Annotated in this window: 37 protein-coding genes and 1 tRNA gene (1 of these 38 only partly in view); 22 read left to right on the top strand and 16 right to left on the bottom strand. The window is 58.7% G+C overall.

Features of this window, described 5'->3' with window-relative positions:
• Positions 1 to 338 precede the first annotated feature (338 nt).
• The 5 genes from VFQ24_12190 to VFQ24_12170 all read left to right on the top strand — a co-directional run bounded on the left by VFQ24_12190 (position 339) and on the right by VFQ24_12170 (position 6034).
• On the top strand, positions 339 to 998 hold the full coding sequence (locus VFQ24_12190) for a DUF488 domain-containing protein (GenBank protein ID HET9179108.1): 660 nt from the start codon (positions 339 to 341) through the stop codon (positions 996 to 998).
• A gap of 7 nt (positions 999 to 1005) precedes the next feature.
• On the top strand, positions 1006 to 1521 hold the full coding sequence (locus tag VFQ24_12185; GenBank protein HET9179107.1) for a DUF488 domain-containing protein: 516 nt from the start codon (positions 1006 to 1008) through the stop codon (positions 1519 to 1521).
• 241 nt (positions 1522 to 1762) lie between these two features.
• On the top strand, positions 1763 to 2245 hold the full coding sequence (locus VFQ24_12180) for a hypothetical protein (protein HET9179106.1): 483 nt from the start codon (positions 1763 to 1765) through the stop codon (positions 2243 to 2245).
• Between the two features lie 12 nt (positions 2246 to 2257).
• On the top strand, positions 2258 to 3541 hold the full coding sequence (locus VFQ24_12175; protein ID HET9179105.1) for a hypothetical protein: 1284 nt from the start codon (positions 2258 to 2260) through the stop codon (positions 3539 to 3541).
• A gap of 600 nt (positions 3542 to 4141) precedes the next feature.
• The gene (locus VFQ24_12170; protein HET9179104.1) at positions 4142 to 6034 is read left to right on the top strand and encodes a S8 family serine peptidase; all 1893 of its coding nucleotides are present in this window, start codon (positions 4142 to 4144) and stop codon (positions 6032 to 6034) included.
• 772 nt (positions 6035 to 6806) lie between these two features.
• Here the strand turns inward: VFQ24_12170 and VFQ24_12165 are convergent.
• From VFQ24_12165 to VFQ24_12155, 3 genes are all read right to left on the bottom strand, one after another.
• Positions 6807 to 7748: an alpha/beta hydrolase gene (locus tag VFQ24_12165; protein ID HET9179103.1), complete on the bottom strand. Its 942-nt coding sequence runs from the start codon at positions 7746 to 7748 to the stop codon at positions 6807 to 6809.
• 221 nt (positions 7749 to 7969) lie between these two features.
• The gene (locus VFQ24_12160) at positions 7970 to 8686 is read right to left on the bottom strand and encodes a hypothetical protein (GenBank protein HET9179102.1); all 717 of its coding nucleotides are present in this window, start codon (positions 8684 to 8686) and stop codon (positions 7970 to 7972) included.
• Between the two features lie 347 nt (positions 8687 to 9033).
• A complete protein-coding gene (locus VFQ24_12155; GenBank protein HET9179101.1) occupies positions 9034 to 9726 on the bottom strand; it encodes a hypothetical protein in 693 nt (230 codons plus the stop codon).
• Between the two features lie 214 nt (positions 9727 to 9940).
• Between VFQ24_12155 and VFQ24_12150 the strand changes: the two genes are divergently transcribed.
• Positions 9941 to 12046, top strand: a complete 2106-nt coding sequence (locus tag VFQ24_12150) for a winged helix-turn-helix domain-containing protein (protein HET9179100.1) — start codon at positions 9941 to 9943, stop codon at positions 12044 to 12046.
• 778 nt (positions 12047 to 12824) lie between these two features.
• Positions 12825 to 15218 (top strand): endopeptidase La, encoded by a 2394-nt coding sequence (lon, locus tag VFQ24_12145; GenBank protein HET9179099.1) that lies wholly within the window; start codon positions 12825 to 12827, stop codon positions 15216 to 15218.
• Between the two features lie 41 nt (positions 15219 to 15259).
• Here lon and VFQ24_12140 read toward each other — a convergent pair whose 3' ends face one another.
• The 4 genes from VFQ24_12140 to VFQ24_12125 all read right to left on the bottom strand — a co-directional run bounded on the left by VFQ24_12140 (position 15260) and on the right by VFQ24_12125 (position 17991).
• The gene (locus VFQ24_12140; GenBank protein ID HET9179098.1) at positions 15260 to 15913 is read right to left on the bottom strand and encodes a class I SAM-dependent methyltransferase; all 654 of its coding nucleotides are present in this window, start codon (positions 15911 to 15913) and stop codon (positions 15260 to 15262) included.
• A gap of 23 nt (positions 15914 to 15936) precedes the next feature.
• A complete protein-coding gene (locus tag VFQ24_12135; protein ID HET9179097.1) occupies positions 15937 to 16674 on the bottom strand; it encodes a hypothetical protein in 738 nt (245 codons plus the stop codon).
• 176 nt (positions 16675 to 16850) lie between these two features.
• Positions 16851 to 17231: a hypothetical protein gene (locus VFQ24_12130; GenBank protein ID HET9179096.1), complete on the bottom strand. Its 381-nt coding sequence runs from the start codon at positions 17229 to 17231 to the stop codon at positions 16851 to 16853.
• A 64-nt stretch (positions 17232 to 17295) separates the two neighbouring features.
• Positions 17296 to 17991 (bottom strand): PAS domain-containing protein, encoded by a 696-nt coding sequence (locus VFQ24_12125; GenBank protein HET9179095.1) that lies wholly within the window; start codon positions 17989 to 17991, stop codon positions 17296 to 17298.
• A 540-nt stretch (positions 17992 to 18531) separates the two neighbouring features.
• Here VFQ24_12125 and VFQ24_12120 point away from each other — a divergent pair.
• Positions 18532 to 19659 (top strand): hypothetical protein, encoded by a 1128-nt coding sequence (locus tag VFQ24_12120; protein HET9179094.1) that lies wholly within the window; start codon positions 18532 to 18534, stop codon positions 19657 to 19659.
• Complete coding sequence (locus tag VFQ24_12115) at positions 19656 to 21515, top strand: chloride channel protein (protein HET9179093.1); 1860 nt, start codon at positions 19656 to 19658, stop codon at positions 21513 to 21515. The genes VFQ24_12120 and VFQ24_12115 overlap by 4 nt, the downstream gene beginning before the upstream one ends.
• A 166-nt stretch (positions 21516 to 21681) precedes the next feature.
• On the opposite strand, the gene VFQ24_12110 is transcribed toward VFQ24_12115, so the two are convergent.
• The 3 genes from VFQ24_12110 to VFQ24_12100 all read right to left on the bottom strand — a co-directional run bounded on the left by VFQ24_12110 (position 21682) and on the right by VFQ24_12100 (position 24718).
• Positions 21682 to 22125: a CBS domain-containing protein gene (locus tag VFQ24_12110; protein ID HET9179092.1), complete on the bottom strand. Its 444-nt coding sequence runs from the start codon at positions 22123 to 22125 to the stop codon at positions 21682 to 21684.
• A 130-nt stretch (positions 22126 to 22255) separates the two neighbouring features.
• Entirely contained in the window at positions 22256 to 23113 is an 858-nt protein-coding gene (locus VFQ24_12105; protein ID HET9179091.1) for a sugar phosphate isomerase/epimerase family protein, read from the bottom strand.
• Positions 23114 to 23293: 180 nt separating this feature from the next.
• The gene (locus VFQ24_12100) at positions 23294 to 24718 is read right to left on the bottom strand and encodes a Gfo/Idh/MocA family oxidoreductase (protein ID HET9179090.1); all 1425 of its coding nucleotides are present in this window, start codon (positions 24716 to 24718) and stop codon (positions 23294 to 23296) included.
• Positions 24719 to 25049: 331 nt separating this feature from the next.
• Here VFQ24_12100 and VFQ24_12095 point away from each other — a divergent pair, with 331 nt between their 5' ends.
• Positions 25050 to 25973: a class I fructose-bisphosphate aldolase gene (locus VFQ24_12095; protein HET9179089.1), complete on the top strand. Its 924-nt coding sequence runs from the start codon at positions 25050 to 25052 to the stop codon at positions 25971 to 25973.
• Positions 25974 to 26079: 106 nt separating this feature from the next.
• On the opposite strand, the gene VFQ24_12090 is transcribed toward VFQ24_12095, so the two are convergent.
• The 3 genes from VFQ24_12090 to VFQ24_12080 form a co-directional block, all read right to left on the bottom strand.
• Positions 26080 to 26775 carry a lipid-binding SYLF domain-containing protein gene (locus VFQ24_12090; GenBank protein HET9179088.1) on the bottom strand — a complete coding sequence of 232 codons (696 nt, stop codon included), beginning with the start codon at positions 26773 to 26775 and terminating at the stop codon, positions 26080 to 26082.
• 221 nt (positions 26776 to 26996) lie between these two features.
• Entirely contained in the window at positions 26997 to 27779 is a 783-nt protein-coding gene (locus VFQ24_12085; GenBank protein ID HET9179087.1) for an NIPSNAP family protein, read from the bottom strand.
• A 156-nt stretch (positions 27780 to 27935) separates the two neighbouring features.
• Positions 27936 to 28712 (bottom strand): NIPSNAP family protein, encoded by a 777-nt coding sequence (locus VFQ24_12080; GenBank protein ID HET9179086.1) that lies wholly within the window; start codon positions 28710 to 28712, stop codon positions 27936 to 27938.
• Between the two features lie 324 nt (positions 28713 to 29036).
• Between VFQ24_12080 and VFQ24_12075 the strand changes: the two genes are divergently transcribed.
• From VFQ24_12075 to VFQ24_12025, 11 genes are all read left to right on the top strand, one after another.
• Complete coding sequence (locus tag VFQ24_12075) at positions 29037 to 29981, top strand: branched-chain amino acid transaminase (GenBank protein ID HET9179085.1); 945 nt, start codon at positions 29037 to 29039, stop codon at positions 29979 to 29981.
• 268 nt (positions 29982 to 30249) lie between these two features.
• A complete protein-coding gene (locus tag VFQ24_12070; protein HET9179084.1) occupies positions 30250 to 32490 on the top strand; it encodes a hypothetical protein in 2241 nt (746 codons plus the stop codon).
• Between the two features lie 176 nt (positions 32491 to 32666).
• On the top strand, positions 32667 to 33800 hold the full coding sequence (locus VFQ24_12065) for a type IV pilus twitching motility protein PilT (GenBank protein ID HET9179083.1): 1134 nt from the start codon (positions 32667 to 32669) through the stop codon (positions 33798 to 33800).
• Positions 33790 to 34320, top strand: a complete 531-nt coding sequence (locus VFQ24_12060) for a regulatory protein RecX (protein HET9179082.1) — start codon at positions 33790 to 33792, stop codon at positions 34318 to 34320. Before VFQ24_12065 ends, VFQ24_12060 begins: the two co-directional genes overlap by 11 nt.
• Positions 34321 to 34378: 58 nt before the next feature.
• Complete coding sequence (locus tag VFQ24_12055) at positions 34379 to 34777, top strand: four helix bundle protein (GenBank protein ID HET9179081.1); 399 nt, start codon at positions 34379 to 34381, stop codon at positions 34775 to 34777.
• 55 nt (positions 34778 to 34832) lie between these two features.
• Complete coding sequence (alaS, locus tag VFQ24_12050; protein HET9179080.1) at positions 34833 to 37685, top strand: alanine--tRNA ligase; 2853 nt, start codon at positions 34833 to 34835, stop codon at positions 37683 to 37685.
• Positions 37686 to 38032: 347 nt separating this feature from the next.
• Positions 38033 to 38452 (top strand): hypothetical protein, encoded by a 420-nt coding sequence (locus VFQ24_12045; protein ID HET9179079.1) that lies wholly within the window; start codon positions 38033 to 38035, stop codon positions 38450 to 38452.
• 124 nt (positions 38453 to 38576) lie between these two features.
• Positions 38577 to 39260 (top strand): lytic transglycosylase domain-containing protein, encoded by a 684-nt coding sequence (locus VFQ24_12040; protein HET9179078.1) that lies wholly within the window; start codon positions 38577 to 38579, stop codon positions 39258 to 39260.
• A 125-nt stretch (positions 39261 to 39385) separates the two neighbouring features.
• Complete coding sequence (locus VFQ24_12035) at positions 39386 to 41629, top strand: N-acetylmuramoyl-L-alanine amidase (GenBank protein ID HET9179077.1); 2244 nt, start codon at positions 39386 to 39388, stop codon at positions 41627 to 41629.
• A 103-nt stretch (positions 41630 to 41732) separates the two neighbouring features.
• Entirely contained in the window at positions 41733 to 42812 is a 1080-nt protein-coding gene (locus VFQ24_12030; GenBank protein ID HET9179076.1) for a DUF6599 family protein, read from the top strand.
• A 589-nt stretch (positions 42813 to 43401) separates the two neighbouring features.
• A tRNA-Thr gene (locus tag VFQ24_12025) sits at positions 43402 to 43477 on the top strand.
• A 115-nt stretch (positions 43478 to 43592) separates the two neighbouring features.
• Here the strand turns inward: VFQ24_12025 and VFQ24_12020 are convergent.
• The 3 genes from VFQ24_12020 to VFQ24_12010 all read right to left on the bottom strand — a co-directional run bounded on the left by VFQ24_12020 (position 43593) and on the right by VFQ24_12010 (position 46434).
• The gene (locus VFQ24_12020; protein HET9179075.1) at positions 43593 to 44522 is read right to left on the bottom strand and encodes a metallophosphoesterase; all 930 of its coding nucleotides are present in this window, start codon (positions 44520 to 44522) and stop codon (positions 43593 to 43595) included.
• A 22-nt stretch (positions 44523 to 44544) separates the two neighbouring features.
• A complete protein-coding gene (locus VFQ24_12015; GenBank protein ID HET9179074.1) occupies positions 44545 to 45126 on the bottom strand; it encodes a hypothetical protein in 582 nt (193 codons plus the stop codon).
• A gap of 222 nt (positions 45127 to 45348) precedes the next feature.
• Complete coding sequence (locus tag VFQ24_12010; GenBank protein HET9179073.1) at positions 45349 to 46434, bottom strand: phospholipase D-like domain-containing protein; 1086 nt, start codon at positions 46432 to 46434, stop codon at positions 45349 to 45351.
• Positions 46435 to 46717: 283 nt separating this feature from the next.
• On the opposite strand from VFQ24_12010, the gene VFQ24_12005 reads away from it, so the two are divergent.
• Positions 46718 to 47572, top strand: partial view of a hypothetical protein gene (locus VFQ24_12005; GenBank protein HET9179072.1) — the 5' portion only. 219 nt of this gene lie beyond the right edge of the window; the window shows 855 of its 1074 coding nt (coding positions 1-855); the start codon lies at positions 46718 to 46720; the stop codon falls past the right edge of the window.

The raw sequence follows: 47572 nt of genomic DNA, 5'->3' as shown, positions 1-47572 counted from the left end.
TGAAGTCCCGGCGGTTGAGCTCAGAGTCGCGCCGGGGTGGTTCCTGAAGCCGGGCCCGGAGCTGATTGTGGCCGCCTGGCCAGGCCGCAAGGCTTCCCGCCGGAAAGGAAGCCGCGGATTTCCGGTCTGTTTTCGCCCCATTTTTCATCTGTGCCATCAGTTTATCACACCCCCGCGCAAAGCGATAAAGCGTAAAAACCAAAGCAATCCATAGCGCGCCCGGAGGTACGGTGACGGCTGATTTTTCATTCGATTTCACGATTGAGAAGGACGTATGATAGTTGCGACGCGATCAAGTGAAATTGTTGGGAGAGAATACCCGCAGGTGAAGGTGAAACATGTTGAAGGGCGATGAAATGAACACCCTTCCCTCTTGCGAGCGTGAGCACGCCTTGTTCACCGTCGGACATTCTTCAATGGAAGCCGCCGACTTTACACGGCTGCTGGACGCCCACCATGTCGAGCTGGTGGTTGACGTTCGCAGCCAGCCGCTGAGCGTTCGGTTTCCGCACTTCAGCTCTTCAATACTTGAAAAGATTCTGGACGGGAAAGACATGGGCTATCTTTTTCTTGGCGAGGAACTGGGCGGCCGCCCTGCTGATCCTGCCGCTTACGACCGGGATGGCGTGGTGAATTATCGCGCCTGCCGCAAATCCTATGCCTTCAGCCGGGGCATCGAGCGTGTCGAGGCGGAGCTCAGCACGCGATGTCTGGCGCTGATGTGCGCCGAGGAAGACCCCATCGAATGCCATCGCTTCCTGATGGTCTGCCCGGAACTAGTGGCAATGGGCATGCGCCCGCTGCACATTCGAAGGGACCGGAAAATCGAAACCCAGGAGGCAGCCGAAGACCGCCTTCTTCGCTTCACCGGCTTTGCAGACGTCGCTGCCAACACCCTTTTTCCTGAGGCCAGAGCCGAGGCTATTGAAAAGGCTTTAGCGTTTCAGGCAAAGAAATTCGCTTTTCGAGTTGATCCCCACCTGGTCGAGCGCTGGTAGCGTCGAGATGCATTCCAATATTTACACAATCGGGTTCACGCAAAAAACTGCTGAAGAGTTCTTTCGGCTGCTCGAGGGCGCACGAGTCCGCATGGTGATTGACGTGCGTGAAAACCGGGGAGGGCAACTTTCGGGCTTCGCCAAGTATCCTGACGTCGCCTTTTTCCTGGACCGTCTTCTGGGAATTGCATACGTCCACGAGCCGCGCCTTGCGCCCAGCCCCGAAATACGAACCTCATACCGCTCTACTCGCGACTGGGACGCGTATGAAAAGGCATATACGGAATTAATGGGCGCGCGAGGCTTACCGGCGGCCATCGGGCCGGAAGGGTTTGAAGGAAACATCGCGTTGCTCTGCTCGGAGCCGACCCCGGAAAAGTGTCACCGGCGTCTGGCAGCGGAGATGCTGGCGAACGCATGGAAACGGCAGGGACACCATGTCACCGTTGCTCATCTGGTCCTGGAAAAGGCCCCACAAACCGGACGCAAGCGAAGAGGACCCAAAGGAACTGATTCTGTCTGACATCACGATGATGGGGCCGGGTTACTGCGTGATTGGACTTGAACAGGTATCATCCGGGTCGTTCCGATCTGTGCGCCCAATGCCTCCACGCGGTCACGGTTATGCATGGTCGGAGTCATTTAAACGCGGCGAGTCCGTTCTTGCCCGCCTCACGCCTGCCCTCTCCATCAAGCCGCCGCACACAGAAGACCACGAATCAGACGGGCTGAAAAAAACCGACAGGACTCTCGATGAGGCTGCCTTGGTAGCCGCGATAAAGCAGGCTGAGGTCGCGATCACTTTGGAAGAGATGTTTGGATGCGAAGTCCAGCCGCTTCATTCGGGCGGGAATTGTTGGATTCCAGCAGGGCAGGGAAACCGGTCCATCTGCGGCCTGGCGCTGAAGAACATCTATTTTCAGGTCTATGAAGATCCGGGCCGCATCAGACTTCGCGCGCATGTCAGTTCTGCGGGAGGCCAGCGTCTGAATGGACTTCCCGTCGTCGATTGTGAATGGGTGGCATTCCTCGCACGGCTAATTTCGGGCTTTGGGGAAAACGATCCGGTAGCTCAGGCGCAGGAATTTCTGAATGGGCGCGTCCGGCAATGCGTTTTGCACTCGCCCGCTTTATTTGCGAGGATCGGGCTGGCCCGCGGAATCAAGGATTCCAAATGCTGGCTGATGCTCGATTCCCTATTCCCGCAGCCGAAAAACTTCTGGCTCGATGGCCTGAAAAAAAGCTGAAACAGGAGCGCCATGCAGCCGTCCCAAAACCAGGACCAATTGGAGCAGTGGATACGCGAAATTGTAAGAAGAGAATTGACTTCGCAAGCGGCAACCCCTGCCGCTGAAACGGATTTAGTGCGGACCGGTCTGCTGGACTCAATGGGCTGGATCGCAGTGCTGACAGGCATCGAAGAGTCGACGCAGATTGGAAACTTTGGAAATCCCTGGCCTGAAGGGCTGCCGCAATCGATCAGGAGTTTGACGCAATTGGCAAGCGACGGGGTCATTCGCGCCAAAGCGCAGGAGCACGAAGGACTGCGGGAAAGCCGGCCGCCCCGTTCTACGTTTCCAGTATGCATCGCAGGGTGGGGATGGGTGGTGGGTTCAGTCAAAATTTCTGGATTGGAAATGGAAAGGGATTGCGGACTTTCACCGGGCACTATCGAGAACGGAGCGGGCATCGAATTCCTGCAGATCGCCTCCGAAGCCGAAGACCACCTTTCGTTGGCCCAGGGTGCAGCAGAAAAGGCGCTTGAAGCAGCGCGAATTGACCCATTAGACGTGGACGTTCTTGTTGCTGTCAGCTCTACGTTTCTGGCGCTGCCCGCGTTTGGCCCGCGCCTTCACACCCGGCTTTTGCTTCCTGAGAATTGCGCCGTCCTGGACGCTGGAGGCGCCTGCGTAGGGCTGCTGAATGCGTTCAGGCTGGCAAGCGCCATTCTTTCGATGCAAGGACAAGGCATCGCCCTTGTCGTCGCTTCGGAAGTCAACAGCCGGCTGCTGACCTCGGTGGGAGCGCCAGGTGAGCTTCGCGGATTGTTTGGTGACGGCGCATGTGCCTTTGCCCTCAGACCAGGAGGCGGATCGGAGGATAGTAATTTGGTATTCGGGGATTTCGCCTTTGGATGCTCAGGAGGCGATTCTTCAGCACTGAATGTAACGATGACGCCGCAGGTCAAATTCGAATTCGAGTTCAGAGGAGAGCATCTGGGCCGGGCCGCCATCGGGATGCTTTCGCGGACAATCGACCAACTGGAGAGAATCAGCGGGCGGCCGCGCTCCGAGGGCACAAGTTTTGCGCTGCACGAACCTAATCCCCGACTTGTGCAGACATTCGCCCAAAACTCACGAATTCCACTGAACAAAATCCAAATGGTCAGCCGAAGTTTTGGCAACCTGGGTTCAGCCACCTGCGGTGTGAGCCTATGCAAAGTGCTGGATGTCCACGCACCCGGACCCGCCTCTGGCCGGCCATTGATTTTTGTTGCCGCGGTTGGCCCGGGGCTGCTCTGGGCTGGCACTCTTCTCCATTGATGCCGGGCCCTTCTGCGATTTAGGGATAGTTCCCCCGGATTTAAGGTCCCTCCGCGCATCTCCACAACACGCGGGCGACATGGTTTTTCAAAAGACGAGGCGCATTTTGGGCGGTTTGAGCCGGGGCGGAGGCACTTGGGTTTGAGCAAACTGCGCCCGTCGATTTGCCGCGCGGCTGGCGCAGATGCTCGCCCTGTAGTATCTGCGTTCTCACGAAGCGAGAGGCTCTGCTCTTGCCTCTACTCATTCCACCCGGTCCATGGCGATGATGGAGGTGTCCTCCTGCTAATAGAAACCGCGGTATATACTTTGCGGCCAACTCTATCCACCTCCGGGATCGCGAAGCGAACGGGATGGCCGTGCCGCGAAATAAGGACCAACCGTCGTCACGACCGAATGGCAGTTGCATTCATTGTCAGCCAGGGGGTACATTTCAGGATGGGCTGAAAATCAACCATGCAAATTCCGGTTTTACCCTGGCATCTAAGCCAACACCATTCCGCAGGTGCGTCCCGAGTTCCGGATTGCGTCGGTTGCGGGCCGGGCCGCCCGAAGTTGCACAAAGTCAGGGCCCAATTCCCCGCTCTGAGGTATTAGCCAATGAAGAATCGATTTGTTTGCCGCATAGTCCTGCTGGCATTCCTGGTTACGGTCTCGGTCCTCGCCATTTCGGCTGCTGCGCCGCTCGTTTTCGCTCAAGCCGCGGCAAAGAAGGTGGTGAAGACCCAGGCGGACCTTCCGCGGTTCAATTACCGGATCGCCGGGACCGCGACGGAACTGCTGCAATCGAGCGACGCCGCCTTCGGCGCTTTTGCGGCCAGGGTAAGGGCGGACGTCGGCACGGTCCTCGCGAACTACGACGTCCAGGACCACGCCGCGCTGCGCGAATTGCTGGGCGTGCATCTCGATTTGCAGATGCTGGCTGGCGACAACCAGGGCGCGCTTGAAACCATTCAAAAGCTCCGCGTTATCGAGGACAAGCCGGACGCCAAACTGATGACCGGCCTCGCGGTCAGGGCCATGATCGAAGCGCAAAAGGCCACCAGCCGCACTTCCGGGCCCGGCTACCTTCAGGCGTTCCAGAAAGCCTACGCGGCCGAAATCAAGCCGCTGCCATGGCCCGTGGTAGGCACCAGGATCAAGCAGCAGAAGAGCAGCTTTGAAATTCTTACTCCGGCGCTGGTGCTTGGTAGCATCAAAGCCAATGTCGAGCCCGCCGTCGCCAAGTCGCACAGCCTCAGCAACGATCTTGCCTGGGGCCTTGTCGCAGACCGTTTCCTTCTCCAACGCGAGATTCCGCTCATGCCCGCCATGCTCGCGGTTCTCAAACAGGAGGTGGCGGCCAACAACGTCGAGAAGCCCGACATCTGGGCGGCCCGCGACGTGACGCTGACCCATGCCGACAAGCTCACCCCCGTCAACGTCGCCATCTGGGATTCCGGCAGCGACCTCGCGCTGTTTCCGGGTCGCATCTACACGGTCCCCAGGCCCGGGCCGCAAGACGATCCTCACGACATTGCCTTCGACCTGAAAGGCTTTCCAGCGCACGGCGAGCTGTTTCCTCTCAAGCCGGACCAGAAGAAGGAGCTTCCCTCCATGCTGGGCGAGTTGGAGGGCTTTTCCGACCTCCAGGCCTCCATCGACAGCCCTGAAGCCACGGCCCTGCGCCAGAAGCTCGCCCACCTGCCCTCATCCGAGGTCCCGGCGTTCATCGAAAATCTCGAGCTCTTCGCAATTTATTCCCACGGGACCCATGTGGCGGGCATCGCGGCGCGAGGTAATCCTGCCATCCGGCTGGCGGTCGGCCGCATCACCTTTGACTGGCACAACGTTCCCCTGCCGCCCAGCAAGGAACTTTCCGAACGCTCCGCCAAAGACGATCAGGCCTATGTGGATTGGTTCCGCTCGAACCACATCCGCGTTGTCAACATGAGCTGGGGTGGCGGCCCGCGCGACGACGAAGTGGCGCTCGAAAAGAACGGCATGGGGAAAGATGCCGCCGACCGCAAGGCCATCGCCGCGAAGCTCTTTGCCATTGAGCGGGCCGGTCTCTACAACGCCCTCAAGAGCGCGCCCGACATTCTCTTCATTTGTGCGGCGGGCAATTCAAACAGCAACAGTACCTTCGACGAGGACATCCCATCGTCGTTCAGGCTGCCCAATCTGCTGACCGTCGGCGCCGTGGATCAGGCCGGAGATGAGGCGAGCTTTACCAGCTACGGCCCCATGGTCCGCGTTGACGCCAACGGCTACGAAGTCCAGTCCACAGCTCCCGGCGGAAGCAACCTGCGCATGTCCGGCACATCGATGGCTTCGCCGAACGTCGTAAATCTTGCCGCCAAGCTCATCGCGCTCGATCCCAAACTGACGCCGGAGCAAACCATCCATCTGATTGTTGCCGGCGCCACCACAAGTAAAGACGGCCGCCGCCATAACATCGATGCCAGGCGTTCCGTCGCATTGCTGAAGCAGATGCAGAGCGACGCAAATTAGGTAGCATGGACTCCTGCCTTTGAAGTCCGCGGTTCTTTTCAGATAAAAGCCCCAGACCGCAAGGGCGGCCTACGCTACCGACTCACCGTCATTCCGAGGAGCCGAGGAGCGACGAGCGGGTAGCCACGGTCAATGTTGTTCTGACCGTGGGGTTTTTATCCGCGACATCCCTTCGGTAGGCGCACGTAATCAATTTTGATCGGGCAACCTTGGACCTTGCTCGCGAGCCCTCCAGGACGTCGATCATCGTCGGGTATTAGGGCGCATCGAACGACGGAACCGAACGGCGCGAGCTGACCGTCACATAAAAGATTCGATCCCTGGTACGCAGGCGATGCACATTCGACATGGCGACGCTAATCTCCGCCAAATTCACACAGTTTGGTAGCTATGGACAACGCTTGCTTGCCCGTGGTTATTCCGCCTTGCGAAGATCCCACGGTCAGAACAACATTGACCGTGGCTACCCGCTACCCGCTGAGAATGTCTCTGGAAACGTAGATGCGAGAGCAGGCGTGAGGACGCTGGAGGATTACGAGGCGATAAAATACCTCCAAACGGCTTGTCACGAGCAAAAGGGAATGGGTGGTTCAAACCGCTCCGACCCGCGCTTCCAGTAGCTTTTGCGCAGGATGAGTTTTCTGTCGGAGCGAGTAACGTCCGCACGAGGTGTATCGCCTATAGGGGAGCGAGTGAACCCGCAATTGCCGAAAAGATTCGCTCGACGTTTCGGGGACGGGGACGGGGACACTGCCCCTCCCCGCGCTAAGGTTTATTGGCCAATAAATGAAACGACGGCGCTAAAAAATTCGTGCGGGGATTCGATCCACGGGAAATGTCCGCACTTTTCGAAGACAACAAGCTGCGAACCGTGAACATCCGCACGTATCTTCTCCGCGTCAGAAACCGGACAGATCCAATCCTCACGCCCGACCAGAATCAGAGTTCGTGCGCGCACACGGCCTAACTCGCCTGACACGTTGATAGGGTTCCTTTGCTCTGCAGCGTCAAGTGTGCGGTAGACCCACGCCGAAGGCGGTTTCGGCGAAGTCTTCTGGAAAACGGGCACCTTCCCAATCGGATCGTAAAAGAAAAGCGGCAGTTCACGGGCAAGAATGGCTCCGAATTCCTCGTCGGTTTTGGGCATGGTGTTTCGATTGACCTCGGCAATCGCTTCGCTGAAGCGTTTGTCATTGCGCCGAATATCAATTTCCTTTCTGACGGCCCTTCCGTCGTCATAACCCGAAATATCCGTGTCCACCAAAACCAGTTTGCGAACCCTGGCCGAATATCGAACACCGTAGTCGAGGACGATCGCGCCTCCGTGCGAATGCCCGATCAGGTTCAAGCGATCCAGCCCCCAATACTGTCGTAACTGGTCGAGATCGTTCACCATATCAGCCGTGCTCATTCGCGCCGCGTCGCCGGGGCGGCTCGATCTGCCACTGCCACGCGGATCATAGAAAACCAGCCGATAATGCACCTCGAGCGGAGCCAACCCGTTCTGCAAGTACAACGACCCGGGACCCCAGCCAGGAGCCTGAACCACCAGCACCGGGCCTTGGCCTGCCACTTTGTACCAGAAACTTATTCCGTTGACCGTGGCATGATGCTCGCCGGGTGACAGACGCTGCTCTAGTGCCTCTGCTCGCATCGGCGTCGGAGATGAGAGTGCCATTAGAAGTGTGATTACAAGGAAACCTCGTAGCGACATGGAGCCCCTCCTCTAGGTCGGAACTTCGCTATTGGCTTATTCAAGGCGATGCTGGACATATTATCGCTCATTACCTGCTCCGCGTCTCCCCCCAGCGGGTCCGTACCCGACGTAGGCTGATTCCGGAACTGGTTTCAGATCCATTCCGAGCGGGTCGGCCTTACAGAGGTATTTGTTTCCTCCCTTTCCGCCACTTGGCGACGGTTGGGGCAGGCGCCGGCTTAATGCCGCTGAGGGGCGACGGCTGGCCGCGCCTTTGCCAGTCCACCAGCCGACCGAAGCCGCAGCAGGACCTCCGCGTGAATCGTCTCTGCCTCTTCCGGTGTGAAGTTCAACTGGCCCCAGGTGAGATCTTTCAAATCGTTCCGGTCCCAGCGCATGCGCATAATCCCGTGCCCGGTATGCGTGCTCGAGCGCAGCAGGAGGTGCCCGAACTCGTGCGCTATGACGGACCCCAGCAGTTGAGTTGCGGGTATGTCAGCCAGGTCCGCTGTATGTTGCACCCGATCATAGAACACGTAAGCATAGTGGCCAAATTGTCCGTCATTGAAGACCTGCGAAATGCCAAAATCCCTGTCGACATATGCATCGGCCACGCCCCTGGCGGTGGGCAGAATTGTCAAGCCCAGTTCGGCGTTGGACATGAGCTCCTGACATATCGGGCGAACCTTCACTTCCTCGGCCGAAGTCGGGCACTCGACCCATTCGAGACGAATGGCAGCGGCGTCCAGGATCTTCTGCACCTCCCGCTCCGCCCTCGCCATCGTGTGCTTTGGTATCCCCGCGTAGTTGTACAGCCATACCGTGATTATTGGAATTTCCGTCCCGCTGTCGGATGTTTGAGCCGCTGCCCATTCACACCTGGAGAGAGAAATCCCAACCGATACAGTGGCAACGAAGGCTGCGAACGCAAGCCCGTCTTTCAACGTTTGTTTCATGGCGCCAACCTCCCGAGAATTGGTGTTGGCGCCGAAGTTCTACTAACGGAAGAAACTGCTCAATGGATGGCGGATGGATTTTCTTTGGCTTCTGCGTGAATCGTTAACTCCCTGATCTATAGCGGCTTAGGGCCGCGCTTCAACTGGCCCTGCGGGCGCTTGCGCACGCCCGCTACGACGGAACGATGCCGCTGCAATGCGAGTTCGAGGCCCCCGGCATGGCCGACCATCAGACCGCCGAGCGCTCCATGTCAGGCCTGCTGCGAGTGTTCAAGAAAGCTCTGGCGTAAGCGAAATACGCCAGTTGGCCGGGTACTACTGAAATGAGATGTCTCACCTGGCCAGAATCACCGCCCAGCCGCGGCGTTCGTCAAGGAACTTCGTGGCAATGATCGCGCTGCTTGTTGAAGCGCCGCGAGTTGTTCCGGCGAGAATCGGAGCTTGCACTGGGAGGCCAACTCCAGGTCTTCGGATGCCCAACGGGCTTTCATGATTCCTTCGGCCGAATGGCGGGGCCCGAGCAGCAGATGGCCCAGTTCATGGGCGATGGCATCACCCAGGAATGTCCCTCCACATGGGCCACGTGTCCGGGAAACAGCCATCACCCGGTCATAAAACACATTTGCAATCCCGTCAGGTACAGGCCCTTCAGTTCCCGACGGAATGATCGCCTGCCCCAGCGCGTCGGCGCCTGAAATCCGTCCCGTTACAATGGAAACACGTAGGATTCGAATGAAGAAATCGGCACTCGGACTTCCAGGTTGGAACCGAACAGGGGGACGCTTTTGGAAGTGATCTCTCCACACAATCCGCACGCCCGCCTCGGCGTAGAGCGCCCCTACTTGACTCTCCGTCTTATCAAGTTCCGACTGGCTAAGACGCACGTAGTCGTAGATCCAAACACTGATCACAGGCTGATCCTTACCCTCGAGAGGCCTTGCAGAGACAGTTTCCGCCGCGGCAAAGGATGCCCAGGCCCATAAAACAAGGCCGGCAATCCATGCGAGTTTGAGGACCAGTTGACGAACAGATTGTTTCATGGCGCCAAGCTCCCGAGGATCGGTGTTGGCGCCGACGTTCTCTTATTGGAAGAAACTGCTCAATGGACAGCGGATGGATTCTCTTTGTCTTGTATATAAATCGCTAATGGACTGATTTATAAGTTCTTAGCCAGCGCTTCGACCGGCCTTGGCTGGCGCTATGTCGACTGGCGCATTCGTGGTAAACTATGTGCAATTGGGGAGTCACCACCAGATGTCAGGAACTGAGGCAGGCGGACGCAAGGTCCGTTTCGGAGTGTTTGAACTCGATCCGCAGACAGGAGAGTTGCGCAAGGGCGGCCTGCGAATCCGACTTCAGGAGCAGCCCTTCCGCGTCCTCGCTACCTTGCTCGAGCGCCCCGGCGAATTGGTGACCCGCGATGAGCTGCGAAAGAAGCTCTGGCCCGAGGACACTTTTGTAGACTTCGATCAGGGGCTTGGTACTGCAATCCGCAAGCTCCGTGAAGCTCTCGGCGACACAGCAGACAATCCCCGGTTTATTGAGACGCTTCCGCGCCGGGGTTACCGTTTTATCGGCACGGTAGAACGCATTGACCGGAGTTCATCTCCTCTGCATGAGGAGTCAGCGCAAGTACGCGAAGGGGCGGCTCCGCCGCGACGGTGGGCCACGGTGGCGGCGCTCGCCGGGCTGCTGGCAGGCGCTTTTTGGCTGTCGCGACCTTCTGCAAAACCCCAAGTCACGGGAATGGTCCGGCTCACCAACGACGGACAAGCCAAGTCCGGCCCGCTGCTCAGCGATGGCTCGCGCATTTATTTCGGCGAAGGGAATTACCCCTCCTTGGAAATGGCGCAGGTCTCCGTGCATGGAGGCGAGGTTGCGCCCGCTGCCGCGATTTCGGTCCCGCAGGCAGTTCCGCTGGATATTTCGCCCGACGGCAGCGAGTTCCTCATAACTCAGTTCACAACGACGGCCGACATGGCGCCATTTTGGGTCGTGCCCGTCCTGGCAGGATCGCCACGACGCGTGGGCAATTTGATGGTAAACCTGAACCCTCGAACTGCCGCGTGGTCGCAGGATATGCAGCGAATCGCTTTTGCCAGGGGGGACGACCTCTACACGGCCAGGCCGGACGGCTCGGGTGCAAAAAAACTTGTGAGCCTGCCGGGCGTTGGCTTTGCTGTTCATTGGTCGCCGGATAGCTCGCACTTGGGGATTACAGCCCTGAACGCAAAGACCGGCGCCCAATCTTTGTGGGAGTTGGGGGCAGACGGTACCAATCTCCACCAGATACTGCCCGGTTGGAACAGTCCTCCCGCTGAGTGCTGCGGGCTGTGGACGCCGGACGGCAGATACCTCATCTTTCAGGCGACACGCAACGGCATCACGGCATTGTGGGCGCTGCCGCAAAAGACTGGCCTATTCAGGCGCGCTGCGCATCAGCCCGTCCAGCTAACCCCCGGGCCGATCGACATGCAGTCTCCGGTCCTGAGCAGGGATGGCAAGAGGATGTTCACGTTGGGTATCCAGCGCCGGGGCAAACTGGCTCGATATGAAGCGCGGTCGAAGAGTTTCGTCCCCTACCTTGGTGGTGCGTCCATTGAGCACGTGGATTTCACGAAAACCGGCAAATGGATCGCGTATCGTTCTTATCCTGAAAGTAGTCTCTGGCGCAGCGAGGCGGATGGAAGCAGCAAGCTTCAACTCACCTTTCCTCCACTTCAGGCGTTTATGCCCCGCTGGTCACCGGATGCGAGACAAATTGCGTTTGTCGGCTGGAGGCCCGGGGAAGCCCCGAAGATTTATGTCGTGCCCGCCGAAGGCGGGGAACCTGAGCGAGTGTTGCCGCAAGGTGCCGCCGAAGAGATTGACCCCGTCTGGTCACCGGACGGCAAGCGCCTGGTTTTCTCCAAGAATCCTTTCGCGGAAGTCCCCTCGCCACAGGAGCGCGAACTCGAGATCGTGGACCTAAAGACACGGCAGATTACCGCGGTACCCGGGTCGGAGAATCTATTTTCCGCGCGCTGGTCCCCCGACGGCAGGTACCTGGTGGCGATGCCGCACGATTCCACACGCCTGACGCTCTTTGATTTTAAAAGTCAGAAGTGGCAAGAGCTGGTGAAGATGGCGATTGGCTACCCAAACTGGTCGCGAGACAGCAAATACGTTTACTTCAATGACCGCATCTGCACCGGCTTCTACCGCCTGCGGGTGCGGGATGGAAAGGTCGATCAGGTCGCGAGTCTCGCGGGATTGAGCATCGCTGGCGACTGGACGGGGCTTGCACCTGATGACTCACCGATGCTTCTGCTCGACACCAGCATTGAGGAAATCTATGCCCTCGAGTGGAATGCTCCCTGAGGACGCGCGTCGCGCAGACGGCTGGCTCCAGGAATCGGCATGGCTACTTTCCTGGGGAACTGAGCATCGGCTTAAAAGCGGATTCTTCGGCCACAAACCGGCCTCAGAATGACTCGGTGGACGCGCGGGATCCGCAGGAGGGTAGCGGGGACTTTCGCCTGTTGAAGTCCGCGGTACTTTTCAGATTAAAAACCGCAGACCGCAACACCGACGGTCTGCGCTACCGCTCCTTCTACCGTCCAAAGCGGAAGTTTCTACTTTGCTCATACCGGAACTTTTCACTTCGCAGCGACAGAGGGTGGATTTTGCTTGACACGTACTGGCCTAGCATGGTAGTCTCCTTTCAGTGCCTGCAAGGGTCGAGTTTTCCGGGACTAAAAGTAACAAAATGGGACAAAAAAGATGTTATTTTGAAAAATAAAGCTGAGAAGTTGCTGAAAACAAACAGGAATGCCCAAAAAACAAACCGGAGATCTCCCTGGGGGGCAACCGACTAGCCCCATGCTCACCGTTTCAGGCCGTATGAGTTTTGCTGGAGCTCATCCGGCAAGCTCTTGCACGCACCCCATGAACCCTTTAGCCGAGGGGCGCATCGAAAGCTAACAGAGGGCTCTACAACTCAAGCAAGGCCGTGCCCGGTGTCCTTCCGGCTTCGGCCTGGTGAGTCTGTCTCTCAATCGCTGCGTGATAAAATGTTGGCAACTGAAAAGCTTTTGATAAAATGCAAACGCAGAACTGAGAGCAGCGCCCAAATTCGTGTGTCCGGGGATGCCCGAAGATGAATGACAAAATCAAGAAAACCGCCGACTTCGAAAATCTGGCCATTCTGCCGGTCCGGGACACCGTCCTGTTTCCCAATGCGATTTTGCCGCTGACGGTGGGCCGGGAAAGCTCGCTGGAACTGATCAACTCGCTGCCAGAAGGCGAAAAGTTCATCGGCGTGATCGCGCAGCGTGACCCGCGCGTGGACACTCCCCAGCCAACGGACCTCTATCAGATCGGCACGGTGGCATTTGTCCACAAGATCATCAAACTTCCAACGCAGAGCCTTTTTATTTTTGTCGAGGGGCTGCAGCGGATTGCGCTGGAAGAAGTTCTCCAGATGGAACCCTTCATCCGCGCCAAGGTGAAGGCGCTGCCAGACGTTGTTCCGGACGACAAGAAAGCCGACTTCGATGCGCTGGTGCGCAGCGTTACGACCCTTTTCCAACAGGCCGTTCAGCTTTCTCCCACGCTCTCCGACGATCTGCAGACCGTGGTGATGAACATTGACGATCCCGGCCGCCTGGGAGACTTTATCGCCGCCAATCTCCCTTCGCTCTCGAGCACGGAAAAGCAGGAATTGCTGGAGAGCCTGGACCTCAATTCCAGGCTCGACCGCTTGAACCACCTGCTGGCCCGTGAGGTTGAGGTGCTGCAGCTCCGCTCCAAGATTCAGTCTGATGTTCAGGACCAGGTGACGCAGAGCCAGCGCGAGTATTACCTGCGCGAGCAGATGAAGGCGATTCAGAAAGAACTGGGCGAAGCCGACGAGCATCAGGAAATTGATGAATTGCGCAAGAAGATCGAAGCTGCGGGGATGACGGAAGAGGCCCGCAAGGAAGCGCTGCGGGAGCTAAGCCGCCTGGCCAAAATGTCGCCCGCGGCTGCCGACTATCACGTCACGCGCACCTACCTCGACTGGCTGGTGGTGCTGCCCTGGAAACAGGTTGGCGAATTGAAAGTGGACGTCAACAAAGCCAAGGCAGTGCTGGAAACCGACCACTACGATCTGGAAAAGATCAAGGAAAGGATCCTTGACTATTTGTCCGTCCTGCAACTGAAGCCCGAGATGAAAGGTCCCCTGCTCTGCTTTGTGGGGCCGCCGGGCGTGGGCAAGACGTCACTCGGCCGGTCCATCGCCAAGGCGCTCGACCGGAAATTCATCCGAATGTCGCTCGGCGGGATCCATGACGAAGCGGAAATCCGCGGGCACCGCCGGACTTACATCGGCGCGCTTCCCGGCCAGATCATGCAGGGCATCCGCCGCGCCGAAACGCGCGATCCCGTCTTCATGCTGGATGAGGTGGACAAGATCGGGCGCGACTTCCGCGGCGACCCATCTTCCGCGCTGCTGGAAGTGCTGGATCCGGAGCAGAACTCGCACTTCCGCGACAACTATCTTGACGTGCAGTTTGACCTCTCGAAAGTGCTGTTCATCTGCACCGCCAACGTGCTGGATACCATTCCGCCACCCCTGCTCGACCGCATGGAGATGCTGGAACTTCAGGGCTATACCGAGGAGGAAAAGATCGAGATTGCCATCCGTCACCTGATCCCCAAGCAGGCCGAGGAGCACGGCATCAAGCTGGGCGAGCAGATCGAGTTCACCCGGGAAGCAATTTCAGCCATCAGCCGCCATTACACGCGCGAGGCGGGCGTGCGCAACCTGGAGCGCGAGATCGCCACTCTGTGCCGCAAACAGGCCCGCAGGATCGCCGAAGGACATCCGGAAAAACTGATTGTGACACCCGAGAACCTTGCGGATTTCCTAGGCGTCCAGAAATTCCGCATGGAAACGGAACTCATCGAGCGCACCCGCCAGCCCGGCGTGGCGGTGGGGCTGGCCTGGACTCCCTCGGGAGGCGACATCCTGTTTGTCGAAGTCACCTCCATGAAGGGAGGCAAGAATTTCACCATGACCGGACACGTGGGCAAAGTGATGCAGGAATCCATGCAGGCGGCCCTGGCCTGGGTCCGCGCGCACGCGGATGACTACGGTATTGATCCGGATTTCTTTCAGAACCAGGACATTCACATCCACGTGCCCGCCGGGGCGATTCCCAAAGACGGACCATCGGCAGGCATCACCATGGCGTCCGCGCTGGTTTCCGCTCTATCGCATCGGCCCATCCGCTCGCGTTTGGCCATGACGGGCGAAATCACCCTCAGCGGACAGGTGCTGCCGGTCGGCGGCATCAAGGAAAAAGTCCTGGCGGCCAGACGCGCCGGCGTCACAGAAGTGCTGCTGCCGGCGGACAATGAGCCCAATGTTAAAGAGGATTTGCAGGGCGACATGATCGAGGGCGTACAACTTCGCTACGTCAAGACCATGCGCGAGGCCATCGACCTGGCCCTGGAAAAACGTCCCGTTCCTGCGCCGGTCCCGGCCTCTACCGGCACTTCCCGGTAGACGGCCGCAAACGGGCAAAGCGCGCGCTTGGGTCCGCGTCGTCAGCGTTTCTTCAGGGTTACGCCAAGTCCCGCGCCCTGCATGTAGAAAATGGTTTGCAGATCGGGGTTCGTGGTAACGGCGCGAACGTAATCAGGCGCCATATTGATATTATGGGCAAGGACCAATCCGCCGGGCCGGACCAGCGGCAACAACTTATGTAGATAATCTACATATCCGTCCTTGTCGGCGTCGATAAAGACCACGTCAATGGGCCCTTGCAGTTTCTTCACGTTTTCGTGGGCGTCGCCTTCAATCTGGGTCACCAGATGCGCGACGCCGGCTTCTTCAAAGTGCTGGCGCGCCTCAGTGAATCTCTGATGATCGATTTCGAAGGTGGTCAGGTGTCCGCCCGTGGCCGTGAGCGCCATCGAGAACCAGAGCCCGGAATAGCCGGTGGACGTGCCGATCTCCGCCACGCGTTTTGCGCCGGCCGCCTCCGTCAGCACCCAGAGCGCTTCACCGTCCTCCTGCGGAACGCTGAGATACGTCTCGTGGTTTTTCACCATGCGGTCCAACACCGCCAGGATCTTCTTTTCCGCCGCCGTCCTGGCCAGGGGCGGGTTTGAATACCGGCTTTGCTGGCCGAAGGCTGCCGTAGACATGGCAAGCAAAATTCCCGTGAGGATGGATATTCGCCTGATTGTGTTTTCCATTTCTGACGCTCCTTCTCCCGCAGCTATGTCAGATCAATCTGCATGCAGAGGTTCATCACTGGCGTGACCTCCGCAAACACAGCCAGCATGGACTCCACGAGGTCCACCCCGGTTGAACTGCGCACTTCTTTCTCATGCATCGCATAAAAAAGCTGGAAGCCGGCCCACTCATCCGCAGGCGCTTTCTTTAGGGCCCGCACAATTTCCGCAACTCCGGTAAAATTCGATTTCGAAAGATATTCAGGATCTTCTCCCCAGCTTCCAGCACGAATCCTGAAACCCTCCCGCCTCACCAGCCGCTTCAATTCCTTATCCATGCGGTCGCCGGGCTTGAGCGCCCCTATCAGCCGGTGCCAGTCCCAGTCGCGCTCGAGTTTGCAGGCGGGAAAGCCACGCGGCGCTCTCAAAAAGCCGCGCTCCACCTGCAGGCCGCACTTGAAAAGTCCTTCGCCTGTGTCAACGGAAAGGAAGAACTTCGAGCAGCCGAAACTGGCGCGGTTCGAAAAGGGCTTGGCTTCGCGGTTGGCTCTCGGCAGATATCCGATCCACTGCCAGTAAACACCGCGCCCCCAGCGCTCCGTCACAAAAGGCTGCTGGTAGCGCGCTTCAATCCCCAGCTTCAGAATACGGGTGATCCGCTGGTTGTCTTCCAGGTTGCCCACGTGGATCCCGCGCCGGAAGTCCAGGAACTCCGGACGAAAACCGATGGCCGCTGTTGGCACGGCATACCCGGGCGCTGCAAAGTCACCTGCTTGTCGCATGGGAAAGCTCGTGCCCATTCTACCGCAATCGATGATGCTGTGGGAGGCTTGGCTTGGCGCAGGCCGGGAAGAGCCTGACGGGAATTGCATGGAGAGGTTCCCGTGCGTAACTTTGGAAGCGAGCAGTCAGGAGTCACACCGCCAGGTTCCACAGTGCGCGACTCTGGAGCTGCAGGCTAACGTTGTTCCAGGGCCAGGGCGTGCGCCCCGGCGCTTGCGTGCATGCCAATAGCCAGAATCCGAAATGCGGTTGCCCATCGACGATGCCCTCGGTTTTCCAGCTTGTGGGCAAAGTAGTTGACAGAGTATGCGCTTGCGCCCATCACAACGAAGATGCCGGGGTTGCGAGCAAAGGGTCGGACCATGGGGTTGGCCTCGGAACATCCGCTGCCGCAGTCCCGAAGCAGATGGTAAGTGGTGGCAGCGTCAAACTCTGTGGCCAGGTAGACGGCCGCGTCGAGCTTCGTTAACTTCGGTAGGTGCGGCTTTTCGACGGCCCTGGCCGGAGTCGAGGACAGGATCAGCGCCAAGGCGCTCGCCAGGCATAAATTTTTCACGATATTGACCTCCGCCACGATGTAGGAACGCCGATCAGACCCCTGCCGGCCGGACAAGAGTGTGTCAACATGCATAGCCTCCGACAGGCTGGCCCGCCCGGGGAGAACAACCCGGAAGCAAATCTTCGATGACCACCAGGATTCGGTCCTCTCCCAGCCGCGGAGCAATCCGCGTCATGGTGATGTGCACAGGACGCTCGCCCCACAGGCCTGTGCGGACGACGGCGGCAAAGCGACAGCTTGCCGCCGGGCCAGGACCACGCACCAAAGCGTGGGCCTGATCTTCCAGACCCTCGACTGGAAGCGTGTCCTGCATCTTCCATCCAAGGACCTCCTCCGGCCCCTGAAGCATGCTGTCCAGGTATCTCTGATTGGCGAACCGGACCCGCAGATCAGAGGAAACAATGAGCAATCCAGCAGGTGTGTTGTCTCCGGAGGTCAGGGCGCTTCCCACAAATCCAATCGCAGCCTGCTGCCTCTTAACCTGGCCTTCGAGCTTTCTCACCCGCCAGACTTCTCTCAACAGCATTCCGCACAGCAGTGGAAACACGATGGCCGCAAGCATGAATGTCCAGGAGACCCCCGCCCCGAATTCCGAGGACCACGAAACCCCGGCCACCACGCCTGCCGCAACCGCCGCTCCTGCAAAGACGAGTAGCGATATGTGGGAAAGGTCCCGAAGGTTTCGCTCTGCCCCGCCGGAAAAACCCAGGGGATGTGCCGGCCACACGGGCTGCGAAGCAATTCGACGTACAGCCATCGTTTTCTCCCTCCGACTCATGTGAGCAGAAAGACCTCGCGTTGCTGAACATGTACTCCGCCGTGCACAGTGGTTATCGGACGGAATCCCGTCGAGCATTAGGTCAAGGGGTGTAATTGAGCAGGCTGCTGGTGGATTCGCAAACCAGAAGCCGCGTCGTCCTTTTCGGGCGGGCGATGGTTGCAGGAGCCAGCTCGGAGGGGAAAAACCGAATCAGAAATGTGATAACTTGTTAGCATGATTTCGTGTTGAAGGTCCTGCGTCTCGGAGCGTCCCGCCGCTCCCGTTGGACAGGGGAACGATGAGTGCCAGAAGCTGCTGAGATGATTGCCACCGGGAAGCTCCTTCCCCGGCCTTTCTACAGAACTCTGATAAGGGGAACCTTGACGGCATCAGACGGCGGCCGAATAAAATCCCAACGAAAGAGGAACCAGCGCGATGCCGCCAGAGAGTGATCGCCTTTGCCCAAGATGCGGCCAACTGGTTCCCGCCGGCCAGGCAGATTGCCCCGTTTGCACGCGCCCGCAGGGATTACTGTGGTTGCTGGAGAGAGAGACCCTGGTCCTGCTCAGCCTCATCGCGTTGGCGATTTTCTTTGTGATCACGGGATTCACGGTCAAGAGATATCATGCTTCGCAGTTGGCGCTGGGCGGCAGGTGGTACCAGAGAGGAGAAGCGGCCCTCCAGTCGAACCGCCCTGAGGAAGCAGTAGACGCTTTCCACACTGCGCTCGTTTACGCGCGCAACAACACCGTTTATCAGAAGCGCCTGGCCGAGGCATTGATCGAGGCCAAGCACCAGGCTGAGGCCGAGGCGTATCTGCGGGCCCTGTGGGTGCGCCAGCCAGGCGACGGAGCCGTAAATCTCGAGCTGGCCCGGCTGTCGGCGAACGCGCACAATGTGCCGGAGGCAATCCGCTACTATCAAAATGCGGTCTTTGGCATCTGGGAAGCCAAACCCGAAATCAGCCGGCGCGACGCCCGCATCGAAATGTGCAAGTTCCTGCTGGCAGAAGGCAAAAAAGCCGTTGCGGAATCCGAACTCATCGCTCTCCAGGCCGAGCTGCCACCCGATGCCAAACTCCACACCCAGGTCGGAAACATGTTTGTGCAGGTGGAGGATTATCGGCGGGCGCTGACTGAGTTCCAGCGCGCGCTGAAACTCGATCCAAGGATGCGGGGCGCCTGGGCTGGCGCCGGTGAAGCCTCCTATCGGCTTGCCGAGTTTATCCAGGCCCGGCATTACTTCCAGCGAGCTGTGGAACTAAACCCGCATGACCAGGACGCGGCCCGAAAGCTCGAGATCAGCAGGTGGGCTGTTGATCTTGACCCTTTCCAGCGCCGGCTGTCGCAGAAAGATCGCGGGCGGCGAACGGTTGCGGCTTTTCAACAGGCCCTTTCCCGGCTCAGGCGATGCGCCCAGAGCCGGGGCGCAAATCTGCAATCACAAGCGGGGGCTGGTCCATTTGCGAGCGTTTATTCCAGCGTGGAGAAGGTGCAGCCCGAGGTCAGCCGGAAGATCCTGCGCGGGAATCCGGACCTTATTAACGACGTGATGGATCTGGTGACGCAAATGGAGGAAACGGCCCAGCAGGCCTGCGGAACTCCTCCTCCGGCGGACCAGGCGCTGCTGATGATTTCCCATACGCGAGGGGCTACAGAACAGTGACCGACTCCGCAGCCGCCGATCATAACGCCGCCGCTGGGCCCCGCGCCTACGATCTCTTCCATCGATACTGGCAGCGGTTGCGTGCCCGGCGCGCAAAGCTGCGGGTGCCACGCCTCTTCCTGCATGAAGAAGGTCTCTTTCTTCTTCTGGCCGTTATCATCGGCCTGTTCTCCGGTCTCGCTGTCGTATGCTTTCAGATTTCCATCGACTGGAGCCGAATCGAGCTTCTCGGATCCAGCCTGGCGCCCGGCCCGGTCCGGGTCATTCTGGTCCCGGCATTAGCGGGGCTGGCTGTTGCCGCCCTGGTCATCTTTGTCTTCCCGCGTGTCCGAGGCAGCGGCGTCAATCAAACCAAGGCGGCCGTCTATGTCTATGACGGCTACATTCCTTTCAGTACGGTGCTCGGCAAGTTCGTGACCTGTTCTCTGGCCATCGGGAGCGGCCAATCGCTGGGGCCCGAAGACCCATCGCTCCAAATCGGGGCTGGGATCGCTTCGGCGCTGGGAAGGCGCTTTCATCTCTCGCGGGAAAAGGTCCGGCTGATTGCGCCCGTCGGCGCCGCCGCAGGGCTGGCGGCCGCCTTCAACGCGCCCATCTCAGCGGTGCTGTTTGTTATCGAGGAAGTCATCGGGAGGTGGAGTTCGGGCGTGCTGGGCGCGATCGTCCTTGCGGCGGTGTCCAGTGTGACGGTGCTCCACCTGTTTCTGGGTGAAGAGCCCTTGTTTCGAGTTCCACCCTTCCACATGGAACATCCCAGCGAGTTGTTCTCCTACGCTATTCTGGGCGTAATTGGCGGGTTCGCTTCTCTGGTGTTCGTCCGGCTGGTGTCTTTTCTCCGGGTCCGCTCAAAAGCTCTGCCCAGGTGGACACATTACGTCCAGCCGGCAGCGGCGGGGCTGCTGATTGGAGTAATGGGAATCTGGATGCCCCAGGTCATGGGGGCAGGTTACGACATCATCGACCTGGCCCTGCACGACCAGTTCACCTGGAAGCTGTTGGCGCTGCTGGCGGTATTCAAAATCCTGGCCACAAGCTTTTCATTTTCAAGCGGCACGCCCGGCGGCATGTTCGCGCCAACTCTGTTTGTGGGCGCCATGATCGGCGGTGCGGTGGGCGGAGTTGAGCACCTTTTCTTTCCACACATGGGAGGGAGTGTTGGCGGCTTCGCACTGGTGGGAATGGGAGTGCTTTTTGCCGGCTTCCTGCGAGTTCCCATGACCTCTGTGTTCATGGTGGTGGAGTTGAGCGGGAACTACTCCATCATTCTGCCCGTCATGGTTTCGAACACCATCGCCTATCTGATCTCGCTCCGCTACCAGCGGGTTCCTCTGTTCGATCTTCTGTCCCGCCAGGACGGCACCGACCTGCCCTCCATGGAAGAGCAGCGCGAGCGCTCAATGTTGCGGGTCGAGGATGCCATGCGCCCGCCTGCGGAAATCGTCCTGCGCGCTGAGGACACCGTGGCCGATGCGGCAAGGCGCGTGAGCGCCGCGGCGCCGGACTTCTTCCTGGTGAGCCACAGGAACGGCGACTGGACGAGCGTGACGAAGGAAGACCTGCGCCGCCTGGTTAAGGAGGAAAAAGGCGCCTTGCCTCTTGCAAGGGCTTTGTCCAGCCCCTTGCTACCCTGGCTCCATCCGGACCAGCCACTCGACGCCGCCCTGCGGCAGATCGGCGAGTGGCCGATTCTGCCCGTCATCCACCGGGCGGACTTTAACAACCTACAGGGGATTATCTCTATCGCCGATATCCTGGCTGCCTACGGGGCCGCGAACGATGAGGAGGAACATTCCAGGATGAATGGTGAATCGCCCGTCCCTGAAACTGCCTTTAGCCCTGAAGGCAATCGGCCGTAGTGCCTCCCGGAAAACAGGCTTCCGTGCGCCGCTGGCTTACAGACTCGGAATCAAGCCAGTGGGGTAGGCCAGTCGCGCGGACAGAGGCTTCCACCTGTCCACGCTGTCCTCGCGAGCGGCCGCCCAATTGGTCACGTGAGGCTGGTACATCCGGTATTTGGCCCCTTCATCCGCCCGGCCCATCATTTGAGATGTACTGATCGAGGGAATTGAGTTCGCGCCGAAGCTCGTCCACAAGGTGTTCAAGCAGATTGCGGATGGATAGCATCCCGAGGAGATCACCGTCCTCTGAAACAATCGCCAGATGGCGCATGTGGCGGTCAACCATCTGATTGAAAGCTTCTTCCGCAGTCAGGTCTTCAGGGATGGTCGCAACAGGGGCTGTCATCACATCGCGGATCTTTGTGTGTTCCGGGTTGAGCTTCTGCAGTACGACGCGCAGCATAACATCGCGCTCAGTAAAGACTCCGCAGAGCTCGCCCTTCTCGCCCTTCTCGATCACCGCAACGGCCCCAACCCCTTCTCTTGCCATAATCCGGACAGCCTCAAGGACGCTCTGCCCCGCCTCAATCTTCGCGGGAGGAACGTGAGCAATCGTTAGAAGATCCATGTCTGCCTCCTGGAGCTCTCGCTCCCCGGCAATTCGATGAAAGGACCTTTTCCTGATGAGGGAATCCTAAGCCCGGCGCGGTGCGAAGTCAAGACTCACAGCCCGAAGGGGGGATGCCGGGCCGGAATGCTCATGCGGCCATGATTTCCTGCCGGAAAAAAGCCAGGCTGGCGGTGGCATCCTGCGCCAGCGATCCCCGTCCTTCGATGGAAATTCCGCCGTGGAAGCCAATCTGTTTCACCAGCTTGAAGAACTCGCCGTATTCGGGGTCTTCCGCCGGACTTTTGGGCCACAGCCGCCCATTGGGATTGGCAAAATGGAAGTGTACGATTTCTTTTCTGGCCTTTAGAAGGATGTCCGGGCTTTCCTTCTCCACGCGCAGGTGGTAGTAATCGATGATCATCTTGATATTGGGATGGTTAACCTCGTGGACCAGCCGCAGGGCTTCTGCTCCGGTATTAATAATGTTGCTTTCCTGGTGGCGCAAGGGCTCGATGGCGATAATCATCTGGTGGCGGCGCGCAATATCCCCTGCCCGAACCAGGAAATCCTTGATCTGGCCCCAGGCCTTTTCGCGTGAATAACCGGGCGGCACGTTTCTTGAACCAGCACTGCCCCAGACTACAATCGATCCGCCAAGTTCGCGGCATCGGGCCAGCGTAAGGTCCAGATAGCCCTGCAGCGCGTTCCAGTTCACATCGTCGCCCACCACGCGCAAGTCCTTCCGCCGGATAAAGCTGATGAAAGACTCGCATCGAATGGGTGAAGCCATCACCTTCGCCTTAAAGGCCTGAAAACTGTCCTCGCTCATCTCTGAGACAGAAGCAGCCGCAGGCTCGATGTAATCGAACCCGTAGCTGACCACCTGGTCCAGTTCCGAGGTCGGCGCGCAAACACCTATCTTGATGCCTTCCACACTGGCCAGCGCTGGCAAAGCAATTCCAGCGGCGCCAGCCGCCATCAGAAATGCCCGGCGTGTAAGCTCCACCTCACCCTCCTCTGCAATTTTAGGTACCCCTGAGAGGGTCCGCTCCGCGACATTGCCGAATCGCCTGGTACGGAAGGCCCTTCGAAAACGCAGGGGCCGGCGCCAAAGCGGGCAATCCCCAGGTAGCGCCCGGCTCGTACCCGCCCAAGGTCCTCGCGGCTGGTCTGCCGCTGACGGTCCTTACACGTTCTCTGGAATAAAGAACGGTCTTCTGTAGCCACGATCTGCGCTGCGCAGCAGGCGGGTGGCTTCATCGTCGTTCACCACCTGCACCGCATCCGGATCAAATTCGATGGTCTTGCCAAGCCGGTAAGAGGCATTGGCCAGGTAGATCAGCGTCGCGGAAATATAGCCCTCTTCAATCGGTGCATTCAGCGATGCCTTATTCCGCGAGCGGACGGCTTCGATAAAGTTGAGAAAGTGGTCGCCGCCTCCGGAGCCCTGCGGGCCGGGCTCATGTCCCGGACCAAGCCATGTCTTGTAACCCTCTGATCCGTCAATTGTCATATAACCCTTGGAACCGTAAAAAATGTCACCGATGGTATTTTGAGGTGAAGACGCCGGGCCCAGCTTGCGCGTGTGGGCTTGCAGTCCGGCCGCTGGAATTCCGTGGGACCCACGGCCCTCGCCGATGCCTGCTTCGTGGTTGGTGATCCAGCCACGCACCTCGAATTCGAGCATTTTGCGGCTGCCGTCCGGCATGTCGTACTGGAAGGAACAGTTGAGCGTGTTTGGAGTTTCCTGGTCATCCTTGAACATGAATTTGCCGCCCACCGCAGTAATCCTGTTAGGGAATTTGACGCCCAGTCCCCAGCGTGCAATGTCAAGCTGGTGGATGCCCTGGTTGCCCAGGTCGCCGCTGCCGTAATTCCAGAACCAGTGCCAGTTGTAGTGGAAATGGTTCTTGGTGAAAGGCTGGTCAGGAGCGGGCCCGAGCCACAGGTCGTAGTGGACGCCAGAGGGAACCGCCTCATTTGGAGTGTGTCCAATCGTGGGCCGCCATTTGTAACAGAGTCCGCGGCCCAGATAGACTTCGCCAATCACTCCGTCGCGAAGTTTCTGCACAGCGTCGATGATGCCCTGCATCGAACGGCTCTGTGTTCCGTGCTGCACCATCCGGTTATAACGGTTCGCTGCCGTCACCAGTTGTTTGCCTTCCCACCAGTTGTGGCAGCAGGGCTTTTCAACATAGACATCCTTGCCGGCTTCGCAACCCCAGACGGCCATCAGCGAATGCCAGTGGTCCGGAGTGGCAATCGAAATCGCATCAATCGACTTATCTTCCAGCAGTTTCCGCACGTCATAATAGTATGCCGGCTTGGCAAGCCCCATTTTCTCCATGTCGGCGATCCGCTCGTTGCCCACGTTCTCGTCCACATCGCAAATCGCCGCAATCTGCACGTTGGGGAGTTTCGAGTATCCCTTGACGTGGTCCCATCCTCGCCCACGGACGCCGCACACGGCAACCCGGACACGGTCATTAGCTCCCAGGACTTTCCCGGTTGCCCCAACCAGGCCGAGCCCACCCATGGCTGCCAGACCCGCGCCCGTCCTGGCGCCCGACTTTAAGAATTCCCGCCGGCTGACTTCAGAATGCTGACCCATACCTGTTCTCCCTTCTAATAACGAATTAAACCTGAGTAAGGTGGTCTCAATATAACACAGGATAAGCAGCGCGGCCCCGCCGGATTGCCTGGGATCTCCGCATGGCCGGGCATTATGAAACTCACCATCGCCCTGCATGTCGTTTGCCCAGGACGTCCTTGCGCGTGGGCGGATGGGTGCTGCCGGAGGTGAACGCCCCAGAGTTTTTTGCTTGCCAGTACTGTCTTGTGGCCTGTAATCTGAAGTGTTACAAGTCCACTCAAGTTGGAGGAAGAGTATGGCAACCACGGAAGCCGTTCCCCGTATCGGACGGCAGAATCAAAGCGGCCGGATGACGGAGCGTGTGCGGGAAATCCTGAGTTGGTATGAAAGCGATTCCCCGGGAACAAAAACCAATATCGCGCGTCTGTTGAACAGCGGGCGCCTCGCTGGAACAGGCAAACTGGTGATTCTGCCCGTCGACCAGGGTTTTGAACACGGGCCCGCGCGCAGTTTCGCTGTGAACCCAGCCGCCTACGACCCCAATTATCATTTTGAACTGGCCCTCGAGTCCGGCTGCAACGCCTATGCGGCGCCGCTGGGATTTCTGGAATCCGCCGCCGGACGCCACGCGGGAGAGATTCCCCTCATCCTGAAGCTCAACAACCACGATACCCTGCACGATGAGAAGGACCCGCTTTCGTCCGTCACCGGCAGCGTCCAGGATGCTCTGCGCCTGGGATGCGTAGCCATCGGCTTCACAATTTATCCCGGATCGGCCGCCGCGCGGACCATGTACGAGGAACTGCGGGAACTTGCTGCCGAGGCCAAGGGTCGCGGGCTGGCCGTTGTCGTGTGGTCATACCCGCGTGGGTCGGACATCAGCAAGGAGGGCGAAACGGCCATCGACGTCGTCGCCTACGGCGCCCAGATTGCCGCGCAGCTCGGCGCTCACCTGATTAAGGTGAAGCTGCCCAGCGAACACATTGAGCAGGAGGCCGCGCGGAAGGCTTATGAGAGCGCCAAGGTGCCCATCAGCACCTTGACGGACCGGGTGCGCCACGTCGTTCAGTCCTCCTTCGCCGGCCGCCGGATCGTTATCTTCTCCGGAGGAACAAAGGTCGCCGATGCGAACGTGTTTGACGAAGCCCGCGCCATTCGTGACGGAGGAGGTTTTGGCTCGATCATCGGCCGCAACTCCTTCCAGCGGCCCAGGGAGCAGGCGGTGAAATTGCTTCAGACGGTTATGAACATCTACGCAGGCGAAATGAAGTAGTTGGAATCTCCGAGTTCAGGGTCCGGAAGGGCGGGAGTTCGCTCCCGCCCTTTTCTGTTTAAGTAGCAGGAAAGCAAGCATGCGCGGTCTGGAATATCGCAACACGCTAGCGGGCCAGCTTCTGGCCGCCGTGCGGTGAGATTTTGGTCAGCTCAGCATGGAGTTCCCGGGCCGGAGCAGGAATTCCGCCTGCGCCCTGCAGGCATATCTCCTTCGGCTCCAGCTTGCGGCCGTAAAGCCGCTCGTTCGCCTCGCCGTCTGTTTTCATGAAAGCACCCTGTAGAGATATGCCTGCGAACAAGCCCCGGGCCCGCGAGTAGGTGAGAATCTCCGCGTGCATCTGCAGATCGGTGGCCGCCTGGGACGTGCGGCCCACAGGGCCTCCGGCAACCGAAGCGTCTGCCCCGAGCTGCGTCTTGTTCCCCATCAATTTCTCGGCTCCTCTGGCGCTCATCACGATCATGACAATGTCGGTCGCCGAACCGCCAATCTGAAGTCCGAAGCTTGCACCACCCATGGTAAACATGGAGGGCCCTCCCCAGGGGCCATCGCCGTTGCGCCTGCAGACCATCGAGCCCTTGCCGCCGCTGGCGCCGAACCCAAAAGCAACCTTCTTGTAAGATGGTACGATGGCAACACACACAGCTTTGTCCAGAAGGTCCTGAGGAATTCCCTTCTCAGGCGTCTTCATGATCTCTTGAAGAATTTCCGCCGATCGGTTCAGCCTCTGGTCCTCGCGGCCCTGCGCAAATGCAGGAACGTAAACCGAAATCATCAGCAAGCCCGCCACAACATATTTCATACGGTTTCCTTTCTCCCCCAATCCGGATTTCGGCCCTTGGTCGTCAGGTCGCTATCGGGCCCTAATGAGGATTGCATAATAGATTGACGGACTTCCGTAGCGCCGGGACGGCGACGCTACAAATGATCTTGTCACCATATTTTGTAATCCTCAGTAAGTCACTAATTCTGCACAGAACCAGCGCAAACGTCCATCGGAACTTTCACGCGTGCCGAGGCGCATCACACCTGGGAATAAGGCGCTGGCGCCAGAAAATAGTTCGTGATGTTCACCACGTTCGGCCCGGAAGAAAATTTAGGCGATACCGTCAGCGCCTTCCATTGAGCGTCCGAGCTGAAGGCCTGCCACGCCTTTTCGCGCTCTTCGATGCTGCCAATCGACAGCATGTAAGTAAGGTTTGGCATCCGGTCGCCGATCAGCTTTTCGCCGAAAAACACGGGATGAAATCCGCTACGGATAAAGATGTCCACTTCGCCGCTGCCGAACATCTCCACTTTGTTCAAGTTGTAATTCTTGCTGGAGCTCTCGTAGGTACGAAGTTCAAAAATGCGCTTGCCTTTGGGCGGGACCGTAATCCGCGGATGACAATCAAACGCCTTCATCAGCGAACTCTCATAGCGTACGTAAGCGGGGTCCGATGCTGGAGCATTCAGGAATTCCGCGCCGTTCTTGACATATTCGGCATCGGCGCGCAGGCGCTCCTCGAGCGTCGCAACGGACTCCAGCGAGCGGTGCGGCAGCAGCACGTAAAGCGATGGGCTGATCGGTCCCACCACGGTATTGAATACGCCCACCGGGTCGATGCCCATCCGGTTGAGGGCCGGAATTGCCGCCTCGCGCAGATAACTGTGCATGAGCTTCACCTTGGCGCCGTTGGTAAGCTGGTAGAACCTGAGCTCGTAGTAGTCGCGCGCCGCCTTTGACTCCTCAGCGCCGTCCACGGGAGCCGATGCCAGTCCCGCTGACACTGCAAGAGTTGATGCGAGAAAGTCGCGCCGCTTCATCAATTGACCTCCATGCGAATGTGAATTTCCGTGATAGCTCGCCTTCCTGGATTGCCATACTTCAAGGCCCGGGAACCCGATATGAACTCTGCAAATATGCCGAAGCGCGGGCATGCTGGAGAGACCACGCAACCTCGCGCCCATTCGTCCCCGCCCTCACACCTGCGAATACGCCGCCGGGCGCAGCAGCACGTTGGTGATGTTTGAAACAATCTCGTCATCCGAATAGCCGGGCGTCGCCCGCAGCTTCTTCCAATCCGGGTCCGTCCCGAACGCGGCCCAGCGCTTATTCCGGTCCTCCACGCTTTCCGACGCCAGCATGTAAGTCAAGTTGGGCCAGCGCTGGCCAATCAATTTTTCACCGAAGAACACCGGATGAAAACCGACCTTCTTGAAGATATCGATTTCTCCCGTGTTAAACATTTTGATTTTGGTCAGGTTGGCCTTCTTGGTGGCGTTATCGTAAGTGCGCAGTTCGAAGACGCGCGGCCCCTGGGCCGGAGGCGTGATGCGCGGATGCGTTTCAAACGCGACCATAAACTCGCTCCCAACGCGCACAAACGGCGGATTTGAGGCTGGAGCGTTCAGGAAGGCAGCGCCGCGTTCCAGGTATTCGTTGTCCGCGCGCACGCGCTCCCACGCCGTCAGCAACGAGGCGGCCGAGGGGTGCGGAATCAGCACGTAGAGCGATGGGCTTCCCGGCCCGACGAGCATCTCGAACACGCCCACCGGCTTGATGCCCGCGCGATTCAGCGCCGGAATTGCGGCATCGCGCAGATAGTCGTTGGTTAATTGCGCGCCCGGCCCGCGATGGAGCCCGTAAAACCGCAACTCGTAAAATTCGCGGCCATTCGCCCCCGCCGGCTCGCCAGGGGTCATCCCGGGCGGCGCCGAAGCCGCCAGCGATGATGCCAGAAAGTCCCGCCTCTTCATCTCCGCCTCCCCCATCGCCTGAATCTCAGCCAAGCCCCGTTTTCGTTGGCCCCGTTATTGTATGGCATTCCGTCAAGCCCGGCCTCAGTTTGTGTCCGTCGTCCGCTATGGAAGTTCTAGAGGCGCGTGGGTTCCACAAGTCAGGCTGTGTTCACCACGGCGCAACAGGCGCTCGGAAAGGAGCGCGTGTGGGAGGCGCAATGGGCGCGTCGAAGGCCAAAGAGGGACGGCGTCCGTGATATAATGTTGGGAATACCTTGGCCCCCTGGACAGGAGCATTGAAACATTGCCTGCGGGCCGGCCGCGGTGGAAGGAGCGCTGTTTATGGCATTGGACTTTTACGAAAAGGCCTGGCACAACGGCAAGTTCATCTCCTGGAGCGAGGCAACTATCCATGTAGCCTCCCACGTGGTCAGCTACGGCTCCTGCCTGTTTGAGGGTATCCGGACCTACGAGACGCCGCAAGGCGCAGCCATCCTCCATCTGGACGCGCACGTCGGCCGCCTGCTGGATTCCTCCAAAATTTATCGCACCGAGCCGGGCTTTACGCGCGAGCAGCTCAAGCAGGCCATGATTGACCTGGTGCGAGTAAACAGCGTCAGATCGTGCTACATTCGCCCGCTGATTTTCCGCGGCTACGACAGCCTGGGAGTGAGCCCGCTGAAGAACCCGGTGGAGATTTACCTGCTGGCCTGGAAGTGGGGCAAGTATCTGGGCGATGAGGCGCTGAAACAGGGTGTGGACGTCTGCGTCAGCTCCTGGAACCGCATTGCGCCCAACACGCTGCCGGCCATGGCCAAGGCCGCCGCCAATTACATGAACGCGCAGCTCATCAAGATGGAAGCCATCACCAACGGGTACGTGGAAGGCATTGCGCTCGACCACTCGGGCAACATCAGCGAAGGCAGCGGGGAAAATATTTTTGTGGTGCGCAACGGAAAGATCTACACGCCGCCGCTCGGGTCGTCCGTGCTGCCGGGCATTACTCGCGCTTCCATCATCCAGCTCGCCGAAGAAGCCGGAATCCCCGTGGTGGAGCAGGTGCTTGCCCGCGAAATCCTCTACATCGCCGATGAAGTCTTCTTTACCGGAACGGCGGCGGAAGTGACCCCCATCCGCTCCGTCGATCGCATTGTGGTGGGCAAGGGCCAGCCCGGCGCCGTCACTCGGGAGCTGCAGGAGCGTTACCTCGAAATCGTGGAAGGCCGCGCCGAAGATAAGTTCGGCTGGCTGACTTACTGCAATCAGCCGGTTGCCACTTCGAATTAACCCCGGCCGGTTTTCCTGCTCAAAAGCCTTTGTGCCAGCTACATGCCCTGAGCGCATTGACTTAGGCGTCGCGCGCCCGGTTTTCTCCCCGTCCTCTGTGCTCTCTGTGGTGAATTTTTCAGACAAAAAGACACTTCGCGCTGATGCTTCAGTCACAACACTAAACGAAATTTCCCGACTCGCCTCCCGCCAGAAAAATTCCTTGCATTACACCGCCTTGTGTCGCGTATAGTCTTACCCAACAAAGTTGGCACCTCGGGAGGACAACGTGAGAATCTGTGGACTCATTCTATCCATCGCCATGCTGCCGGCACTCGCGGCCGCGCAGGCGCTCCGGTGCAACCTGCAAAATTACAAGCCGCTCGACGGGCTGAAGGCGGAAGTCCACGGAAGCGCCCTGCAAGTCGACTGGCAGGGAGAGCGTGGCGAAACGCTACGTGCCCAGTTCACCTTGCGCGATGGCGTGCCCACATTGCAGGAGCTTGCCGCGCGAAAGCCGGGCGGCCAGTGGGTCATCCTGGGCCGTGATCTGCAGCCGGAGTTTCAGGTCACCAGCGGTAAGCGCCGCATTGATCGCACGATGCTCGGCGCGCTGAAGCACGCTTACGGCAACGTCACGCAGGCCATGATTGACCAGCAGAAATGGAACACCTTCTGGGACGCGCCGCTCAACGTGCCGGAAACCGAAGGTGGCGATGCATCCGTGAACCTGCCGCGCAGCCCCAATGAAATCCATCGCGCCTGGGCCAGCTTTCACTCCACCGGCTGCGAAGTAAAGACCGAAGGCGCGCGCCTGGAAATCAGCTTTCCGGGAGCCGATGCGGGCATCTTTAGCGGTCGGCTGCAATACACCGTCTATCGCGGCTCAAACCTGCTGCGGCAGGAGATGATTGCCCGCACCGAAGAACCGTCGGTCGCTTATAAATACACAGGCGGACTGAAGGGCTTCGGCACTGGCGAAAACACACGGCTCATCTGGCGCGATCCGGCGCGGGCCTGGCAGGAATACGATTTCGGCGGCGCGCCGAATCAGCAACTGGTGGGCGTGCGCGCGCGTAATCGTCTGGGGATCGTTCAAACCGGCGGAGGCTCGCTCGCGTTTTTCCCTCCTCCGCACAAATTTTTCTTTGCCCGCGAGAACGAGGTTGACCCTGGCTACATCTATTACCGCAAAGATAGCGCAACCACTTTTGCCATCGGCGCGCGCCAGCCGGACCACACCATCGGCTACGCCCCTTATGGCCTGCACCAGGCGATGTGGGAGCACAGCTCGGACGAGGCGTGGCACCAGACGGGCAATTTTGCTCTCTACAACGCTCCGCCAGGAACCTGGCAGCGAATGGCCGTCTATTTTTATCTGAGCCCGGAGGACGGCCGATCGACTCAGCACGACGTGATGGCCTACACGCACGACGACGTGTTCAAGCCGCTGCCGGGTTTCAAAGTGCTGGTGAGCCATTTCCATTTTCACCTGATTGATATGCTCGGCGACCAGGGCACGGTCGATTACCGCCCGCCGTTTCTGGAGGTGTTTCGCGCCCTGGGCATCAACATCGTGATCCTCGCTGATTTCCACGGCGATGCCCACCCTGACGATCCCGGCCCGGCGCGATTCAAAGACCAGAAGGTTTATTTCGAAAGCTGCGCGCGGATGAGCGACCGCAACTTCCTGCTGATTCCCGGCGAAGAGCCCAACGCCTGGCTCGGCGGCCATTACATGATGCTGCTTTCGCACCCGGTTTACTGGTCACACGCCAAGGAGCGGCTTGCGGGACAATCGTTTGAGCAGGACCAGCCGCCGTACGGCAAGGTCTATCACACAGCGTCGGCCGCGGACATTGTGCAACAGCTGAAGGACGAAGACGGCCTCGTGTGGCAGGCGCATCCGCGCACCAAGGGTTCGGGGGGCTATCCGGACGCAATCCATACCCGGGATTATTTCCTGAGCGATCGCTTCATCGGCGCTTCGTTCGAGTCGCTGCCGGTCGATCTTTCTCAAGGAAGGCTTTGTCCGCAGCGCTGCCTGGACACGATGGACGACATGAGCAACTGGGCGCCCAAGCCGAAATTCATGATCGCCGAGGGCGACACCTATCAAAAATACCCGAGCGACGAAACCTATCCGCAGCTCGCGGTGAACTACGTCAGGCTTGACCGCGTGCCGAATTTCGACCAGGGCTGGGCGCCTGTGGTCAGCGCGCTCCACAGTGGCAACTATTTCGTCACCACCGGAGAAGTGCTGTTCCACAACTGGGGGATTGAAGGCTCGGGCGCCAAGAGTGTTTACACGGCGGATGTGGAATGGACATTCCCGCTGGAATTCGCAGAACTTGTCTGGAGCGACGGCAGCAAGGTGCAGCGGAAAATTATTCCAGCAACGGATCTGCCGGCTTTCGGCAGCCACCGGTTCCGCGTGCCGTTTGACCCTATGGGCAAAAAGTGGGTGCGCTTTGCCGTGTGGGATTCCGCAGGTGACGGAGGCTTCACCGAGCCCGTCGCCCTGAAGTAATCCGAGGAGCGCCCGTCGAAGCCTGTACAGGAACTCGGCTGAAGTTTGCGCCGGGCAGCATCCGCTCTCAAGCAACGTCCTTCCCAGGTCGATGAATAAAGTTTTGTAGCGCCGCCGTCCGCTGATGGCGGTGTGCCATTACATCGTCGCAAGGAATCACTCTGGCGGAACCTGCTGTGACCATTGATGAGTTGTTGCGAACGGCGTGCGAGAGCAAGGCCTCCGACCTTCATCTGAAGGTGGGCAACTATCCCTACATCCGCGTGGATGGGGAACTCCGGTCGCTAACCCAGTATTCCCGCGTCTCCGCTGAGGAGATGGTCAACATGGCCTTCAGCATGATGACCGACCGCCAGAAGCAGAAATTCAAAGAGCACACGGAACTCGATATGGCGTACGGCGTGGCGGGCCTGGGCCGGTTCCGCGTCAACCTTTTCCAGCAGCGCGGCAACATTGGCATGGTGCTGCGAGTGATTCCCACCAGGATCCGCACGCTTGAGGAGCTTGCGCTTCCACAGGTGCTGGACAGGATCTGCGAAGAAACGCGCGGTCTGATTCTGGTGACGGGCACCACCGGAAGCGGCAAAACCACCACGCTGGCCGCCATGGTTGACCGCATCAATTCCACGCGCACCGAGCATGTGATCACCATCGAAGACCCCATCGAGTTTCTGCACCGCGACAAGAAGGGATTTGTGAACCAGCGCGAGGTGGAAGTGGACACTTCCGGTTTTGGCGTCGCGCTGCGCGCCGCCCTTCGGCAGGATCCTGACGTTATTCTGGTGGGCGAAATGCGCGATCTTGAGACCATCCACACCGCCCTGCTGGCCGCCGAAACCGGCCATCTGGTGCTCTCCACGCTCCACACGCTCGACGCCACGGAAACCATCCAGCGCATCATCACCGTCTTTCCCCCGCCCGAACAGAAGCAGATTCGCCTTCTTCTGGCCGGCACGCTGCGCGCCATCGTGTCGCAGCGGCTGGTCCGCAAGTCCGACGGCATCGGCCGCGTGCCTGCCGCCGAGATCATGATCGCTACGGAATACATCCGCGACTGCATCATCAATCCGGAAAAGACCCGCCTGATTCGCGAAGCCATTGCTTCAGGCGTCTCGCAATACGGCATGCAGACCTTTGACCAGTCCATCTACGATCTGTACACTAAGGGGCTGATCTCGCTGGAGGAAGCGCTGCTCTACGCGTCCAACGCCGACGAATTCAAGCTGCGCATCCAGGGAATCAGGTCCACGACGGACGCCGCGCGAGACGAAATGGAGAGAGCAAGCCAGGTGGACCGCTTTGCCAGGTAAGACCGCACCCCCGAAAACTCCCTTTGACACTGCCGTGGGCATGCTTTCACGGCGACCCTATTCAGTGGCCGAACTGCGCCGCGCTCTGGAAAGGAAATTTCCCGATTCAGCCGACGTGCCCGGCGTTCTGGCGCGGCTGCGCCAGCTCGGATATCTCGATGACGCGAAGTTTGCCGACGCTTACGCCGCTTCGCTCGCTCGCGTGCGTAACTACGGCCGGCATCGCGTCCGCCGCGAACTGAAAAGCAAGCTGGTGGATTACCGCGTGATCGACCGTGCGGTGGATAACGCCTTCACCCCGGTCAACGAACGCGAACTGCTGGAGCGCGCCGTCGATAAGAAAGTCCACGCGCTGCGCAAGCCCATCACCCGCGCCAGACTCGCCTCCCTCTGCCAGAGCCTCATCCGCCGCGGCTTCCGAGCGGATGATATTATGAAAGCGGTCCGCTCGCGCCCCGAACTGACGCCTGTGGCGGAAAACGCCATTATTGAAGACAGGGACGAAGCTGAGAAATTATGAATTCTGAATTATGAATTATGAAAGGCAAGGTAGCCCGTTATTTCACCCGAATCATTGAATGGCCATCGCGAATAGCTCAAAGGACATTCGAAAGCGCTCGTTTGCCTACACCTTGCGCGCGGTAAAGCTATACCAATATCTACAGGAACAACGGAAAGGCGCCGGCTGGATTTTAGGAAGGCAATACCTACGCGCGGCGAGTTCGGTTGGCGCAAACGTAGAAGAGGCACAAGCGGCTGAGAGCCGGGCGGATTTCATTCACAAGCTGGGAATCGCTCAAAAAGAGACAAGGGAGAGTCTATACTGGCTCCGCGTGATGGCGGCGTCCGAAATCGTTCCGCTTGAGCGAATCGAGCCGCTAACGCGGGAGACAGAGGAACTGCTGAATGTGATCACCTCCATCATTCTCAACACCAAGCGCAAAAGCTCGGCTCGGAAAGAACGCGATAATTCATAATTTATAATTCATAATTCAAGCTGAAACTCAGACCTCTGAACTCAAAACTATTGTGATGACTTCCAACGAAATTAGAGTACGATTTTTGAAATTCTTTGAGGGCCGCGGCCACAGGATTGTGCGCTCCTCCTCGCTGGTGCCGGCAAACGATCCCACGCTGCTGTTCACCAACGCCGGGATGAACCAGTTCAAGGACGTCTTCCTGGGCCGCGAGAAGCGTGATTACTTGCGCGCCTGCTCGTCGCAGAAGTGCGTGCGCGCGGGCGGCAAGCACAATGACCTTGAACAGGTGGGCCGCACCCGCCGTCACCACACTTTCTTCGAGATGCTGGGCAATTTCAGCTTTGGCGACTACTTCAAGGCCGAGGCGATTCCCTGGGCGTGGGAGCTGGTGACCAAAGAATTTGCCATCCCGAAGGAGAAGTTGTACGTCACAGTGTTCGAAGGGCAAACCGCCCCTTACCTCGATATCCCGAGTGACACCGAAGCGGAAGAACTCTGGGCGAAGATTGTTCCGCGCGAGCGCATCTTCCGCCGCGATGGCACGGAAAATTTCTGGCAGATGGGCGAGACCGGCCCTTGCGGCCCCTGCTCCGAGATCCATTACGACATGGGCCCCGAGGCCAGCGATCAGGGCCACAAAAATTGCACATTTCCCTGCCCCGACGATTGCGGCCGCTACGTGGAAATCTGGAACCTGGTCTTTATGCAATTCAACCGCGATGACCAGGGCCGGATGACGCCGCTCCCCCGCCCTTCCATCGACACCGGCGCGGGGCTTGAACGCATGACGGCCGTGCTGCAGGGCAAGCTCTCGAATTTTGACACTGACGTTTTCAGGCCGCTGATTGACGAAGCCGCCGCGCTGGTCCCGCAAGGCGGGATCGAATATGGGGCCAATCACGATACCGACGTCTCGCTGCGCATCATCGCCGACCATGCGCGCGCTTCGACGTTCCTGATTTCTGACGGCGTGCTGCCCTCAAATGAAGGGCGCGGCTACGTCCTGCGCCTCATCATGCGCCGCGCCCTCTACCACGGCCAGACACTCGGTATGAACGAGCCCTTCCTTTATAAAATGTCGAGTCGTGTGGTCGATATGATGAAGGACGCCTACCCCGAACTCGCCGAAACCGCGCACCACGTGGCAAAGGCCATCAAGATTGAAGAGGAGCGGTATGCGCAGACGACAGGTTTCGGAATCGAGGAGCTGAGGAGGCTCCTCGAAGGTATGCCGGGCTGGGAGGTGGAACCGAGCGGCCTTGATACGGGACAAGAGATCCGCGCGACGGCTCCGGGAGGTAGGCAGAAGGCAGTGGAGTACAAGAAGATCCTAGGAGGGGTACGGTTCAGGTTTCGCAATGTAGTCCCAGGAGACGTTCTCTTCAGGGTTCATGACACGTTCGGGCTGCGTCCAGACTTCGTCCAGGATCTCGTCAGGGACTCCGGGGGCACGGTCGACTGGAAGGGCTACGAAGCCGAAATGGAGAAGCAGCGCGAGCGGGCGCGGGCATCGTGGAAAGGTGCAGCCAAGCAAATCGCGGACCCAGCGTACCAGAAGGTCGCTGCCGGGATGTTTAGCTATCCGCTTCCGGGAGGAGGCGTCAAGATTCAGCCGGCCCTGCATTCTAAATTTCTTGGCTACGACCAGACAAAGTCAACCGGTTGCAAAATCTATGGCATAGTTCAAAACGGTGAAAGCAAATACGAACTTCGTAAAGGCGACGAGGGCGAAATCATCTTAGATAAGACGCCTTTCTATGCCGAAGCGGGCGGACAGGTGGGGGACACGGGGCGTTTTTTTGCCTCAGACAGCGACCATGAAGTGGCCCACATCACGGACACTTACCGTCCGGTCAGCGGTGTGACGGCCCACAAGGCCACCGCGCGCGATACGCTGCGCGTGGGCGACGTGGTGACGGCGGTGGTGGATGTCGAGCGCCGCGACGCCATCCGTCGCAATCACACGGCCACACACCTGCTGCACGCGGCCCTGCGGACCACGCTGGGCACGCACGTCAAGCAGGCAGGATCGCTCGTAGCGCCGGACCGCTTGCGCTTTGATTTTTCGCACTACGCCGAATTGGGCGAGCAGGACCTGCTGGACATCGAAGACCTCGTGAACCAGCACATCCTGAAGAACGAGGAAGTCCGCACCGACCTGATGGACATTGACCAGGCGCTGGCCACCGGCGCCATGGCGCTTTTCGGCGAAAAGTATGGCGACCGCGTGCGGGTGCTCTCGATTGCCGACGGCGGCTTTTCTCGCGAGCTTTGCGGCGGCACGCATGTCAGCCGCACGGGCGATATCGGCCTGTTCAAAATTGTTTCGGAGGGCAGCGTGGCAGCAGGCACGCGCCGCATTGAGGCCATCACCGGCCTGGGCGTACTCGAGCACATTCGTAAGGCCGATGAGACGCTGGGGATGGTGGGCGAAACTCTGCGCGCCAGACCTGATGAGGTTCTGGAAGCGGCGCAAAAGCTCGCGGAGGCCGAAAAGAAACTGCGCAAGCAACTGGACGCCCAGCAGATGAAGCGCGCGGCGGCTGAGGCTGGCGACCTGCTGGACCAGGCGCGCGACATCAAGGGTGTGCGGGTGGTTTACGCCCGCGTGGAAGGCGTTTCGCGTCCCGCCATCCGGCAGATGGTGGACCAATTGCGCGCCAGGCTGGGTTCCGGAGTGATCGCTCTGGGCGCGGTGGCAGACGGCAAGGCGGCGCTCATCGTGGGCGTGACCCAGGATTTAACGGCCCGGCTCGACGCCGGAAAGATTGTGCGCCAGGCCGCGGCGCTGATGGAAGGTTCCGGCGGCGGCCGCAAAGACCTGGCCGAAGCCGGCGGCAAGAACCCCGACCGGTTGGATGAATCTGTCCAGGCGGTGCCGGGCATCGTGGAAAAGATGCTTTGAAGAGTGTCGATTCGCAGGCCGGGCAACTGTACCGCTCCCCGTCATTCCGATCCCGCAAAGCGGGAGAGGAATCTGCTGTTACGGCTCCTCAGCAGGTGGGTGCTTAAGCTCTGACGTTCGTCGCGCCTCCATCCAGCCGGCTTCAGCCGCTGAAGCGATCATCGGGCAATTCTATGTCACTGACCTGCCGCCGCTCCTGACTTCTGGCCCCTGACTGCTGACTTCTGGCTCCTGACTCCTGCCTTCTTGCCTCTCTCGCCGATTTTGCTTGACAAACACTGGCCTAGCATGGTAGTCTTCCTTAACGCCCCGCAAGCCGCGAGTTTTCCGGGACCAAAAGAGACAAAATGGGACAAAAAAACACGTTTTTTGAAAAACAAACCGGAGAGGTTGTTGAAAAGAAAGAGAAATGGCCGAAAAACAAACCGGAACAAACCGGAAAACAAAGCGGAGAAGTTATTGAAAACACGTGCCTGTGGAAAAAACGAACCGGAACGAACCTAAAAACAAAGCTACCGATCTTGTTGAAAACACTAGAAGGCCAAAAAGCGGACTCGAATATGGGCCGGAGATATTCGGGTCCTTTCTGTAGCCGCTCCGTCGGCGGGCTCGGCGGCCCTGCATGTGGGAACCGCGTGTGGGCATTGGGAAAGCGCTTCGCCTGGTACCGATATTTAGGAAAGCGGAAAAGTCCGTTTTTTCTTGTTGACGCGGCAAAAGCACGTTATAATTCAATCGTTTTGGACGGTTCTGCCCGTCAAGCTTAGATGGCGGGTGGAGTGCCAGGCCGTCCCCGCAAATTGGAAAGCGAGCTAGAGTCTGGCTGGGTGCCAGCGGGTTAGCGGGGGGATGAGTTCCGCTCTTCCACGATGGTGTGGAGGCAGGATCTCTATGCGAATCTGGTTAAAGTCCGAAACCCCTGCCTTTGCTGCGGCCTGTGGCGTACTCCTTGCTGCATTCCTGATCAGTTCGGCTTCCCTCGAGGCAGGACAGATTGCCGCCATCGCCGGCCAGGACGGCCAGGCCGTTTACGTCAACGGAACTCCTGAGAACACGCAGCCTGCTTTCACGCCGGCCGAACCTCTTCTCGCCAGGCCGGCAGAAATCGACTCCATCATTGACCGCGTCTCGAGCCATTATCAGGTGGACCCCAGGCTGGTCCACGCCATGATCCGGGTTGAATCCAACTATGACCCCTCGGCGGTTTCTTCCAAAGGCGCCATGGGTCTGATGCAGTTGATTCCCGCCACCGCGCAGCGCTTTGGCGTGCGCAATCCTTTCGATCCCAGCCAGAACATCCTGGGAGGCGTCAGCTATCTGAAGTATCTTCTGCACCTTTTTGGGGGCAATCTGCCGCTCTCGCTGGCGGCGTACAACGCGGGCGAGGAGCGCGTCATCCGGTCCGGCGGCGTACCGGCCATTCCCGAAACCGAGCATTATGTGCGGGCGATTACGCGCCTCTACTCGTCGCAGGACGCTGGCCCTGCGGCCACGGCGGCGCAGGCAGCGCGTATGGCGCCCATCGTCCGCTATGTGGATTCACAAGGCGTCATCCACTTTACCAATTCTGAGTAGCCGGGCGGGGTTCGCCGCCTGGCGCGGCCTGGCGGCCAGCTCAGCCCTCCTGGGGGGACACAACGGAAGCTAAAAACGGACCGAAGCGAAGAGCGACCGGAGAAGCGTTTGATTTCAGGCTTGTCGTGGTGGCGTCAGCCTGGATTCTGGTTCTTGGGATTGCACCCGGCTTTGCCGTCACGCGTCATACTGTGCTTGCAGAAAAGGCTTACCTGCACGCCGTGGAACTCCAGCAAAAGCTCCAGGCCAAACCTGCCGGCCAGCGCACCGCGGCGGAATACGAGCGCATCATCCGCGAATACCGGAACGTTTATCTTTACGATTTCGCCTACGCCAAGGCCCCGGTGGCGGCGCAGGCCATGGGCGATCTCTACGTGGAAATGGGCCGTCAGTTTCACAATCCCGATTATTTCCGTTCCGCCATCAAGTCCTATCAATACACGGCATCGCAATATCCGGGCACCAGCATGGCGCGCGAATCCGCGCTGGCCGTAGGAAACGTCTATCTCGATGGCCTCGATGGTCCCGAACAGGCGGCCGACGCCTACCGGGCGTTCCTCGGGAAGTATCCCAGCTCTTCGAACTCAGGCGAAGCGAAGGAAAAACTGAAGGAAATTGCCGATGCGCAGTCTGCGCGGGAACAGAAAGGGTCTGCCAGTGACGCTTCGGCTGGCGGCCCCGTCAGCGATGAGACCTCCGGCACAACCGGCCATGATGCCTCGGGCGGTCCGGTTGAAGTAACCGATATTCACAATTGGGTTGGCCCAAATTACACCCGGGTGGTGATTGAGGCGCGGGGCCAGTTCCAGTACACCACGCTGCGGCTTTCCAACCCGGACCGCATCGTTTTCGATCTCCCTAACACCCACCTGAGCCACGACCTGATGAAGAAAAGCCTTCCCATCAATGGAGCATTTCTGCGCGACATCCGTGTGGGCCAGTTCAAGCCCGATGTCACTCGGGTGGTGCTGGACGTCAAGGACATCGGCAATTTTTCCGCCTTCCCGGTACCGAACCCCTTCCGGCTGATCATTGACATTCACGGATCAGGTCCTGAGATGGCGGAGGCCGGCCCGGGACCGGTGAAAACCGCTCCTGCCGCCACCGGATCAGGACGAGTTGCAAAGGCACGGGCGGAACAGAAAAGCGGCGATCCAAAGCAAACGGCCACCGCGCTTACCGGAAGGCAGGAAGTGAACGCGGACAGGCAAGCGGATTTGCAAGCCCCTCCGAAGAGCACGAGCGCCATTGAGTTCGACGACCAGCAGGCCGTGATGGATAAGGCGATGTCTTCCTCGGGGCCTGTCGCCCAAGCGGCCGCGAAACCGAACATCAAGCTTGTGTCCGAGCGCCAGTCTGCGGCGGCAAAACCAACCGCGGGACCCGCCACCGGGAATCAGGCCCAGACAACCGCAAAATCGGAAGCGGAGACTGCCTTCCGAGGTCGCGCCGAACATCCTGCGATTCCGAAGGCCGGGCCCAGCCGGGACGACAGCATGGCTGCGAGCGCCAAGAATGACGGGCCGCCCGCTGCGCACGCTTCAGCGGTATCGAAAAAGACAGGGGAAGCTGCGTCCCGCGGGGCCGCACACGACGATGCGCCGCTCTCCGCCAAGCCGGCATCTCCCACTCTCAGCGGCTCGCAGACTCTCACGCGCGCCCTGGGGCTGAAGGTTGCGCGCATTGTGATTGATCCGGGCCACGGGGGTTTTGATACGGGCACGATCGGCCCCTCCGGGCTGGAAGAAAAGGACCTTGTACTCGATGTCGGGCTCAGGCTGCGCAAGCTGATTGAGACCGAGACCAACAGCGAAGTCTTTATGACGCGCAGCACCGACAAGTTTATCCCGCTGGAAGAAAGAACGGCCATCGCCAACGAGGACGGCGCGGACTTGTTTATTTCAATCCATGCAAACGCCAGCAGCGACCACCGGGTCCGCGGCATTGAAACCTACTTCCTGAACTTTACGAGCGACCCCGACGCCCTTCAACTGGCCGCGCGTGAAAACGCAACTTCGCAGGAATCTGTACACCAGTTGCAGGACCTGATCCAGAAGATCGCTCTGAACAACAAGATTGAGGAATCGCAGGAGCTTGCTCGCAACATCCAGACGGTCCTCTACAAGCGCATGTCCAAGGTTTCGCGCGGCATTCACAACCGCGGCGTGCGCAAGGCCCCCTTTGTGGTCCTCATCGGCGCCAACATGCCCTCCATACTCACAGAAATCTCTTTCCTCTCGAGCCCCCATTCCGAGCGCCTGCTAAAGAGTTCCGCCTATCGCGAGCAGATCGCCAAGGCACTTTTCAACGGCATCGAGAACTATATCGGCAACCTGGGAAGCGTCCGGATGGCCCAGAGCACACACTGAGAACATCGCTACGGCATGCCGGACGTTTGCTGGGAAGGCGAGGGCGGCGTCGCGCGCCAGGCCGTCACACTGTCGAAATCAATATCTGATATGCTAAGGACTGATGAAGTCAGGCACTCGCCTCAGCGTGGCATTCTGGGCCTTTGTGGCGCTGGTTCCTGCTCTGGCAGGCGCCCAGCACACCACCATGCTCAATCTGGCTTCTCTGCCGGAATGGCAGGTCAAGGAGGGCCGGAACGTCAGCCTGAACGATGTGCGCGACTGGGGAGTGCAGCCGCTCGTCGATCGTGAATACGGCGTCACAAAGGTGGAAATTCGCACCTACGGAAGGGCCCAACAGACACTCCAGGCCATGGTCGAGACAACGCCGGATCCCTCCTCCGCATACGGATTGCTCACGTTCTACCAGACCGAATCGATGAAGGCGGCAACCGGCATGAAGCTTGCCGTCATTGGGCCGGAGCAGGCCCTGATGGCTCGCGACACTTTTTTTATCCGCATCAGGCGCCCTGCCAAAATGCCGGAAGAGAATTTCCGCTCTGCGCTGGTGGCGATCGCCGGAGCGGCCCCCTCCAACACAAATGCGCTGCTGCCGCCGTCACTGCCTGCGCAAGGGGTCATTTCAGGCACGCACAAGTACGTCCTGGGGCCCGTGGCTATGCAACGGGCTGTTCCATCGGTTCCCCCGGACCTGGTGGGATTCCGGATGGGGGCGGAGTTGCAGGCGGCCGACTACCGGACCGAGGGCCAACCCGCCCGGCTGCTTTTCATCAGCTACCCCACGAGGTCCATCGCCCGTGCGCAATTCGCTGCATTGCAGAAGAGACTGGGCGTGAATCAGAAAAACGGGGCGGGCGCGATCTTCGGAAAGGTTGAAGCAAGCTACGTCCTGCTGGTAGAGAATGCACAGTCTGAACAGGTTGCAAGTCGGCTCATGGGTCGGCTGAACATCAAGGAAGAGGTGAGCTGGGACCAGAAACCTCCGGGCACGCCCGTGGCGGTGCAGATGTTCAAACTGATTCTTGGCAACATCTTTCTGGTTCTTCTTCTGGTCGGCATGGCGGTGCTCGCGGGGATCCTGCTTTTCGCCTCGCGCCGAATCGCAGCGCGCTGGTTCCCGCACTCGGATTGGGCCCGCGGCTATGAAGACTCCATCATCAGGCTGAACCTGAAAGAGCAGTAACCCAAACCAGGAACTGGACTTAACGCCGACAATGGCAGTTTTGCGGCAGAATTCAGGAAATTTTTCAGGGTTTTCGGCGAAAGTGTTGCTGCTGTAAGTTATGGCAATAGTTAGGCTTATTGTCAAAATATTTTCCGAAATATTGCTTGACATGACTGGCCGATTTTAATTACACTCCAACCGAGTTTAGATGGCGGAGCGCGTCTGCCGTTCTATTCTCCTCTCAACAAAAATGCTCACCCGCGGATCCAGGGATCAAAGGCCCTGTTGTCGGGTGAGCGTTTTTGCTTATGGCGCCACCATTCTCCTCCCCGGAATGCCCGGCGTACTGCGGAGAGGACGTGGGGCCTTCGACGACACTTGAACGTTCTGTGGCGTGTCGGGTAGGATAACCAGGGAGGCTGATAAGACTGGTTGGACTGATCTCTTCCAAAAGCTCGAGGCGCGCAAGGTCCCGTCAGTTGGTGAGTTGAAGGCGCCCTATCTAGCTTTTTGGAAAGCAAGCCCTTGATACGGCCGATTGTCGGGCAATGCTTGTACCCGGTGCGGGCCTCGTAATCAAGGATGTGACAGCCCACGCAGCAGTTCGGCCGGCGTAGCTCAGTCGGTAGAGCAACGGTTTCGTAAACCGTAGGTCGGGGGTTCGATTCCCTTCGCCGGCTCCATCACCCCAATTTATCTTCTGCTGGAACTTCCGGTACGGCGCCGCGCTTCCCGAAGCACACTCCAGCATACGCCTTCCTAACCCCTGATTGGCCACCGCGGACTGAGGATGTCAGGTTAACGACTGGAAAGATTGGTGTTCAGGGTGATTTCAGCGTGGTCCACTATTTTACCTGTCCGTGAGATAGTCTGAAGGAAAAGATCGCTGCCGGCAATCTGTACGATCATAAATGTGCGATCTGTATCAAAACCGGCTGCCATTTCAGGCGACGGTCTCCGCAAGTTGTGGTAACGCAGTTGGCCGGCGCTGCCCTCCACAAAATAGTAGGTGCCGTTCTGAGGTTTGATCCTCTCGTAGACGTGGTCATGGCCTGAAAAGACCACATTCACTCCATACTTTTCAAAAATTGGCGCCAGTTGGGCCCGCAAGTCGAGGTCGGGCCCATGATACTTGGCGTCAGAGTACAAAGGATGGTGAAAGAAACATATCTTCCATTTCGCGGATGAAGCCTGAAGTTGCTGTTTGAGCCAATCGAGTTGCTCGGGGTTCATATAATTGCTGTCGAGCGCGAAAAAGCGGGCGTTGCCTTTATTAAAGGTATAATAGCTCCGGCCGTCCATGTTGAATGGTTTATAAAATCGTTCATTGCGCCAATCGTGATTGCCCAGCGACGCATAGAACTTCACTCCCTGGTCCAGCAGCGGCTTGTACGGCCCCTCAAACTTCCGTTCCAGATCCGCAGGACTGTGGCCGCCGTAAATGTTGTCCCCGAGCATGATCACAAAATCGAATGGAAACGATTCATGGTAGCGGTCCATCTCCCGGGCGACAGTGTATTCGTCGGGTCCGCCGGTCCCGTTGTCGCCGATGACGGCAAACCGGACGGAGTTCTTTTTGAGCGGAAAGGCGAGCGCTGGTGGATTGCTCCCCAGCTCACCTGCGGCCTTCTCTGCCGAGGGAGACAGCATGTTCGGAGATGCTCCCGGGATGCCGCAGCGGCTAAGAGACAGTGCGCCAATAAGCAAAAGCAAGGCACGAAATCGCATGAAGTACCTCAAACTTGAAGAACTACGGGACCGCTTCGGGGACAAAATCGACCACGAGGTCTGCTTTAACGTCATGGAGAACCAGGTCGTGGTTAACTACGCGGTACTCCAATTCCGTGGGAAGTTTTGGCAGATTCAGCAAAAGCGAAGGAGGAGTTGTTTCCACAGGAGTCGCGGCAGGATACGGATGATTGACTTCAATGTTCGACTTGACGGGCGCTCCACGCTGCAGGCTGGAACGAATCCGCCCCGCGCGCGAGCCAGTCATGGTAGTACGGATCAGGCGGCGGAACTCTGCCGCGACGGGCTGAGTGAAGATTTCGCCCCGAGTGGCGTGGGGCCGGGCAGCTACAATCCTGGCTGCAAGGGCATGCTGGTAGTCCAGTATTTTCGCCTGGGAAGCTGTTGACTTAAGTGCCGGCAGTTGCCCCGCGGCCGCTTTATGCAGCTTCATGTAGCTCTCAATTCGCTTTTGGAAGTCGGCGACGATCGCGGATTGCTGATTGACGCGCTGATGCTGGCCGGAGGCGGCCGCACCCGTTGCCAGGACAGCCGGAACCAATATGGCTCCCAACGTCACTGCGACCCGGTTTCGCCCTCGCATAGACATGCACCTTCACACAATGTTCAGCAATTAGCTTTCCAGTAGTTGGACACAACCGAGGATCCCGGCCCGGCAATTGCCATAACATTTGCAAAACATGCGGTTTTGCCGGATCGGAAAAAGCATGGACCTGAAGAAGAGAGTATTGGCCGGCGCGGGCCAACTGGAAGATAATCTCATTCAGGGCTAATTTTACGCTCTCCGGGGCAGACCGGTTTCCACTCAATTTCGCTTTACGTCCTTCATGGCGTCGGTAAGAGTTTCATCAATTACTGCCTTGACTGCCTTTTTGACTTCCCGTTCGACTTTCTTATGCTTGACTTTAACATCGCCATTTGTGCCCACGGCTTCTTCGAGGGACCCTTTAATGATTTCGGCCAGGGAGGCGTTCTCCTGGGTAACCACCTTAACCAGGTGTTTTGCAGTCTTGCTTGTGGACACGCTCCTCTGCTCCTTCGAAAGGGCGCCCATGGTTGCCATTGCCCAGTCCTTCTCAAAGGTCTTGAGGAGGACGCCAATCACCTTGGCATCCTCGAAGATCAATCCGGCTTCCCTGCGCCCATCCAGCTCAATTCCACGCAAACTCTGGCTTCCGATGAAGGCCCGTTGCCCATCGCGAATGATCGTGCGTGTGTGCAGCCTTATGCTTGGCAGCTTCCGGACCGTTAACTCTTCGTGGTGATGAGTCACCTTTCCGATAATTTTCACTTCCACTCCTGCGCGCGCACGCTGCTGGAGCAGGTGGATCATGGGAATATCGCTGATTTTCGGATCGTAGATCAGCAGTTGCTTTCGGGCTCCGCGAAGGAAAACAGTAAGCTGCTTTCTGGCGTTCGCCGGGCTCACCACCAGCGTTTCGAGTCCGGCCACATAAGACCGTCTGTTTGCATCCGCTTCAAACAGTTTGACGCTTTCCTGAACGATTGGTTTGCTCTTCGTGATAATCCCAAAGCTGCGGCTGCGGGCGATGTCCAGATAGGTGGCGTTGAAGCCCATCAGGTAGAGCACCTGGCGGTCAATAATCATCAGCTTGCTATGATAGCGCGCCAGATTGTTGTCAGTTCGACCCACAGTGATGCCCTGGTCCAGCAGACGCATCTCAAGCTTGCGCAGATATTTCTCGCCTCCGCTGCTGACGGATGCGATCAGCGCGTGAACAAAGACTCCTCGCTTTGCCGCGTGAGTCAAGGCACTCTCGATCTTCCGATGGTCAAAGCGGAAAATCGTAATTTCTATGGTCGTTTTGGCGGAATCAATTCCCTTAATCAGCTCATTGACCCCGTCATCGGGCTGTACGACCAGCATCATGGCAAATCCTCTGCATCATCCGCCTTGAGGACTAGAACTCAGAGATGATGCATCGAGCGTGTATCCAGGTCAGCTTCGCATGCTGAGTCGGTTCAACACAAGCAGTGCGTTGCTTACTATGTTCCGGCGGCAGTTTCATCGTAAGTTGCATATACCGCGTCTGTCCGTTTTGCAAGCTTCCGCAATCCCTTACTTTAGCAATTGGGATGCCATTCGCTTGCTTTGGCATCGCGATTGCCCGAAAGGTCAGGGGAGACATGTCCGCGAGGAGAGTGCTGTGCTAATGTCTCACATCCGCAGAGTCCCGATATTGAGGGGTTTAAGGCGGCTAATCTATCTTCTTGCCATCGTGGCAGTTGTTTCAAATTTACATGCTGCCCTGAAAAAAGGAAAGGGAGCGACCCGGCCAGGACAAGCTATTTCCGGGCATGTAAATGTCCTTCTTTGGTCTCCTCCAACAGATATTCGGCGCCGAAATCTATTTTTCGGACCCGGCGGCAAGGAGCACCAGCCCGACACCGCTTTCACTTTTATTAAGGAAGACCTCGACGGGACAAGCCCTAAATTTATTGTTCGGGGCCGGGACGGCACAAAGTGGAAGGTCAAGCTGGGGCCAGAGGCCCAGCCGGAAACCGTAGCTACACGCCTGATCTGGGCGGTTGGTTACCAGGCTGACGAGGATTACTTTCTGCCGCTATTCCATGTAAAGGGAATGCCCGAACATCTCCATAGGGGGCAGGAGTGGATCGGACCGGGAGGCGAGGTCCGCGGTGGGCGCTTGGAACGATATTTGAAGGGCCAGAAAAAAGTGGGACAGTGGAACTGGGAGTCAAACCCCTTCAGCGGGACCCGCCAACTGAATGGGCTGCGAGTCATGATGGCCTTCGTCAACAACTGGGACGTGAAAAACCAGAATAACGCCATTTATGATGAGGATTCACTCTCGGAAACTTCAGATAGCGGGCGTCGCCTTGTCTACCTCGTCAGCGACGTGGGAGATAGTTTTGGCTCCGGAGGGCGCGGCTGGATGCATACGAAGTCAGCAGGCAGTCTCAAAGCCTACAGAGGCTCAAAATTCATCGGAAAAGCTGGGTCCGATTATGTCGACTTTAATCTTCCCGCAAAGCCACCTCTCCTG

The sequence above is a fragment of the Terriglobia bacterium genome (assembly GCA_035712365.1).
GTDB lineage: Bacteria > Acidobacteriota > Terriglobia > UBA7540 > UBA7540 > SCRD01.
This window is presented reverse-complemented; position numbering and strand designations above follow the sequence as displayed.

Excerpts from the sequence above, each read along its gene's own strand:
- VFQ24_12190 (HET9179108.1), top strand. The coding sequence starts at position 339 with ATGTTGAAGGGCGATGAAATGAACACCCTTCCCTCTTGCGAGCGTGAG.
- VFQ24_12185 (HET9179107.1), top strand. The coding sequence starts at position 1,006 with ATGCATTCCAATATTTACACAATCGGGTTCACGCAAAAAACTGCTGAA.
- VFQ24_12175 (HET9179105.1), top strand. The coding sequence starts at position 2,258 with ATGCAGCCGTCCCAAAACCAGGACCAATTGGAGCAGTGGATACGCGAA.
- VFQ24_12170 (HET9179104.1), top strand. The coding sequence starts at position 4,142 with ATGAAGAATCGATTTGTTTGCCGCATAGTCCTGCTGGCATTCCTGGTT.
- VFQ24_12165 (HET9179103.1), bottom strand. The coding sequence starts at position 7,748 with ATGTCGCTACGAGGTTTCCTTGTAATCACACTTCTAATGGCACTCTCA.
- VFQ24_12160 (HET9179102.1), bottom strand. The coding sequence starts at position 8,686 with ATGAAACAAACGTTGAAAGACGGGCTTGCGTTCGCAGCCTTCGTTGCC.
- VFQ24_12155 (HET9179101.1), bottom strand. The coding sequence starts at position 9,726 with ATGAAACAATCTGTTCGTCAACTGGTCCTCAAACTCGCATGGATTGCC.
- VFQ24_12150 (HET9179100.1), top strand. The coding sequence starts at position 9,941 with ATGTCAGGAACTGAGGCAGGCGGACGCAAGGTCCGTTTCGGAGTGTTT.
- lon (HET9179099.1), top strand. The coding sequence starts at position 12,825 with ATGAATGACAAAATCAAGAAAACCGCCGACTTCGAAAATCTGGCCATT.
- VFQ24_12140 (HET9179098.1), bottom strand. The coding sequence starts at position 15,913 with ATGGAAAACACAATCAGGCGAATATCCATCCTCACGGGAATTTTGCTT.
- VFQ24_12135 (HET9179097.1), bottom strand. The coding sequence starts at position 16,674 with ATGCGACAAGCAGGTGACTTTGCAGCGCCCGGGTATGCCGTGCCAACA.
- VFQ24_12125 (HET9179095.1), bottom strand. The coding sequence starts at position 17,991 with ATGGCTGTACGTCGAATTGCTTCGCAGCCCGTGTGGCCGGCACATCCC.
- VFQ24_12110 (HET9179092.1), bottom strand. The coding sequence starts at position 22,125 with ATGGATCTTCTAACGATTGCTCACGTTCCTCCCGCGAAGATTGAGGCG.
- VFQ24_12100 (HET9179090.1), bottom strand. The coding sequence starts at position 24,718 with ATGGGTCAGCATTCTGAAGTCAGCCGGCGGGAATTCTTAAAGTCGGGC.
- VFQ24_12095 (HET9179089.1), top strand. The coding sequence starts at position 25,050 with ATGACGGAGCGTGTGCGGGAAATCCTGAGTTGGTATGAAAGCGATTCC.
- VFQ24_12090 (HET9179088.1), bottom strand. The coding sequence starts at position 26,775 with ATGAAATATGTTGTGGCGGGCTTGCTGATGATTTCGGTTTACGTTCCT.
- VFQ24_12085 (HET9179087.1), bottom strand. The coding sequence starts at position 27,779 with ATGAAGCGGCGCGACTTTCTCGCATCAACTCTTGCAGTGTCAGCGGGA.
- VFQ24_12080 (HET9179086.1), bottom strand. The coding sequence starts at position 28,712 with ATGAAGAGGCGGGACTTTCTGGCATCATCGCTGGCGGCTTCGGCGCCG.
- VFQ24_12075 (HET9179085.1), top strand. The coding sequence starts at position 29,037 with ATGGCATTGGACTTTTACGAAAAGGCCTGGCACAACGGCAAGTTCATC.
- VFQ24_12055 (HET9179081.1), top strand. The coding sequence starts at position 34,379 with ATGGCCATCGCGAATAGCTCAAAGGACATTCGAAAGCGCTCGTTTGCC.
- alaS (HET9179080.1), top strand. The coding sequence starts at position 34,833 with ATGACTTCCAACGAAATTAGAGTACGATTTTTGAAATTCTTTGAGGGC.
- VFQ24_12045 (HET9179079.1), top strand. The coding sequence starts at position 38,033 with ATGGGACAAAAAAACACGTTTTTTGAAAAACAAACCGGAGAGGTTGTT.
- VFQ24_12040 (HET9179078.1), top strand. The coding sequence starts at position 38,577 with ATGCGAATCTGGTTAAAGTCCGAAACCCCTGCCTTTGCTGCGGCCTGT.
- VFQ24_12030 (HET9179076.1), top strand. The coding sequence starts at position 41,733 with ATGAAGTCAGGCACTCGCCTCAGCGTGGCATTCTGGGCCTTTGTGGCG.
- VFQ24_12020 (HET9179075.1), bottom strand. The coding sequence starts at position 44,522 with ATGCGATTTCGTGCCTTGCTTTTGCTTATTGGCGCACTGTCTCTTAGC.
- VFQ24_12015 (HET9179074.1), bottom strand. The coding sequence starts at position 45,126 with ATGCGAGGGCGAAACCGGGTCGCAGTGACGTTGGGAGCCATATTGGTT.
- VFQ24_12010 (HET9179073.1), bottom strand. The coding sequence starts at position 46,434 with ATGATGCTGGTCGTACAGCCCGATGACGGGGTCAATGAGCTGATTAAG.